This is a genomic window from Compostibacter hankyongensis, assembly GCF_039541075.1.
Classification (GTDB): domain Bacteria; phylum Bacteroidota; class Bacteroidia; order Chitinophagales; family Chitinophagaceae; genus Compostibacter; species Compostibacter hankyongensis.
In genome coordinates this window covers 113,570-171,240 of the sequence record NZ_BAABFN010000005.1, presented here as the reverse complement: position 1 = coordinate 171,240, position 57,671 = coordinate 113,570, and the positions used below count along the sequence as shown (strand labels likewise).

Sequence of the window (57,671 nt, the reverse complement as noted above, 5' to 3'; positions counted from 1 at the left end):
GAGTAAGCAGCACACCAGGCGTATTGATGAGCTCCTTTAACAGGGGATCCCCGATCTCGTCCAAAGTTTGGGACGGATGATGGGAAAGCATGTTTTCATGTTCATATACATCTGCACCGTAACCGCCAAGCCGGCCGGTCTTTAGCGCTTCCAGCACGGCCCGGGTATCTACCAGCCTGCCACGGGCTGTATTGATCAGCAAAGTGCCGGTCTTTACCGACCTCAGGGTAACTTCGTTGATCATACGATCTGTAGAGCCGTTAAGGGAGCAATGCAGGCTTATGATATCCGATTGCTCCAGCAGCTCCCGTAAGGAGACATACCTTACATCCGGTCCGCCGGAGACCGTTTTCCTTTCCGCATCATGGGCCAGTACGGTACATCCGAACCCTTTCATTATTTCGGACAATACACAGCCTATTCTCCCCATGCCGATGATGCCGGCCGTTTTCCCGTACAGATTAAACCCCAGGAGCCCTTCTATGGAAAAATCACCTTTCTTCACCCGCTCAAATGCCAGATGAACCTTTCTGTTCAGTGCCAGGAGCAGGGCCGCCGCATGCTCGGCTATGGCATGCGGCGAGTATCCCGGCAGCCATTTGACTGTCAGCCCGTACTCCGCCGCCGCCTTAAAATCCACATTGTCGAAACCCGAAGACCGGACCATGACAAGCTTTACCTGCATGGCGGACAATTTTTTCAGCACCGCATCATTGAGAATGTCATCCGGCGACACACACACCGCTTCACTGCCGGCGGTCTTCCCGGCGCTTACTTCGTCCAACCTTTCCCTGACAAAGATAAACTCATGTCCCGATCCGCAGTCAAAACAAGACCGGTCATAGGAGAACGCATTGAAAAATACGACTTTCATTATTTTATTGTTTTACTGAACGGTCACTGCATCTTCAAAGATCCGGTTGTTGATACAAATATTACCTGACCGGCAACAGGGGCTGACCTGACATTCGTCAGGGCGGAACCCTTAAATTTGTATTATTATTGCTGCGTACTATTCCCGGGAACAAATGTCAGGGATGGTTTAGGCATAGCGCATTCATCACAGATAAAACAACAATCATGAAAGAGCGGATATTATACGGCTGGAATATACGGAGATCGCTGTATTTCCTGGTAGGTGTCGGAATAGCGGTCTACGCCGTTTTGGAGCGGCAGTGGCTGGGCGCAATACTGGGCGCCTATTTTGCTGCAATGGCGCTGTTTAATTTCGGCTGCGCCGCCGGAAACTGCAGCTATACACCCGGAAGGAGGGAATGACGGCAGGCACGGCGCCGCGCCTGCCGGGGGAATAAAAACGGAGAAAGGTAACTAAGCCGGAGGGCACAAGCACCGCGGTCTCCATGGTCTCTGGCACATCCATTATCGGCACGGGTATTTTTCCATCTATCGCAAAATATGGATTTTTCATCATTATCCGCCCGCCGCCATTGTTTCTTCAGACCGGAAGCGGTCCCGGATTCTGTCGAACGCATTCATAAAGGCATCATCCCATCTGGAGGAAGTATCCAGGTCAATGTAGGTATGCCCCTCCCCGTCCAGCTTGATATAGGCCTGCTTGTCTTTTTGCCGGCCGGCAATCCGGTGGAGCCGCAGCTCAAAATATTCCACCTGCATATCTCCCTTCTTCAGCTGTGAGAGTCTGTCCAGCGCCAGCTTTACCAGGGAGAGAGAAGCCCTGGGATCTTCGATCTCCAGCTGGAAATACAATCCGATTTTTTCCTGCATGTTTTTGGCTTTGGCAAGTTAAAGAAGCTTTTTCCGGAGGGCGCCGGCGGTCTGTGATCATCTTCGGATACCCGGGACCCGCGTCTCCCCAAAGGTAAGCGCGTATGCCCAGGGCATTCATGACCTGCATCTCCTTCAGACATGATCCTTATCATATAAGGACGATCCCATACTCCCGAATTTTATTGTTGTGATTAATTTTGTTTATATTAGCTCAGGCATCTTTTGTACTGTCGCAGCCGCCCCGACCGTATGACCGACGCCCTGCTCATGATAAAAAAGCCGCGATGCCTCCTCAAATGACAGATTCTGCAGTGAATGACGCAAACAGCCTCCAGCAGTTTGGCGCTGTGTTCAACTATGCCACCATAGGCATCCTCATCACAGATCATAAAGGCACCATCGTCAATTTCAACAAATATGCGGAAACCCAGTTCGGCTACACATCGGATGAAGTGTACGGGGAAAAAGTGGAAATGCTTATTCCCAGGGAGTACCGTTCCTCGCATATAAACGAACGGCGCCATTTCCACCAGCAGCCTGAGCCCAGGCGTATGGGAGAAGGGAGAGACCTGTTCGGGCTGAAGAAAGACGGCAGGACATTTCCCGTAGAGGTAAGCCTCAGCCCTTATACGGTCAACGGCGAGATCCGCGTCATCGCATTCGTCATAGACATCACCGTACGCAAGGAGAGCGAAGCCGTTGTGCTGCAGCAAAAGAAAGCGCTGGAAAGGATAACTGCAGAAATAAAGCAGCTGAACGTACAGCTGGAACAGAAAGTAGAGGCCCGCACCCAGATGCTCCGGGAAACCATGGCGGAGCTGGAAAGATCACGGGAGGAGCTGAGCGAGGCGCTGGAAAACGAGAAGCATATCGGCGAGCTGAAGTCCCGGTTTGTGACCCTGGCCTCGCATGAGTTCCGCACTCCCCTGAGCACTATACTTTCGTCGGCATTTCTGCTGGAGAAATACAACGACATGGATGCGGCCGGACAGCGCACGAAGCATATCCAGCGGATAAAAAGCTCTGTGCTGGGCCTCAAAGGCATCCTGGATGATTTTCTGTCCATGGGAAAGCTGGAAGAAGGCAGGATACAAAGTACCCGGCAGGAACTGAGCGCTGCAGAAATAGGGGAGCTGATCCGGAATATCCTGACCGACATGGAACAGCTACTGAAAGAGGGGCAGCACATTACCTTCGAATTTGATATCGGGGTAGGGATAACTACCGATGCCGAAATTATCAAGAACATCCTCATCAACCTGGTATCCAATGCCATCAAGTTCTCGGGAGAAGGTACCACCATCAGCATCCTGTGCAGGGCTACTGAAAAGGAGCTGTCGGTTGCCGTAAAAGACCAGGGCATCGGCATTTCACGGGAAGACCTGAAGCACCTGTCCGACCGGTTCTTCAGGGCCGGAAATGCGGCGCATGTGCAGGGGACGGGACTGGGGCTTCATATTATCAGCAAATACCTGGAACTGCTTAACGGACGGATGGAAATACAAAGCGTGCTGAACGAAGGCTCCTGCTTTACCATTTACCTGCCACGGATATAATACTTCAATATGAAAAAGATACTGGTCATCGAGGACAATAAGGAAGTAAGGGAAAACATTGCGGAAATCCTCCGGCTCTCCGATTATGAGGTGATTACGGCCGAGAACGGGAAAGCCGGAGCGGAGAAAGCCCTGAACGAAGCCCCGGACCTGATCATCTGCGATATCATGATGCCGGTGCTGGACGGTTATGGCGTGCTACACCTCCTGAACAGGCACAAGGAAACGGCCGGTAAGCCGTTTATCTTCCTCACGGCCAAGTCGGAACGCGGGGACTTCAGGAAGGGAATGGAAATGGGCGCCGACGATTATATCACGAAGCCCTTTGATGGCATCGAGCTGCTCTCGGCCGTGGAGTCCCGTCTGAAAAAGATCGCAAGCATCAGGCAGGAGTTCAGGGAAAATGCCGAAGGCATAAACCAGTTCATTCGTCAGGCGGGAGCGGCAGCCAGTATCCCGCTCACCTCCGAAGAAAGGGAAGTATGTGAATATAAGAAAAAGCATGCCCTTTATGCGGAGGGGCAGCGTCCTAAAGCAGTCTATTATGTGATCGGCGGAAAGATAAAGACCTACAGAGTAAATGAAGACGGCAAGGAACTTATTACAAAGATATACGGGCCGGGGGATTTCCTGGGTTATTCTCCCATACTGGAGGGCGTAAATTACAAGGACAACGCAGCGATCCTCGAGGATGCCGAGCTCATGCTTATACCCGCCGAGGACTTCATCAACCTGATCTCGAATGATATACAGGTATCCCGGGCATTTATCCGGCTCATTGCCAGGAATATCCGGGAACAGGAGGAGAACCTGCTGAACCTTGCCTATAATTCCCTGCGTAAAAAAGTGGCTTTCGGTCTTGTACAGCTGTGCGAAAAATTCAAGCAGGGCGAACACGCGCCCGTGCTGCTGGATATCTCCCGGGAAAATATGGCTTATGCCGTCGGCGTGGCTACCGAATCTTTCATCAGGACCCTGAGCGATTTCAAGGCAGAAGGGCTCATCGAGATCAGAAACGGTAAAGTATTCGTCATCAATGAGAAAAAACTGAATGCGCTTCCCTATTGAGATTCAGTCGCCGTTGCTTTCTCCGGCCCCCGGCTCTCTCCGGCGCTCATGCATGCTGCTCATGCTTTCTCCTTCGCTGTTCTGCTGCTCGAGGGTCCAGTGATCGGTCAGGGACGTCTCTATCCATATTCTGCCAGACTTGCGAAGGACCTGTACGAACAGGCCCAGCCGCTCCTGAAATTCCTTCTCCGTCTGACTGACCGTCATTTTTTCATTGACCTCGATCACTGCCGGCACAGACTTGCTGAGCTGGCTCAGCGGCGTGGAAGAGTCTATTTCTTCACCCCTGGACGATAATTTTTTATCTGCATGGGGATATCTGAAAAATTCGAGCCTCAAATAAGGAAACCTGGCATTGAAATCCTCCTGGAGATCCCTGACCTGGCTGTATACTCTGATATGCAGTTCCATACACTGTCTTCTAATTATGAATAAAAACAATATTTAGGTACAAAATGAATATATTTGGCAGGAAGAACCCTTGACAGAAGTCAGGTCCGTTACTGATAATGGTCAACCCGGCAGGAACATAAAATGCCGGATTTTTTAAGACGTTTTTATAGTTTTATACAGAAAAGCCATCTATGCTAAATGGGAAGCAATTCTGTAATTGCCTTTATCGGCAGGTCTTATTATGCCTGCTGATGGCAGGTGGGCTCTTGATGCTTGGCGGTAAGAATTCGCCGACCCATCATGTGTTGACCCGCCCCGTGATCGACGGCCCGTGGTGGCAGATCGCGGGTAATCCGGATATGGGGAAATATACGTCGGAAAAACAGCAGCCTGTTGATTTTGGTATCTGGCAGGCTGCAGACGGCACCTGGCAGCTCTGGTCCTGCATCAGAAATACCCGCTGCGGGGGACATACCCGTCTTTTTTACCATTGGGAAGGTAAAAACCTTACGGACAGCGATTGGGAACCCCGAGGCATAGCCATGGAAGCGGATACAACGGTGGGGGAAGCCGCAGGCGGGCTGCAGGCGCCCTTTGTGTTCCGGGCAAAGGATACTTTTTATATGATTTACGGAGACTGGAACAGCATATGCCTTGCCAGTAGCACCGATGGTAAAAGATTTACCCGTGTATTGAATGAGCAGGGCCGGTCGGCGCTGTTTACAGGACCATATAATAACACCAGGGATCCGATGGTCATATACGACAAGGGGATGTATTATTGCTATTATGCAGGGCATACCGGTCCGGACGGAACGGTAATGGAAAATGGCAAGACCGTCCGTAAAACATACAAGTCCGCTGATTTTTGCCGCACCTCTGCCGATCTAAAGCATTGGAGCCAGCCTGTCATGGTGGCTGCCGGCGGAACGGCCGACCAGAAGACCGACTGGTTTGGGGGAGGTGCGGAATGCCCGTTTGTAGTAAGAAAAGCCGGCGCTTATTATCTTTTCAGGAATCAGGTTTATGGTAAAAACAACCTGAATACCCAATATGCATCTAACGATCCACTCAACTTCGGGATAGGTGATGACAGCTCCCGAATCGGAACATTGCCTGTAGCCGCTCCAGAGATCATATCTTCCGGCGGCGCCTATTATATCGTTGCATTAAACCCTTCGCTGGACGGAATCCGCATAGCCAAACTCAAATGGGAGCCTGTTGAATAGCGCGGGACCCGATTCATGATTAGCCGTGCCTGGTTTCATCTGTTGAATCCTTCCCTGAATGAAGCTTTGCAGTAAGGTAAGCGTCGGCATGATCGGTCTTGATCTCTACCCACATGGGCAGATGATCGGACATCTGGTAGGTGCGCCAATAGGTTTTGTAATAACGGGTTTTCTCAGCCGCTGTTTTTTTTCTGCCCTTTGAGGTAATTGAATAAGCTGAACCCATTTGATCCGCATAGCTGTGCTCATCATTTAGGGTAAATACATACTGGTAATAGTCGAAAATGCCCGCTTTACCGGTAGGGTCAAAGCGCCGGGGTTTTACTTTAAAAGCGATCTGATCATAGAACTTGTTCTTCGGTACATTGGATCCGGGCAAAGATTTCAGCGCATCCGGTATGACGAACCCAGCAGCTTTAATAGCCTGATAGGTTTGGTCTTCAGGGCTGTATATGTTGAAGTCGCCAAGCAAGACAAGATTATTGGACCATTCGTATTTGTCCGTTGCTTTCTTTGCGATGGCCTGCGCTATTTCTTTTATTTCCCCGAGGCGATCAGGATCATTGGCGGCAGCACTGCCATAGAGGATGTGCACCGTAGTGAGTATGAAAGTGGTCCATCCGGCTTTGAAGCCACAGAGGTAGGGCGTTCTGGCAAGCTGTTTGACAGGCTCATAAACAACCTGCCCCGTACTGCGGTCTTTTGTCTGAAAAGGAGGCAGCACCATTTCTCCCGCCAACCCTCCAAAACGTACTTTTTGGGTATCGAGTAAAAAGGCCAGCCGCTCACCGTTGCCTTGCCGGCCCGCTGTGACATCGGTAAAAAGATATTTCCAATGGCTGCCCAGGATAGCCGTCAAGGTCTTCAATGCTGATAGATCTTCTTTTACTTCCTGTATCGCAATGATGTCAAAGCGGGAGATGATCTCGGCAATATAATAAAAAGCTTCTGCCGTCCTGCCGCCATACTTAGGGGTGTCAAATTCCCTGATATTCCAGGTAGCGATCAGCAGGCTGCCTTCCTGTTTTTCCGGTATCCGTGCTTTTAACGCTTTCCGGAGCAGGAGGAGGTTCCGGATGGTGCGTTTGCCTTCTGCTGACTGAGGGTTGATATTTTGATAAAAAGGCATGCTTAAATAGTCCGAATCTACGCCGCCATTATTATCGTAATATTATCTTAAAATGAAACCTGCATTAACTTCTTATTTCAGCAAAAAAGCTGAAAAGGGAATCTAAGAGGTTTTTCATTATGCAGTTGTTCTTGGCTTGCGTGCCGCTGTTTTTGAATCCCTGATGAGGCTGGTGAAACCTCCGGCAGCCTCAAGTTCAGCAAGACCATGGTAATTCGTGAATATTTTATTGGATTTTTCGGTTTGAGTCTGAAAATTTTTACCTATAAAATGATCAGCATACTCCACGCATTCAGCACAGTGGGGTTTGTCAACGGCCATATCAATATGCTCAAAATGTTTCCTGGAATTCATGTATAAATAATATTCTGCTTCTGCGTGTGACTGCCCGGTTTGTATGACGTGATACCCCAAAGATTCCGCTTTTTCCCGAAGACCAACGGCCATTATTTCAGTATTAGAGAAAGCGTATTTCTTATAGATGTCATTTTTATTGTCCTTGATTATTGCTGTAGCAATAGTAGTAGCTCCGTAACTCCTGTTTGTTTTGCCATCCTTGCCTGTTTTTGGAATTTTATCATGAATGCTCCTAACATCATCTTTTAATGTGCTTTGATGTAGAGCAAGATCTTTTTTTTCGAACTTATTGTTTGGTATCGGGGAATCGGGTCGAATTCCGCGTTTTGTCGCCCATTTGGTTACATTCCTTGTGCGCCGTTCATTCAGGTGTTGGGTAAACGTCTGAGGAACGAGATTTTTTCCGCTCTTTTTTTTGCGGGGATTGCTCGTATGTCTATCAAATTCTTCGGTGTCTGAGTCCGAAACATCACCATCGTCTGTTTTAACAAACCTCCTTTTACGAGGAGGGGCGGAGGAACCAGTGGAACTACCCTCCGAAGCTACAGCTGTCCACTTCCGCTTAGCGGCTCTTCTATTTGCGGCCCCTTTCTGAACTAATGCCTGGTTTCGGGGCTTAGCACTGGCTGTCTTCTTCGGCTCTTCTGTCGCTGAGTTTCCTCCGTAACCCCCCACATCCACTTTCGTTACCGGATTCCCGCTTACAAAAGTAAAAAGGTTCAGTCCATCGATCGTACCGCCCGGATCTGGATTGAGCCAACGGCAGAGCCAGGGCGGGTAGTACCGGGCCCCATAATAATACAGGCCCGTGGCGTCTCGTTCCTGACCGGAATAGCGGTAGGTCTTTAGCTGAACTTCCACCTGGTTTTTCTCTACCGTAAAGGCGGTGTTGCCGTAAGGAAAATATTCTTCGTAGGTGATGAGCTGTGCTTTCTCGTTAAGCTCGAGGCTTACGGAGCCCTGCGTATCGTCCAGCTGATAGCGGAACTGGCGCTGGCCTTCCCGGCTGGTTTCGCGGTTGCGGACATCGACCGGCCAGTGATGAATCAGACAGACTGTGCTTCCAGGACCGTCTACTTTAAGGGTATTGCGTTGCAGCAGGGCAGGGGGCGTGTTTTCCGACTGCCTGACGCTTATTGTCTTCCTTTCATAATTACCCAGGTAAAGGGTGTCTGTTATTTCTACCGATCCGTTCGCGGCCAGCCGCTCGTTTACTTTGCGCAGGCGAACGCCGCCGGATGAGTACAGGTAATATTCGGCGTCTGACAGCCCCTCTTTCCGGGTGACGATGTTTGCAGCAGCAAGGTTATTGCGATAATCCCAACGCAGATTTTGCAAATGCTCGAGGGAGCGGGTGTTTCCGTTGCCGTCATACGCTGTGCCTGCCAGTCGGTTGCTGTCCGGACTGATGGTAAGGCGGGAGCTCCAGCTATGCGAGGCGCTGTGCTGTAGTCCGGTTAAATTACCTGCAAGATCATAAGCATAGCGTTCGATATAGTTTTCCAGCTGGTTCGGATCGTTGGGATTGGCGGTGCGGAACCCAATACCCCTATCCACAAGCCATTTTTCATCCGGCGGTACGGCCCCCGTATAGGCCAGTTGCCGCCCCGTAGCCCGGGTAAGGCGATACAGGGGATCATAAACATAATTGTTCTGCGGATCCACCTGCTGGTTAGCGCTAAATACGGTCGACCAGGAATGATCTATTTTTGTACTGACATTACCTACCGGGTCGTACCAGTAACGCAGGTCTTGCACAAGATCATCCTTATCCGGTGTCGCTGAACGGCGGTAGCTCCGCAGCCGGATCAGGCGCTGTGTGCTAACTTCGTAATCATAACGGGTGCTGATATCGTTGCCGTAGTCGATCTGTGCCGGCTTGCCCTGGGCATCGTACTCCACGTTGTTCACGATAGCTTGAGGGGCTTCCTTTCCCAGCGCCACATACATCGCTTTGAAATATCCGCTCTGGTTGTAAGTGGGCTCGCAGACATTTCCATCCGGCGTTATTTGCCGGATCGGGCGGCCCAGCGCATCGGTTTCTGTGGCTGTGATGAATTGCTCTTCTTTTGCAACAGCCACGCAGGCGTCCGGAGTCCAGTTGGCCTCGGTCGTGTAGTCGGCACGTAGCTGCTGCACGACTGCCAATGGCTGATTGTTTAGCGAATAGGCACTTACGGTAGCGAGACCGGCTTCATCGTAGGATTGGATCGCCTGCCCCATAAGATTATTTTCAATAGCGTCAGGATCGCTTTCTCCATAAATCGTTTTTTGGGTGATATTATTCAGAGAGAAAGTACCGTCCCCGCCCATGACCTGTCTGAGCAGAGGCCGCTGTAACCGGTCGTAACAGGCGTGTATGACGAAGCCGCGGTTATCCCAGCTGCAGACCGGCAGGCCGAAAAGGTTGTTAAGCACCCAGGCTTCTCCCGCGTCGCAGCTCCGGGTATGGAGCGTTTCACCGGTCATGTTGTAGGTATATCTGAAATTATACCGTGCATCACCCTTTATCAGATTATAGTAATACAGCCGTGGATCCATGCTGAGCAGGGTGCGTCCCTGGATATCATAGACCTGCAGGGTAGTCATGCGCCCGTTGTACAATAGTTCCAGCAGGCCGGGAGAGAGCGGGCCGAACTGCGAGGTAATGCGGTTCAGGAGGTCTTCATTCCAGTGGAGTGTGGCTTCGCTCAAAACCCCTTCGTCAGCGCCTTCCTCCAAGAGGTCGAGTATGCCGAGCGCCACCAGCTGGCTGAACAGCGCCGCCGCGGTAGTCTGGTGTTGCGTTGCCAGCTTTTTTAGGTGCGCCAGCCGCACGATACCGAGATTGTTCTGGATATTTCGTGTGACACGTCCTAAGTTGTCCATGATCTGTACGGAAGGGGTATGGGTACAGCGCAATGCCTTGTCCAGGGCATCCTTTTCGTGTTCCGGGAGGCGGTTATAGTTTTTTTGAAAGTAGCTGGAGCCGGCTACGGTGTCGTTGGGGTCAAAGGTCTCTGTTTTCCAGGGGGTAAACTTTACCCGGGAATAAAAACCCTTGGGGTCGTCCGTGCGGACCGCCCGGTCCAAAGCATCGTATTGGATGACCGATGGGGGAGGGACCAGCGATTCCATTTCGATTGCCTGCTGGTCTTCGTAATCCGGTGTGGCGGAGAAGTAGGGCAAATATTGCTGGGCGGGCAGGCCTTTGTTGTTGTATACCGTTCGTCCGCTTACGGTCCACCGCTCCCCGGACGAAGAGCCGGGACCAACAGGTTCATGAGTGAGGGCCACCGTCCCGATCATCTTCACCGGTCCTGCATCGGCTTTCTGCTTGACTTCGATGGCCCTCCCAAATCCATCGTTATAAGCGACCGCAACCTGGATAATGTTTTCTTCCTGCTCCGTCAGCTGGGAGCTGAATTTTTCCCCAACCAGGGCGACTGACCGCACGGGCTGCCGGCGTTCGGTCCATGCATGCAGGTCGTAATAATAGTAATTGTTGGCCTGTTGCAGGTAGACCTGTGGATTTTCCAGTACTTGCTCAAAGGTAGCTGCAATAGGCTGGTAATCTGAGACCGGACTGTTGCCCACGGGCTTTCCCTGCAGTTGCCCGTAGGTAGAGGCAACGATCACCTGCCCGAGCGGGTCGAAAAGCACTTCGTGTATGTTTTGATTAGGGTCCGTCGCCCGCCAGGGCTGCAAGGCCTGGTAGTCGATCTCAGCGGTGGTGGTCAGTTCGATCGTATCGGACAACCAGGCAGAAACAGCAGTGTTGAAGAGGTAATACGGGTCGTAAGCTATAGTGCTTTTAGTATAGAGCGTGTTTTCCCCGACGCCGGTCAGCGAGTCGGGCGGCAGTTTTTTTGCAGCCGTGTTGACGGTTTGGCTGGGCAGATAAAATTGTTCCGGTTGATCGAGGTAAAAGGTAACCGGACTATGCGACCACCACATACCGTCTTGCAGCACATACCCGCTGTCGTTGGTCATCAGGTCGTTATCCAATTTGTCCCCAAATACGGAAGTATAGAATTCCGCTGTACCTATGGCTGTTTCGTCATGATGAGACAGATTGTGATAGCTTAGTTCGCCAAGGGCGCCGGCCTTGGTTTGGTCTTCGTTCCAGAAGTAAGTACGGTCCTGGCCCAACAGACGTGCCTCCGGGGAGGCATTCTCGTCAAAGGTCTGGTGGTAGGGTATCGGGTTTTGCAGGGCGCTCGTCACCCAGTCTGCGACTTCTTCAAAGCTGAGCTGTCCCGCAGGCAAGCCGGCCGTTTTAACCTGGTAAGTGGTATGCTCATAGGCCATGCCCGTCCACCGGCAGGTACGAAGCTGCTGTGCCTCGTCCGGTTCATCGCGAATGAGGGTGGCATAAGCCGTCTCGTTCAGGACCATATGAGTGATTCCCTGCTCAGGGAATACACATTTATCCGGCTGTGGACGCCGGGGATAACTAACAGTGGCGCTGCGCAAGGTGTTTCCGTAGGCGTCGGTCTCCAACGCGAAGGAATGAGCGATCTGCGGGTCGGCCGGGTCGCGCTCGTAATTCCAGGTGATCGATTCGTTAGCAAAGGGAAAAATAACGGCATACCGGTTGCTGTACCGTGGCTGCACGAGCCGTACGTGCACATGGGTTTCCGAGATCGAGAATGGATCGTTCTCCTTGTCCGATCCGTCAAGCCCATACACTTCCTGTCGCAGCAGCTGGCCTTCCAGCGCCGCGTATCCCTGCCGGTAGGTTTCGGCATCTGCTTGTTCGAAGGCAGGGGAAAAGCTATGGGAGGGTATCGACCGGGCTTCTTGGTCGCCCTGATAATAATCTTTCCGATACTGTGCCTCGATCACATCCGACTTGGCAAAGGCGCCGGTATGGTACCAGCTTTTGGTATATGCAGGAGATACGTGCAGCTCCTCATTGAGCGTATCTGGGGTGAAGTCCAGCTTCCGGGCAGTGGCTTCAAAGGCTTGGTAATGATCCGTATCCCAGGATTCCACAAATCCGAAACCGCGGAAGACCCGTTCTTCGGGGTCAAAATACCCGTCGTGATATGCATATTTCGAGACGTGCAGGGCATGTGATATCTGGTCGATTATGACATGTCTGGTTACTACCTGTACCGGAAAAAAGAGACGGGAAGCATCAACCCGCCCGGCGCGCTTGTCGGCCAGGTATTGCTGAACGGTGCTGCCGTAGTGGATCTCATGCCGTGCCCCCGCGTTATTTTCTACCCTATTCATCAGGTAGCATTTGTGTCCACCTGAAAAATCGTAATAGAGGTGTTCCACTTCTGGCTCAATACGGGTAAGTATCATGCAGTTGGTTCCATTGCCGAGCACGTCCACGAAGTTTACCTCACTAATATTATCAAAGGTAAAGGGAAGGGGTATATACATCGGAGCGCTGAAATCATTGCCTGACCGGTTGAACCAGATCACAGCCCTGTCGTATTCCATATAGATAATGTCGTTCGTTCCGGAACCATCGATATCGGCCAGGTGTAAACGGGCAATATCGAGTCCGTTGCTGAATATCGGAGCCCCCTGCATCTGAACGACTTCGCCAAAGTGGCCATAGCCGCTGCCCGGCCAGTATTGAACTTCCCCGTTGGCAATGCGAACATAGTCGGCCAAACCATCCCCGTTAAAATCTGCAAAGGTGAGCAGCACTTCTTTTGCGTTGTTATTAGTTGCCGGAAAACCGGCCGGCAGGATGCATTCATGCGCCTTGCCATGCCCTTTAGTGCCAAGAGAGGGATACCATCGGATCGAAGGGCCGTCAAAAATCACGAGGTCGGCCAGCCCGTCGCCGGTAAGGTCGACATGGGCTGCTTCCGGCTCAGCCAGCTCCAATGCGTTCTCTTCGAAGGCGACGAAGGGCGCCCACTGTCCCTGATGACTGGCCGCATGATAACCAGCTATGCCTTGCTGGTAGGTGACCAGTGACTTATAGCCATTACTTTCCAGATCGGTGAGCATTATGTTCGGCTGCTGCAGGTCTTTGTTTAAGGGAAAAGCTTCCGGAACAATGGGGCCACGGTAAATACCTTCTCCCATGGGCTCCCAGTAGAGTGTGGTTTGTTCATTGCTAAGCAGGAAGCCGGGTAAACCTTCACTATAAAGATCAGCGGCAGCGAAAGTGCCGTTCCAAAGGTAATCGGGAAGGGCTGTGTTTCCCTCCAACTGGAGATGCCGGAAGCTGTGTCCGTTTGGCTGGAAATTATGGTAATGCAGGTCGAGTGCAGGAAGAGACCGGTACTCGTAAGCGCCCCTGCTGTTTATGCGATAGCCCCATTGGGTGGCCTGCGTGAGAAAGGACAGATCCGTGCCGTGATCCCACGTATAGGTGAGGTGTAGGGCAGAAGCCAATACAGGCGCATTATCATGCTGTCCCTGAAACTGGTGATAAACCAAAATGGCTTTGCATAGCCGGTAATTGCGGACTTCAAATCCGCTTAGGAATGTGGAAAAGGGATCGGGACGAACCTCCCATGGGCCCGGAGCGGCCGTAGGGTTTATCGGGTCAAAGCCGGAATACTGTAATTGAACGCGAAACGCGAAATATTCTTCCTCGTCCAGAAAATAGTTGCCGTATTCCACGTGATCCAGGTAGCTGTTGCAGGCGCCTTCCCGGAGCAATTCCGGCGGAACACCTTCCCCGTCCTCGGATTTATAATGATATCGTATACGGTTGCCGTTCGGGTCGACCATCTCTTCGAGCATCCAGCAGAATACCTGGCGGGCATCTGCGGGATTGGCTATCCGGGCGGCGGATCCGCGTCCATAGACCGTCGTTACATTATTTCCCGAAACGATCTTCCAGTAAGATTCCGTTCCTTGGTTTTGGCAATGGTATTCTATCCGTGCAAAACTGCCTTCAATGCGTGGTCGATATAGGGTAATGCTCCACTCATCCTGCACCGTCTGATACGTTTTGCCCCCGGCATCCGTAACGGGTACCAGTTCGCCTTCGTCCAACAGAAATACATCATGTTCAGCGTAAGTTGGAATACCTTTGCTGGTCTTTCGTGTAATGGATGACAAACCTATGCCAAATCCCATCCCGAAGCTACCGTTGCCGCTCCCGCTATGGTAACTGAGTGCCAACTGCGGCGACTGGCCTCGCGCCGCTGGCAGGGGTATAGGAATGTTCATGCTTCCGGCGCCATTAAAGCCGGAGGCTTGATAGGAATCGCCCAGGCCTTTGATGGATCCTCCTCCGGTTGGTAAATCAATAGCAGGTCTCTGAAAAGTAGGGGTGGAGGACTCCATAAGATAACTGATTGAAAAATGATCCACAAAATACGCCTTTCCCTTTTTATTGAGCAGTAATTCTTAAAAGAATGTAAACCGTTCATCTCATAGTGGATTCACGTATATATAGTTTGCCCGGGAGTATGATCTCTTCAGGCTCGAAATATTTTTTCTGTAAGTGTTTTAATAATAATTCGCAGCTGATTTTGCCTATTTCAAATGCAGGTTCTGCGACGGTGGTCAGCGTAGGGGAGATGATGCCCGATATGGGGTCGTTTGTAAAGCCGGCGACGCCGATTTGTGTCCCGATGCGGATATTTTTTTTCTTGAGCGCAACCATAGCGCCTATCGCTTTGCGGTCGTTTATTGCGAAGATGGCATCCGGCTTGCTTCCCCCTTCCAATAAATGCAGGGTATCCTGTTCGCCGCACTCCTGGGAGAAACCGGAATGAATGACCCATTTATCGTTAAGGGGTAGCTTATATCGGCGAAGCGCCTGCCTGTATCCCGCTAACCGCTTTTGGGTAATGATCATTTCCTTCGGTCCTGTGATATGGGCAATTTTAGTATAGCCGCTTGCGATGAGGTGCTCGGTAGCCTGGTATGCCCCGTTAAAGTCGTCCTGCAGCACTCTGGAGGTATGAACGCCGTCTACGGAACGATCAAAAAAGACAACGGGGGATCCCTCCTTTATTATTTTCTGATAATGACCAAATGCATTGGATCTAAATGAAGTAGAGACCAGCAGGCCATCAAGGCAGCCCAAAGGAAGGTTTTGGATGATCTGCAGCTCTTTTTCCTGGGAGTCGTTCGTTAGATACAGGATGACATTGTAGTCCCGGTTATAGGCGACCTGCTGAATACCCGTGATAACGGTGGAGAAATAATAATTGGTGACAAGAGGAAGAATGATGCTGATATTATGGGTCTTCCCCTGTACGAGACCTATCGCGCTGTAGTTGGGTTTGTAGTTTAATTCGCTTGCTTTTTCCAGCACTTTCTGGCGTGTGGTTTGGCTTACATCGTATGTGTCTCTTAATGCCCGGGAAACGGTGGAAATGGAGATATTAAGGCTTTGGGCTACGTCCCGTATGGTAATCGTATTGAAGGGTCTCCTCATTTCAGAAGGGAATTTCAATGGATTGTGATAGAAAATAGGGTTGTCCGCACTCCTTCAGTCTGATAAATGGCCGGTTGCTGATCCTTTGACCAGTCGTGTAAATATATCAAAAGATTTTGAAAAATGGAGCGCCGGGCCGGGTAGATGAGGCTTCTTCTATATTTATGCTGCGGATGGAGACGATGCCTGATTATGTTTTTAGCAACGGATTTACTTTTGAAGGCTACCGGTTTTTGGCACGCCATTGGGCAAATAAGAACAAATTTGATTAAGTTTATTGTATCATTTTCGGATGCTTTATATAAAATACATGTGGGCCACCGTTAAAGCGCATGCCTGATTCAGATAGCCGGCTTATTCAGGGCTATGATCACGATATTAAACCTATATGATATGATGTTTTCAAGAATAATTATTGGCATAGGGCTGGTCGTCACGGTATTTGTCATCCCCTGTAAAGGCCAGGATGCCTATGCCGTGCTTCAGGGCTGGAACCGGTACAGCGATGCCCGCAATGCATTGTATCACGATATGGCGGAGCAGGCTTATGATCAGCTGGAAGAGCGGGAACGCAGGATAGCGCAATTACACAGCTTATCCGACTGGCAGCAGCGGCAAAAGGCGGTAAAGAAGACATTGATGGATATGGTAGGGCCTTTTCCCGGAAAAACCCCGCTGAATGTCAAGATAACAAAAACGGTAAAAAAAGAAGACTACACTGTTGAGGATATCATCTACGAATCGGAGCCCGGATTTTATGTGACCTCATCGCTTTTTATCCCTCGGGGGCTGAAGGGCAAAGCTCCTGCTGTTATATATTGCAGCGGCCATACGGATAAGGGATACCGGGACGCGGTTTACCAGCATGTGATTTTAAACCTGGTCAAAAAGGGGTTTATTGTATTCGCGTTCGACCCCGTCGGGCAGGGGGAACGGCTTCAATATTACGATAAAGACAGTGGGAGATCTGTCGTCGGAGGGCCGACGCATCAGCATTCCTATCCCGGCGCGCAGGCTTTTATTACGGGGAGTTCTTTGGCCCGGTACATGATATGGGATGGCATAAGGGCCGTGGATTATCTTCTCACCCGCAGGGAGGTGGATCCGGACCGGATAGGGATCACCGGACGTTCGGGAGGAGGGACCCAATCTGCCTATATCGCGGCATTCGATGAGCGGATTCATGCTGCCGCGCCTGAAAATTATATCACAAGCTTCAGGAGGCTGATCCAGGCCATCGGCCCGCAGGATGCGGAACAAAATTTCTCTCATGAGATAGCAAACGGCATTGATCATGCCGACTTGCTGGAAGTGCGGGCGCCCAAACCCACCTTGATGATCACCACCACCCGGGATATGTTTCCCATTCAGGGGGCTATGGAGACGGCCAAGGAGGTGCGCCGGATATTTGAGGCCTATGGTCAGAAAGATCATTTCAACAGGGTGGAAGCCGATACCATACATGCCTCTGCAAAATCGAACCGGGTGGCCCTGTACGCTTTTTTCCAGAAGTACCTGAACAATCCGGGCGATTCCACGGACCTGGATGTGACGCCGTTGGGGGACGAGCTCAGGGTTACTGAAACCGGGCAGGTGTCCACTTCTTTTAAGGATGCGCAGACCGTCTTCAGCCTGAATAAAAAAGATGCGGAAAGAGATGTCAGACGGCTTCAGGACAAAAGGAAAGACCGGGCAACGCATCTTCCTGCCCTGTTACAGGCTGCAAAAGAAATGTCGGGTTACCGGGAGCCTTCGCTGTATCACGCCCCTGTATTTACAGGACGTTATCAAAAAGGAGAATACGTGATTGAAAAGTATTTTGTGCGGGGAGAGGGGGATTATGTCATTCCTTATTTGCTGATGATTCCGGATCATGCCAATGGCAAAGCGGTGATTTGTTTGAACCCGGAAGGCAAATCGGCCGAAGTCTCCGATGGGGATATGGAATGGTTTATCAAGCGGGGATATACGGTGTTGGCGCCGGACTTACTGGGCGTGGGGGAATCAGGTCGTGGCGATTATAAAGGGGATTCTTTTATTGACAACACATCCTATGGCATCTGGCATCTGTCCCTGCTGATCGGCAGGAGTATTGTCGGCATCCGGGCCGCTGACGTAACAAGATTGGTTCAGGTATTAGCGCACGAGCACCACATAGCGGAACTCTATGGGCTGGCGAGGGGGACGATGTGTACATCGATGCTGTATGCGGCAGCTTTCAACCCGGCGATCAAACGGATCTGTCTTATCGACGGACTTTCATCTTACCGCAGCCTGGTGATGAACCGGTTTTATGCCCCGCGTTCTATATACGGCGCCGTGGCCGGCGCGCTGACCGCTTATGATTTGCCGGATCTGGCCGCCGGTTTGGCGCCGAGGAAGTTAATGATCGTGGATACGGTAAATGAAAAGGATCCCCATAAGGCCAAAGGAATGCTTCAGGACGATGCTTCTCTTATTCAGGCAGCGTATGCCAATCGATCGGCGCAGAAAGCACTATTGATCAAACACCAAAAGGCAACAGAGCGCCGATCTGATCTTTTATCGGATTGGATCAGATAGGTTGCCGCCCCTCTGCCCGGTATTTCCTTACAGATCGTTTTTGCTGCTCATTGTGAACGCCTGCAAGGCAGGTTGTGTCGTATCACTTTTCGAGAACGTTCTCGCAGTTTTCTCTTGAGGGATGGAATGCCCTGTTCTATCTTTAAGCTACATATCTCATGCCGCATATCCTGACGAGCGTACGCCTGCCTATGATAAGATTTCAATAAAAATGATAAATGATGAGCGTAAATAATACAAAAAAAATCAAGCTGCTGTCTAATCGGAGCATGCTGTGTTTGTTGGTTATTTGCTTTTCGGTATGCTTTGACGAAGTGAAGGCGCAGGGCATAAAAAAAATTACCGGGGAGGTCCATGACAGTCTTACCCGGGAAGCGTTGCCGGGAGTCAGCGTGCATGTCAAAGGAGGCGCGGCCGGAGGTCTGACGGATGGTCAGGGGAAGTACACGATCCAGGCTACCGGCGCCGACGTCCTTGTTTTCTCGTTTGTGGGTTATCAACCCCGGGAAGTAGCTGTAGGGGATAGGACCAAAATAAATATCGTGTTAAAGAGTGGCTCCACCCGCCTGGAAGAGGTGGTGGCGGTAGGATATCAGACCAAGACGCGGGGGCAGATCACCGGCGCCATATCGGATATTTCCGGTGCGGTAATAAGGTCTACATCAGAGAGCAATATCACACAGGCCATTCAGGGGAAAATACCCGGCGTCGTGGTAAATGACCGGGGAGGAGCCCCGGGCGATAATAACGCCGAATTCCTGATAAGAGGTAAAGCTACCCTGGGAGATAATTCCCCGCTTATCGTAATTGACGGCGTACCCAGGAGCACGGATGATTTTGCCCATATTGCCCCGAATGACATTGAAAGCATCAGTGTCTTAAAAGATGCTTCCGCTGCCATATATGGGGCGCGTGCGGCGAATGGCGTAATACTGATTACGACCAAACAAGGCCGTATCGGGAAATCGGTCATTACGCTCAGTTCGGATTACGGCATTCAATCCCTGTCCAAGTTTCCTGAAGCCATGTCGTCGTACGAACGCGCACAGTATTTTAATGAATGGCATCAGTACAACGGATTGCAGCCCCTGTGGTCAGAAGAAGCCCTGGAGCATTTTAAAAAAGGCGATGAGCCATTGAAATATCCTAATACGAACTGGGCTGAAGTGGCCCTGGCGGATCATGCTCCCCAGACCCACCATAATTTATCCGTAAGGGGCGGGAATGACAAGCTCCAGTATTATGTCAGTGGCGATCTTTTGTATCAAAAAGGTCTTTTAAAATCCGGCGACCAGCGTTATAAGCAATTTCAGCTGAGGTCGAATCTCAGCGCCAACATCACCGATGATCTGAAGATCGGGATAAACCTGATGGGAAGAAAGTCCCAGGATCATTCGCCGGTATCGCCCAGCAGCACCATCTGGGGCCATGTGATTGATAATTATCCCTGGGTAGTGGCGCAGTGGCCCAACGGGTCGTTCCCGCCCGGATTAGAAGATTACGGCAATACGCCTTATACCGATACCCATGATGAATTCGGCGCTTATGACCGCAATAGCTATATTTTTAATTCTACCCTTTCCATTGAATACAACCTGCCGGCTATCCAAGGCCTGAAAGTCTCGGGATATGCCAGTTTTGACTATGAAAATGAGTACCAGAAAGCGGTTTCCAACACATGGTCTGTTTACGATTATGATCCGGAAACAGGCCAGTATACAGAAGTCTCTAAGGGCCATTCCAACAGTGCCAGGGAGGATCTGCTTACACAGCGGGGGAGCATACAGGTAGCTAAAATAAATAATTTTATCAGCCAGAGCCTTTATCATGCCCAGGTGAGCTATGACAGGAGTTTTGGACACCATCATGTAAATGCCTTCATGGCCTATGAACAGAGCACCAATTCCACAGATCTTTTGTCTGGCTACAGACAGGACTTGCCCACACGGGAGAAGCCCTATCTTTTTGCCGGGGGCGAAGATGGCAAGGATAATAACGGATATGCCATGGAAGGAGGCCGGGTCAATTATTTTGGAAGCATGAGTTATGATTATCAGCATAAGTACATGCTGGATTTCACCTTCAGAAATGACGGATCTTTCAATTTTGCCAAGGGAAAGCGGTTTGGGCAGTTTCCGGCCGTGTCCGTGGGATGGAATATCAGTGAAGAACCCTTCCTGGAGCATGCATCCGGCTGGCTTGATGTTTTAAAGCTAAGGGCCAGCTGGGGTAAAATGGGGAATGACCGGGTTCCTTCCTATCAGTTCTTGACCATCTATGGCTTTTCTGATTTTTATGCCTTTGGAAGAGATCCCGTTGCTCAAAAGCAATTGCAGATCACACAGGTTGCCAATCCTGATATCACGTGGGAAACTTCTTATCAGACTGACATAGGCGTGGATTTTAACGCCTGGAGGTCCTTGCTTAACTTTTCCATTGACGTATTCAGGGAGAAAAGGCGTGATATTCTAATTGCCCGCAATGCGTCTGTGCCGGATTATACCGCCCTCAGCTTGCCCGATGAGAATCTTGGCCAAGTGGATAATAAAGGGATTGAGCTGTCTGTTAACCATGAAAATACCGTTGGTGCTGTAAGCTATCATATTGGCGGCAATCTGACCTATAACCGGGACAAGATTGTTTTTATGGACGAAGCGAAAGATATTCCCGATTACCAAAGAAAAGAGGGGCACCCTATGGATTCCTGGCTGGTATACCAGGCGGATGGTTTATTCCGGACCCAATCAGAAATTGACCATTATCCGCATATGCCCGGCACACAGCCGGGGGATATCAAATATGTGGATGTGGATGGCGACGGGCAGATCACCGGCAACGATAAAATAAGGGAATACATGTCTGCCACGCCAAGGGCCCAGTTTGGCGTCAATATGGGAGTGGGCTTCAAGCATTTCAGCCTGGATGTATTTTTACAGGGGCAGGCCGGCGCCGAGCAGGACGTCTTTTATGGCGAGGGGATCAATGCGATCCGCCCCTTCTATACAAAACGCTGGACCCCTGATCATCCGGAGGCTGAATTTCCGAGGGCCTTTGACCGGGATGATCCGATTAACGTACAGGCCAGCACGTTTTGGCTGTACGACGCATCTTTTCTCCGCTTAAAGAATATCAGGCTAATGTATAGCCTGCCTGCCGGATTGATCCCTCAGGTGGCCGGCCTGGATGTCTATATCAATGCAAGGAACCTGATCACCTGGGACAGGATGTTGGGGAACTGGGATCCCGAAAGGGTCAGCGGCAGCGGTTATCAATATCCTCAGATACAAACGATCACGTTTGGAATCAATATCAGTTACTAAAAGGATCCACGATGAAAAAACCGGCGACCATCATCATTGCTTCTGTTTTAAGCTGTCTGGCCATTTCCTGCGAAAAATCAGTTTTGGATAAGAACCCCCAGAACGAATTCTCTGAAAAAGATGTCTGGGGAGATATCAATTTGGCCAAGACCTATTTAAACACGGTTTATGACGGGATCGGGCAGTGGGGCATGCATCATTACCGTAATCCGCAGGTGATGGCCAACTCGGCCACGGATGAAGCCATGCAGCGGGGGGATCATGGGGTTTGGGTCCTTAACAAAGGCAACATCACTTCGAGCAACTATGGGGATTTTAATATGTGGACACCCGATTATAAGGCCATAAGGAGGTGTAACATTTTTCTTCAGCATATCGGCGATGTGCCGGGTATCAGCGAGGAGGATCTCAAATTGATGAAAGCCCAGGCCAGGTTTATCCGGGCGATCAATTATGCTGATCTTCTGAATTGGTATTGCTGGTGGGAGGGCGATCATAACGGCGTACCCCTGATCACGGAGCCTTTTGAGCTGAATGACGACTTCAAGGTGGAACGGGCCGATTATTCGGCGGTTGTTGATTTTGTGATTAAAGAGCTGGATGAGATCCTGGACGATCTCCCTGCCGGCTGGGATGATCAAAACTGGGGACGGGTGACGAAAGGGGCGGACCTGGCTTTGAAGTCTGAGATCTTATTGTACGCCGCCAGCAAAACCCATAACCCCGCCATGGATCCATCCAAATGGAAGCAGGCTGCCGATGCGGCCAGGGCAGTTATCGATCTTGATCAGTACAGCCTTAAGTCCGTCAACTCCTATGAAGATTATGCAAAGATCTTTATAAGCAGCGCCAATAATCCTGAAATCATCCTGGCCCGGCCCTACGATCCTGTCGTCTTGGAAAGTAACTGGGTGGATCTGTATAACCTGCCCAATGGATACGGGGGATGGGGAGGCAATTGCCCTACGCAGCAATTTGTCGATCAATTTCAGATGGATAATGGCAGGGATATTTCCGATCCTTCATCCGGATATGACGATCAACGCCCTTACACCGGGCGGGAGCTGCGCTTTTATGCCGATATCGTATACAATGGCCGCAAGTACCGCGGAAGGGAAGTGGAATTCTGGACTCCCGGCGGACTGGACAGCAAAGACGGGCCCACAGGCTGGAATGTGACGCCCACAGGCTATACCTTATATAAATTCATGAATGAATCCATCGACTTTCAGGTCTCGCCTGCCCCCACTCCGTATGTGATCTTCAGGCTGGCCGAGATATATCTCAATTATGCGGAAGCGGAGTATCATTTAGGAAATGAGGAGGTAGCCAGGGAATTTGTCAATAAGATCCGAACTCGTGTAAAACTTCCCGGGATACGGTCTTCCGGCAACCGGCTGCTGCAGGATATCAGGCATGAACGGACGATCGAGCTGGCTTTTGAAAAGGATTCCCGGTGGAATGATCTCCGGCGTTGGGGCATTTTAGAGCAGACGGCAAGCCAGGATTATATAGCCATGCAGATCTCAAAAGACCATGAAGGAAATTTATCGTACCAAAAAGTGGTGGCGATGAAAAGAGGGTATAATGAGCGTTTATATTCGCTGCCGATCCCTTTGGAAGAACTCCAGAAGGCGTCGGAATTAAACCAAAACCCGGGTTATTGACCGCTTGACCAGATATAAATAAAAAAAAGTGGTATTTGTTATGAATTCAGCATTGGGTATTATAATTTGGTAGGGCATATATCACGAGCGGTTCAAATCTTCATTAAAAAATTCGAAAATGGAAAACAGAAGACAATTTATCAAAAAAGGCATGATGGGCGCGGCCGGCCTGGCGATCGGCGGCATGGGCCTGAGTGCAAAATCGTATGCCTCTATTATGGGGGCCAATGAAAGGATCAACATTGCCGTCGTCGGGCTGAATGGCAGGGGGCAATCACATATCCAGGCCTGGGCAGGGATGAAGGATGTCAGGTTAAAGACCCTTTGTGATGTCCATACGGAACTTTTTTCCTCCCGTGCAAAAATGGTAAGCGATAAGACAGGAGAAAGCCCGTCGACCGAATGGGACATGCGGAAGGTATTTGACGATGAGGACATCGATGCAGTTTCCTTTGCCACGCCCAATTTCTGGCATGCCCTGGGCACCATTTGGGCCTGCCAGGCAGGCAAGCATGTGTATGTGGAGAAACCCGCCATGCACAATATCTGGGAAGGACGTAAAATGATAGAAGCGGCGCGTAAGTATAACAGGCGTGTTCAGGTGGGTTTTCAAAACCGTTCGATCTCCAATGTCATGCAGGCCATCCAGTTTTTGCATGACGGAGGAATAGGAGATGTCTTTATGGCGAGGGGACTTTGTATAAAGCCCAGAAAATCCTTTGGCATTGCCAAGAACAGCGAACCCCCGAAGACGTTGCATTATGATATGTGGCTGGGGCCTGTCAGCTGGCGCCCTTACAATGAGAAAAGAGACCTTTATAACTGGCATTGGTTCTGGGATACCGGCAGCGGCGATACCGGCAACCAGGGACCGCATCAATTTGATATTGCCCGCTGGGGATTAAATAAGCAGGAGCATCCGGTTACTGTATTTTCCACGGGGGGCATTTATGGATGGAGGCCTGATCAGTGTGCGCAGGAAACGCCTGACACACAGATATCCCTCTTTAAATATAATGACGGTAAAGTACTGGAATTCGAGACCAGGGGCAGGGCCTCCAACGGAGAAGGTGACCTGGGGGTAAAGATCGGCAATCTCTTTTATGGCACTGAAGGGCATCTGGAGATAGACGGCTCTACCTGGAAAGCCTTCCGCGAAGGAGAGAAAAAACCTTTTGCCGGTTCAAAAACAGCCGGTACAAGCAATGAAAGCATCTCGCTTACCGGTCCGACAGCTGAAGGTCATTTTGCGAATTTCATTGCGGCCCTGCGTTCAGGCAATAATGATGACCTGCATTGTGATATCAACACCGGATTTACATCGACGGTATTGCCTTTGATGGCAAACATTTCATACCGTCTCAAACGGGAATTACACTTTATGGGAGGAGATGTGAAACTGGAGAAATTTGCCAACGATCCGGAGGCCAATGCCATGCTTACCCGCGCATATCGGCCCCCCTATGTCGTTCCCGACCAGGTATAAGGTCGCTGACGAATACTCATGATGGATGATCAAAACCTCAATAAATTATGAGATGGCTATTGATAAGTATGCTCTTTTTGCCTGCAGTGTCTTTTGTTTCCTGCAATAATCCGCCCTCGCAACAGGCGGATGAAGAAAAGAACCCTGGTCCGCAGGGCGGGCCAAAAGTGGAATTGGTTGACAATAAGGAGGCACAGCAGGTCGACGTGCTGGTAGACGGCAAGCCCTTTACTTCGTACTGCTATTCGGATACCCTGCTCAAGCAGATCCTTTATCCGATATATACGGCAGGCGGACATTTTCTGACCAGGGGCTGGCCGCTCAAATCCCGGCCGGGCGAGCATACGGACCATCCGCATCAGAGAGGGATGTGGCTCAATTACGGGGATGTGAATGGTTATGATTTTTGGGGGAATTCCTATGCCATTCCGCAGGATGTCCGAAAGGTCCAGAAAGGCACGATAAAGCATGTAAAGATTGATAGAATAGCCTCCGGGAACGGGGAAGGTACGCTGGTTGCAGACGAACGCTGGGTCAGCCCCTATGGCCATCCGCTTTTGGCAGAGCAGACTACCTATCACTTTTTAGCAGACGGCACCACGAGGATCATTGACCGGATCACGACACTGACGGCCACCGACAGCGCTGTGGCCTTTAAGGATACCAAGGAAGGCATGTTCGCCATCCGCTATAACAGGCATCTGCATATCCCATCCAACAAGCCGGAAACTTTTGTGGACGCCGAAGGCAACAAAACGACCGTCACTCCCGATTCCAGGGAAGCCACGGGAAATTACCTGAGCAGTGAAGCGGTTACAGGAGACAGCGTGTGGAGCACACGAGCCAAATGGATGGATCTGTATGGGAACATAGAAGGTGAAGATATTTCCGTGGTCATTTGTGATCATCCCAGGAATTTTGATTATCCAACTTATTGGCATGCGAGGGGCTATGGCCTGTTCTCTGCGAACCCCTTCGGCGCGCATGATTTCACCAACGGGAAGCTGACCATTGGTTATACCCTTCCCAAAGGGCAATCCATCACATTCCGTTACCGGGTGATCATCAGTTCGGAGACTCATTTGTCGCCTGATCAGATCAACCGCTATGCCGCCGATTTCGCTGAGCAATACGAATAGTGGGTAAAAAAGATTTCATGGGAATAAGGAATTAAAATGACAAACCGAAGAAGCTTTATCAAACATGCTGCCCTGGCTCCTTTGGCATGGTCTGTCCGGGATTTTCCCAGTGGCGATGCTATCGTCCGGGATCCCGCGAATATTCGCATAGGCCTGGTCACTTACCAGTGGGCAAAAGACTGGGACCTCCCTGACATTATCAGAAATTGCACAAAAAGCCAGGTCCTGGGTGTAGAGCTCCGGGTGGAGCATAAGCACGGCGTCGATACCCATTTCACCTCCCGCCAACGGGAGGAGGTGAAACGGCAATTTAAGGACAGTGCGGTAACCTTGGTCGGTTTCGGCAGCAATGTGCATTTTGACAGCCCCGACCCCGAGCTTTTAAGGCTCAACATCATGAGGGCCAAGACGCTGCTCGCATTGGACCATGATATCGGGGGGAGCGGGGTAAAAGTGAAGCCAAACGGATTTCACAAGGGGATCGCCCACGAAAAAACGATTGAACAAATAGGAAAGGCCCTGAATGAAATAGGGAAACTGGCCGGCGACCTGGGACAGCAGCTCAGGCTGGAGGTCCATGGCAACGAGACACAAGAGCTGCCGAATATCCGGGCGATCCTGGATGTGGCAGATAATCCGAATGTAGCCATATGCTGGAACTGCAACCCTACGGATCTGGATGGAAAAGGTTTCGAATATAATTTTAACCTGGTAAAGGACCGCCTGGGTGATACCATGCATATCCATGAGCTCGATGCCGGAAATTATCCCTATAAGAAGTTGATGACCGGCCTTATTAAGATGGATTATAAAGGATGGTTATTGCTGGAATGCAGCGCAACTGATCCGGCGGATAAGGTGACGGCTATGGCAACGCAACGCCGCACGGCCCTGGAGATGTTATCTGCATTAAGGAAAGAGGGATAGTGTGTGCTAAATCACGTTTTGTTCCGGAATGATTTCTGCTTTTTTCCCGCATAAGTTTACGCGCTGACCGGTATGATATTGCTTTCTTCATTAACCCGGTTTTTTCGAGAACGTTATCGTTGATTTTTATCAGAAGTGCAGGGCTAAAGTTTAAATTAGCGCTCAAGCAGTATAAGACGAAGACGACTGCTCAGGCAATAATTAATCGATCCAAACAACAATACGAAAATGCAAATCGACATTCAGGAGACCCCTGCATTGTTAGGCTGTGAAGCAGGGAGGAAGGCGGCATCTCTTATCCGTAAAGCCATCGGGGAAAAGGGAAGCGCTCATGTTGTTCTGGCCACAGGAGCGAGCCAGTTTGAAACATTAAAGCAGCTCGTCCGTGAAAAAGATATTGCCTGGGATAAGGTTGTCATGTTTCACCTGGATGAATATATTGATCTACCCGCATCCCATGGGGCAAGTTTTAGGAAATATTTAAAAGAAAGATTCCTGGATCAGGTTCCGCCGTTGAAGGCGGCTTATCTGATCAACGGGGAGCATGATCCCCTGGCAGAATGTGAAAGGATAGGAGCATTGATCCGGCAATATCCGGTCGACGTGGCGTTGGTCGGTATCGGGGAAAACGGCCATATTGCGTTTAACGATCCCCCGGCAGACTTTGAAATCGAGGACCCTTATATCGTCGTGGATCTGGATGAGCAGTGCCGGAGGCAGCAAGTCGATGAAGGCTGGTTCAGCGCTTTGGCAGCGGTGCCGCAAAAAGCCATCAGCATGTCTGTCCGTCAAATACTAAAATCAAGGTCCATCATATGTTCCGTGCCGGACAAAAGAAAGGCCCGGGCGGTTAAAAATTGCCTGGAGGGCGGGGTAAGCAATTTATTCCCGGCCAGTATATTGCAGCGTCATTCCGATTGCATTTGGTTTTTGGACAAGGCATCCGTTTCCCTGCTCGCCAAACAACCCGGTCAGTAAGCGGTGTGCAGACGGTCTGATAGGATTAAAAACATGAAAAAGCGCTTGTCCCTTCGAAGAGGCTTAATACTTTTGCTTTGTAATAAAGCATACCGGGTCTTGGTTGTACAATAATGCTTCCAGGGAAATAAATACCAAAGATCAGGATAAGCCAGCACATGGGCGTATGGACCGGGAATATATAAAAATATATAACGGGCGTGTTTTAACCCCCTACCGCTTAATGGCGGCGGGCTCGGTGATCATTCGCTGGGGGAAGATTGTGCAGGTCGCTGAAGGTGACATACCGGTGCCGGGCGCTGTGGAGATCGATGCGCAGGGAGCCTACATTTCACCCGGATTTATTGATATTCATGTGCATGGCGGCGGCGGATATGATTTTATGGATGGCACGGAGGAAGCCTTTTTAAAAATTGCCCAAACACATGCCCGGTATGGGACCACGGCCATGGTGCCCACTACGCTAACCTGCGAAAAGGAGGATCTGTTCCATACCCTTGATGCCTACCGGCATGCCGCCGGCAAAAACACCACCGGCGCGCAGCTGCTGGGCATGCACCTGGAAGGTCCCTATTTTGCCATGAACCAGCGGGGCGCGCAGGATCCGCGTTATATCCGGCCCCCCGATCCGGAGGAATACGAGCGTATCATCGCCTATTCTAAAAATATCATACGCTGGAGCGCTGCACCGGAACTGAAAGGGGCGATTGATTTCGGACGGTATCTCAGGTCCCATGGAATACTGGCGGCTGTAGCCCATTCGGATGCCGTGTATGAAGAGGTATTGGAAGCCTTTGAAAACGGCTATACGCTGGCTACCCATCTGTATTCGGGCATGTCGGGAGTCACCCGTCGAAAATCTTTCAGGTATGCCGGCGTCGTCGAAAGCGCTTTTATCCTCGATGAGATGTATGTGGAGGTTATTGCAGACGGAGTGCATCTCCCTGCCCCGCTGTTAAAGCTGATATACAAGATCAAAGGCGCCGGCCGGATCGCCTTGATTACGGATGCCATGCGTGCTGCCGGTATGCCGCCGGGAGAAAGTATCCTGGGAAGCCAAAAAAACGGGGTGAAAGTGATCGTAGAAGACGGGGTGGCAAAATTGCCGGACCGAAGCTCCTTTGCCGGCAGTGTGGCTACCGCAGACCGTCTGGTCAGGACCATGACCCGGATCGCGGATATAGCCCTGCCGGAAGCGGTGCAGATGGTCTCCACCACGCCTGCGGTGATCATGGGTGTGGCCGACAGGAAAGGTTCGCTGGTCAAAGGCAAGGATGCTGATGTCGTGATCTTTGATGACGATATCCGGGTCCGGATGACCATGGTACAAGGCAGGGTGATCTATGATCATACCGGTCGCCAGCCCCGGCGTGATCTGCCGGAAGGCTGAAGCCCGGCTATGCAAAAAGGGAGTGGCCCCGAACCGGTTTATTTTATGCAGCAAAACGGTAAAGTTTTGTATTTTAGGTTTTAAGCTGCTCTGATAAGCGGAACCATCATGCATAAAGGGATTCTTGTCACACTCGTTATTACCCTATCGGTCACCGGCTGCACCACATCCAACCGGTCGCCCGGTCCGGATAGCACGGCATGGAGCCTGCCGGATCGCGACCCAAGTCAATTACCGCCGGCAAGCTACTCCGCTTTAACTGCGCTGTATGATACCTTCCAACTAAAAAACAGGGACGTTACTTTTCGGGACGAAAGGCTGCTGACCATGCGAGGCATCGATAACATCTATCAAATGCCCGCGTATAGCCTGGAGGACTGGAAAGCAAGAAAGCAATATCTCAGGGAACACATCCTGGTCTGCGCCGGTTTATGGCCCATGCCTGAAAAGACGCCGCTTCATCCAAAGTACTACTACACCAAGGACCATGGCGATTATATTGTCCGGACTGTCACCCTGGAAACCCATCCCGGCTTCTTTCTGGGTGCTAATATATACGAGCCCAAAGGCAAAGGTCCTTTTCCGGCCATATTATGTCCGCATGGCCACTTTGAATACGGGCGCCTGACCAATGATTCCATCACCTCCATCCCCGGGCGCTGTATCAATTTTGCCCGGCAGGGTTATGTGGTAATGGCTTATGATATGGCGGGTTATAATGATACCCGGCAGGTCACGCATCGTTTTGCCGATGACAGCATTTCCGGATTATACGGCATTAATTTGCTGGGATTGCAACTCTGGAACAGCATCAGGGCCATGGATTTTCTTTTTAGTCTCCCCGAGGTGGATACCTCCCGTACCGCGATTACCGGCGCATCCGGCGGCGGTACGCAGGCCTTTTTATTTACTGCTGTAGATGACCGTTTCCAGGTGGCGGCGCCGGTGAATATGGTAAGCGACCATATGCAGGGAGGGGATCTGTGCGAGAATGCGCCCGGCTTAAGGGTGAATACTTTCAACGTGGAAATTGCTTCGATGACAGCGCCCAAGCCGCTTCTTTTGGTTTCCGACACCCATGACTGGACGCAGAATACGCGCCAGACGATCTTGCCTATGGTCAGATCCGTTTATCAGCTTTACGGCGCGACGGATAAATTGAAAAACGCCCACTTCGATTATCCGCATAATTATAACAAAGCCAGCAGGGAAGCGGTGTATCAATGGTTTGGCCGGTGGCTGCTCCACGAAAACGATTCCACTAAATTCAGGGAAAAGCCTTTTACCCCGGATCCGGATAAAGATCTGCTGGCATTCATGAACGGGCGCAACTCCGACCGGCAAACGCCTTTCGCGCGGATTGATCCCGGTCAGTATCATGACCTGCCCGGTACACTGGATGAGGAAGGACTAAAGCGCTTATTGAAAAATATATTTAGCAGGCAATTAAAACATTCCTGGCCCGAAGACGGCAAGCGCCTGAAGGAATTTAAGGCCATTTATGGTACCGCCTGCCGCCACTTGCTGGAAGCTGCCATGCCTGAAGCAGTTACCTGCAGGGTAGCGGGCAGCAGTAAAGGAGAGAATTTTATTGCTACCCGGTTGCTGATATCGGCAAAAGATCAAAACAAATGGATACCCTGCGTGTTGTACCAACCCCTGCTCAAGACGGGGTCGACCGTGATTTTGACGGCGGACGAAGGTAAAAGTCATTGGGTTGGGAAAGGCCGGTCCGTTCCGGATAAAACCATCAGCAAACTCCTCAGCCAAAGATTCAATGTGCTTGTGGCCGACCTGTTCAATCAGGGGGAGCATGTCCTGCAGGATTCCACCATGTCCGGGCGCGATGAAAGCCTTAAATATTTTACCACATACAATCTTACAGACCGGCAGGAGCAGATCCTGGATATATTGACCATCATTCGTGCGCTGGATGAAAATAAGGCCCTATCCGGTCATATTGGTTTATATGCTACCGGAAGCACAGGGATGACCGGGCTGCTTGCCGCGGCCCTGACTGACCGGCTGGATAAAACCGTGGTCGACGCAGATCATTTTGATCCCGCTGTGGAAAAAAATATGCTGGATCTTCAAATACCCGGTATCATGCGTATCGGGGGGCTTGAGTCCATATTGGCGCTCCTAATGGACCGGCACCTGCTGATTTATCGGGCGTCGCCCAGTTTGTCATACCCCGGATTAGCCCAGATCCGTAAGATAGAAGGTAACCAAGCCCATCTTACGATGACCCCACAAACGATCGATGATGATCAGGTCATTGATTTTCTAAAGCCTTGAGTCCAAGCATCGCTATCCCTATTTTGACACGTTTGCTCCGGGACGCAGAAAATTCATTTTCATCTACAGAAAGCGGCGGTTGATGTAAATAATTTTTAAATGCCTGCCACAGCAATTATTTTTCCCCCTCATTTTAAGTGGCATGAAATCTGTTTTCGACTATACGTTCTATCCCCGGCTGATGCTCAGGATGCCGGCATTTGATCATCACCGTTATGACCGTCCTTTGGGAACGGTACTATCAGATCCTTATTTCAACGCCGCTATCTTCTGGGCCAGCAGAAGCCTGTTTGACGCCCTGGAGAAATGCAATTTTGAATATGCTTTATTAAGCGAAAAGCAGAAGGTATCCTTGAAAATGTATCTCAATAGGATGTGTTTCCGGCCTACTCCGTTTGGTCTTTTTTCAGGATTTTCACTCATCAGCTGGGGCGGAAAGAGGGCGCAGCCGTTTTTATTTGATCCGCCGAGACTGCATTTTCGTATTGATTATGAGTACGGCCGGATAATAGCCGGCCGGATTATTGAAGAACATGAAGGATTTTCACAATGGTATGTCCTGAACAGCAGTCTTTATAAGGTAGGAGGCGAGTATCGTTATCTTAAGTCCGACACTCATGAAGGGGCATCTCAAAAGGAATTTACCATTGAATTTCTTCAGTCTGACGAGGTGATCAATGAGATATTGTCGTATTGTATAACCAAAAGAAGCGGAAAGGATATCCTGTCTTTTCTCGGCAATCAGTTCGGGGCTAATCTGAAAGAGTCGGAAGAATTCCTGAATGAGCTGATAGAGCGGCAGGTAATTGTGCCGTCATTGTTGCCCAATATTACCGGGGCAGATTATCTGGAGCGTATTGCAGATAGTATTATCAAAGAAAACCCGGATAAGAACCGGGCCGGTTTTCCGGATGAAGTTTACAGGAAAATTATTCCGGTGGACGACCATATTCTGGATACATCGGTGGAGTTGGATAAGAAGATCAGGGCCTGTGCTGGTGATGCAGCGGCTGACCATTCCACCGCTTATCTGAATCTGGAGCGGCCGGCTATATCCGGCGCGTTGGCTCCCCGCTTTCAACATAAGATGCTGGAAGGATTGTATGCCATAGATATGTTGCTGCCACGGCAGGAAAATGATTATTTGAAAAGATTTTCTTCGGCGTTCACCAGGAAGTTTGATCACAGGTGGATCCCGCTGCTGACCGCATTGGACCCGGAGATCGGCGTGGGAGAAGAAGTTACTCAAACCGGCGCAGGGGCTTCATCCCTGATATCCGATATGCGGTTGGATTTCCATCAGCTCAGCTCCGGGCAAATCGAATGGACGGCTGCACATGCTTTGCTGCTGGATAAATGGAATACGTTAAAACGTGCTGAAAACAAGAATTTTACCCTTGTCCTGGAAGATCAGGACCTTCAACGGCTTGCTGAGCCGGATAAATTCAGATATCCGCCCAGCATTTCCGTCGTTTTCAGGACTACAGGGGACTGTGTGTTCATTGAGCAGGCCGGAGGATCGACAGCTTCCGCCTTGCCGGGAAGGTTTTCCCCGTTCAGTGCTGATTTACATCGCTGTCTGACAGACATTGTCAGGGTCGAGGAAGAAAGCAATCCGGAGGTGGTCTTTGCCGAAATAGCGCATTGCGGCGACTCGCATATTGCCAATGTGGAAAGAAGAAATATCTTTAGAAAATATGAAATTCCCGTACTTACCGGCTCTGCCTTGCCGGAGGAAGGGCAGATAGCGCCGAACGACCTGTGGGTCACCGTTCAAAACGGTGAAATCATGCTCTGGTCAAAACGGTTGAAAAAACGGGTCATACCCCGGCTTACATCCGCATTCAACTATTTCAGGAGCGATCTTCCGGTGTTCAGGTTTCTTTGCGACCTTCAGCATCAGGGCTTAAGATCGAATTTCAACTTTGAGCTGCCGCTTTTTTTTCCTGATTTATCTTTTTACCCCAGGGTCAGGTACAGAAACTGCATTTTGAGCCTGGCCTCCTGGCATCTTGACCGGGAAGACATCGGCAATCTTTTAAAATCGGATGAGACCGTCCCCGGGGCGTTAAAGAAAGCCGCTTCGACCCTGTGGTGGCCCCGCTATATCTCTTTAAATAAATACGATAATTACCTGGTGTTTGATACGGAAAAAGAAGACGACCTGGCTTTTCTGGGCAAGATGCTAAAGAAGGATGATAAGATCATCATCAAAGAGTTTCCGTTTATGGATGCAGCGTCGGGTAAAGGTTCTCCCGCTTATGATACCCATATCAGGCAGTATTTCACTTGTCTTTATCATCATGAGAAGATATACGACGCAGTTAGCCCGGGACTGGATCAGCCGGCTACGGTAAAGCCGGTCATCAGGAAGTTTCTCCCGGGCAGCATGTGGTATTATTTTAAAATATATTGCCATCCCCAGCGGGCCAGCGAGATGCTGGTAAATTATATCCTTCCGCTGTGTAAAAGATGGATAAGCGCAGGCTTTTTAAACCAATGGTTTTTTGTCCGGTACGGAGATCCGGAGTTTCATTTACGGATCAGGTTTAATTTAATTCCTGTGCATGCCGGGTTAATCATCAGGGTATTGAACCAATGTTTGTCTCCCCTTACCGATTCCGGGCTGATCCGGGATTTTCAGGTGGCTACTTATGAACGGGAGCTGGAAAGATATAACCCGGAGGTTATGGACGAGCTTGAGTCCTGTTTTTGCGCGAGCGCTGCGCTGGTCATGAAATTTCTGGAAAATGACAGCCGTATTGCGCATGTGCCGTTGGCCCTTTATGAAATGGCTTATGGCAGTATAGAGGCGCTTCTGAATATATTCTCCTATGATATAAAGGCGAAGATCCGGCTGTTTGCCGGGCTTCATAAGGCCATGGAAGCAGAGTTCGGCGCTTCAGCTGAAATCAAGGCCCAGCTGAGACGGAAGTTCAGGGAAATCAGGAGCATGGCTCCTTCTGATATTGTTGAGCCTATCATGATCAAATACGGTGTTACCGTACCGTTTAATATCTTCAAGTACGTTCATAAACAGATTGCCGGTATTTCCGCGAGCTGGCCTCCGTCAAAAAAGGACTCACTCATGGGCGATTTGATCCATATGCATTTGAACCGGCTGTTTTCCGGATCGCCCCGGAAGAATGAGTTTATCCTGTACTATTGCCTTTGGCGTCATTATGAATCCTGCCTCGGCAGAATGCAGAAAACGTTAGGGGCTTCTTTTGCTGATAATTAATTTCGGGTTGATGGCCGAAAGCAGCTTGCTTCTGTAGCTTCCGCCTACATCCACCGAAACACCGTTCTCGAGGATGACCTTATTCCCTTCCAGTACAACTATTTTTTGCAGGTTTATGATGAAGGATTTATGTATCCGGATAAACTGAACGGGCGGCAGCTTTTCTTCCAGCTCCTTTAGGGTCAGATAAGTGAGATAGGATTCGTTGTCCAGGCACAATCTTAAGTAATTGGCTTTTGCCTCGATATAATTGAGCGCATGATGCTTGATCTTTATCATTTTCCCTTTGGCTTCGCTTTTTATATAAAAATAGTCTTCGCCCTGGCCGGCCGATATGTTTTTAGCCTTTAGGGACAGCCGGTCCTTTGTCTTGCTGATGGCTTTCAGAAAACGTTCGTATGTCACCGGCTTGAGCAGGTAATCCAGCGCGTCGCGCTCAAAGGCCTGGATGGCATAATCAGGATAAGCGGTAGTGAAGATGATTTCTGTTTTGGTACGGATCAGCTCAGCCAAGTTGATGCCGGATATCTGCGGCATGTCCACATCCAGGAAAGTGATATCGGGAGCAACCGATTGGTTTTCCATTTTATTCCAGGCTTCCAGCGGATCGGTTTCGGATCCCAGAAAATGCAGCTCCGGCGTTCTTTCTATAAATCTGGACAGCACCTTAACAGCATGCTCTTCATCATCAATAACGTAGCACTTTATCATAGGATGATCTTTAGGTTTAATGTGAATTCGGTTTCCGTCTGGTCAATGCAAATATGCGCACCGCTCTCGCCGTAAAAATTATAGAGTCTTGTCCGGGCATTGCTGATTCCCACATGATCCCTGTGTTTGACGGGAAATCTTCTCTTTTTATTTTTTGTAAAGAGCAGCAGCTGCCCGTTGTTCATATCCACCTGTATGATACCGGGATGGCCGGGATCGGTCAGATCGCCATGTTTAAATAAGTTCTCCACAAAGGTCAGCAGCAGCAGCGGCGGTATCCTTTTATCCGGATGAGGATATCCGATGATCTCCGTGCTCAGATGCAGCCGGTTGTCAAATCGGGACTGGTTTAATCCGATATATTTTCTGATATGATCGATTTCCTGCGTCAGGGGTACCTTCCCGTCTTTTCCCATGCCGGAAAGCGAGTACTGCATGATCTCGGACAGCAGCACGATGTTATCGGCAGCAATGGGGTTTATTTCTTCTACCTGGTTATAGATAAAGTTTAAGGTGTTCAGCAGAAAATGCGGATTGATACGGGCCTGCAGATAGGCATTCTGTAGCTGGATATTTTCCTTTTCGAGCGTCTCTCTTTCCTGAAGCGTCTTCAGCCTGCTTATCTCGGCCTGCTGCGCTGCTTTTATTGCCCTTATCCTGCTGGACACTCCCCAATAGGCTATACTCAGGCCCAAAAAATACACCCCCCGCCAGATAGACATCACCACCACATCAGGGTTCATGTGTGTGAGTATTGCTACGCCTTTCAGGTGTTTAAAAACATTGTTGAGGCATGTGCTGATATAGGTGTAGACGGCCAGCTCGATAACGGTGAGCAATACCAGTGTTACCCACCTGAAAAAGGAGTTGTCTGATAGGAACCTGAAAAAGATCACATGCGCATTGAAGTAAAAAAGGAAGATGTTCAGGATATAGAAGGCGCCAAAGGCCAGTAAAGAAGAATTATCTCCAAAATACCAAGATATGCTTATTTCATAGATAATAAAGGTCAGCCATCCGAAAACATGGAGAAACGGCTTCCGGAATAGCGCTGCATGTGACATGATTAAGGAACCTGATACGCAGGCCTAATATAGGGAATATTTCCATATATCTATATAAATGCCGGATTGATGTAATGGTTTGAGTAGTAAATTCCTAAATGCATAATTTTAAATTATTACTTAACCACACTAAATGCAAAAGGCTATGTCTACACAACCCAAGCTTTCGGTCAAAGGAAATTCACTGTTTAAGTTTACGGGACGCCGGCGGAACCCCTCGGCGATGCCGACCATCCCGACCACAAGTACCATCACCGGGACGACGACGGGACTCATGGCAGGTACCCGGACCGCCAGGGACCGGCATGCAGCCGGGCATGAGCGGGCACAGGACAGGAATCTTCCGGAGTGACGCCAGCCAGCGGATGCCGGTCAGGAATCCTCCGGTGCAATTCCCCGCCCGGCTTGTCACGTCCTGACAGATATCCCTTTTATCGAAGCAGCCTTTACCTCAGGGTAAAGGCTTTTTTCACCCGTTCAGATTTTTGTTCATAATGGGAATAATCTCTTTCATCTATACAATTTCCCCTTTGATGTAATAAACGCTTCAGAGAATCATATAGTTCCTAAATTGGAGTCGAATGGAAGGTGAATAAACAACGCCTTTGGCATTCTATAGCTATTTAGGTTAAAGAAGAGTTTAAAACCTAAAAGATTAAGGATCCGGCCTGGGTGTCTACCCGGGCCTTTTTATGCCGTGCCGCCGGCAGTCCAGGCATTTTTCCCGTTACCCGAATTCGTTGGTTTCTTTTATATCCCTGCCGTTTAAAAGTATTTCATCGGGTCTTTTTTAAAGCCTCTCCGCAATATGCCTATCTGGCCGATATGATAGGCCTGATGAAGGTTCAGAAAGGCCCAGAGATCCCCGACAGTACTGTCCAGTATACCATGTCCGGCTACCGGGGAAGCGGGCAGCTCTTTTTGCAATGCTTCTTCCGGCATCTTTTCGAGGGCGCTTTTTACAACCGGATATAATTGATCCCAGGTTGCCTTTATTTCGTCTATCGACGGATAAGGAAAATTATCCCGCGCCTTCGACTTCCCCTGGCCCGCAAACAGCTCATCCCATTTTCTCGTTACCGTTATTCCGGCTATCTGCGCAAAAGCGTATTGTGCGTTTAACAGATGTCCCGCGAGGTATTTTACATGGTTCATGTCGGCATTGATCCGCTCGTTGGTTTCCTCATCTGTAAAACCTTCCAGCACATTGACAAACCATCTGCAATGGAGCACGTACTGGGCTAATAGTTGCTTTTTACTATGCATGATCTGTGTTTTTGAGTGATAACAGGCTACAAACATAGCTACGATTATCTTTTTCAAGCGGGTGCAAAAACGGCAATATAGGGGGGCGATTGCGACAATGCCGTCGGCTCCCCGCCCAGGCATTAAAAGGTCATCTTTTTTCCCGGGGAACCCCCGAAAGGGCTATCTTAGCCCCCTTATTTCCTGACCCCCTAAACTGATGCCGATGATACTCTCAAAAGAGCAGCTGAAACAAATATCACCGCAGGCTCCCGTCCGGTTGCCCCGGGAGGATGTATCCGGTTTCCCCGAGAAGGTCCTGCAGTTCGGAACCGGAGTGCTGCTGCGGGGGCTGCCGGATTATTTCATCGACAAGGCAAATAACGAGGGTCTCTTCCGCGGACGTATTGTAGTGGTTAAGTCCACATCCGGCGGGGATGCGACAGATTTTGAAAAACAGGACAATCTTTATACGCTTGTGGCCAGAGGCATCGCAAACGGTGAGGAAATAGAGGATATCCGGATCAACGCATCCATCAGCCGTGTGCTGACGGCCGCACATCAGTGGGAGGAGGTGATGCAATGTGCCGAAAACCCGGATATGCAGCTGGTGATATCCAACACCACCGAAGTAGGCATTGCGTTTGTCGACGAGGATATCCGGGCGAATCCCCCCTCGTCTTTTCCGGCCAAGCTGCTGGCCTTTCTTTACCGGAGATACCTGTGGTCACAGGGCGATCCTGCCGCCGGGCTGGTGGTAGTGCCCACCGAGCTGATCCCTGACAATGCCGACAGATTGCTGGAGATATTGCTGCAGCTGGCTGACGGCAACCGGCTGGAAGAAGGCTTTGTATCGTGGCTGCGCCGGGATAATTTTTTCTGTAATTCGCTGGTGGACCGGATCGTGCCGGGGAAGTTGCCGGACGACCGGTATCAGGAGCTCAGGAAGCAGCTGGGATACGACGATGCCCTTATGATCATGGCCGAGCCTTACCGTCTGTGGGCCATTGCGGCATCGTCTCCCCGGGTAAATGAGGTGCTTTCCTTCAGGAAGGCGGATGAAGGCATGATCGTCGCGGAAAACATATACAGCTTCAGGGAGCTGAAGCTGCGGTTGCTGAACGGCACGCATACCTTTAGCTGCGGGCCCGCTTTTCTTGCCGGTTTCCCTACGGTATCGGCCGCCATGCAGGATGTGGTGATGGGCGGCTTCATCGCGCGCATCATGCAGCAGGAAATCATCTCCGCCATCAACGGCCCCGCCCTGCCCCGGGGAGACGCAGCAGCATTCGCGGATAAGGTGCTGGACCGTTTTCGTAATCCCCATATTGCGCATAAATGGCTGGACATTACCTTGCAGTATTCTTCCAAGATGCGTATGCGCAACGTTCCCATATTGCTCAGCCATTATGAAAAAAGCAGCGAGCCGCCGGTCTGCATGTCGCTGGCCTTTGCGGCGTACCTGCTTTTTATGCGGACAAGGCCTGCCGGTAACGGATATGAGGGCTGTTACGGGGACAGGGTCTATCCGGTGCGGGATGAGCAGGCTTCCCGCCTGCATACTTACTGGACCACGGTTGATCCGGAAGACCTTGCCGGCGCGGTGCTGAAAGACAAGGAGCTTTGGGGAACGGACCTGAGCCGCTTACCCGGATGGACGGCAGCGGTTTCCTCTTTCCTTAAAAAGCTGATGGAGCAGGGATGTCTTCCCGTCATCGGAGAGATGCTTCCGCCGGCTACCGGAGCAGGTGATCGGGATTGGGAATAAAGTGAAGAAAGGACCGGAAGTTGGCCGCATATTTCTTTTTGTCCAGCTTGTAATAATAGGCTCCCTTTTTGGAACTGCTTTTGTCTTTGTCTTTCTGCTTTACGAGCAGGGCGGTGGACAATATCTTTCTGTTGAAATTGCGTTTGTCGAATTGGGTGTCGTAAATGGCTTCATAGAGATTCTGCAGCTTGGGCAGGGTGAACTTGTCGGGCAGCAATTCAAATAAGATGGGGTGCATAGTGGCATTATAACGCAGCTTCCGTATGGCATCTTCCACCATTTTATCATGGTCGAAGATGAGGCCGGGTTTTTTGCTCAGGAGAAACCATTCGGCATGATACTCGCTGCTGATCTGCTCTTTGTATTTGTTAAGATCGATCAGCGCGGAGTAAGCTACGGAAACCGTTCTTTCTACCGGATCCCTTTGGGGAGCGCTGGCGTTTTTCAGCTGCTCCAGGAACACGCCTTCAAGGCCGGTCAGCTTTTTCAGGATACGGTTAGCGGCGTTGTCCAGGCTTTCGTCCGGTTGTAAAAAGCCGCCCATCAGGCTCCATTTGCCTTTTTCAGGCTCAAACCCGCGTTTGATCAGGAGTAATTTCAGGGCATCACCGTCGAATCCGAAGATGATGCAGTCCACTGCTACCAGCAGACGTGTCTGGCCCGGGTATTTGTGCATAGCATGCGTTGTAATGAAAAAGCCTGTTATCAGGTCTTTATCCGGATAAAGTTAGCCGTTTATCCTGAAATTTTCTTCCCCTGCCGGTATCCGGCAGCGCTTCAGGGGGCTGCGCTTACTTCCGGGTTTCTTTTGCCTGCTTCCCGGTCCGGCTTTTATCCTGTTAAATCCGGCGAGACGCTGATCCGCTAACGGCAACCGTCAAAAAAAACGCCTATATTTGTCGTAATGAAATTGCTGTCTTTCATACTGGCCATAACGATCTGCGTCCTGACGGCAAGGCCCATGCCGGCGGAAGGACATCTTCGCGCTGCGGCGGTCCATACAACTGAAAAATGTAAAGACAAGTGCTGCGGGCAGGAGGAAAAAGATACGCACAGCGGGCAGCCCGCACAGCATGATTGCTGCCAGGGCAATGTCTGTAATCCCTTTATGAGCTGCAGCTGCTGTCCTGCCGGTTTCTTCGCCGGCGCAGCGTACAGGTTTCCGGTTCTTTCGTTTTCACCCGGTCTGTTCTCCCCGGGCGACGACGCGGTATTTCCGGCATATGTCTCCGGTTGTTTTCATCCTCCGGAATTTTTTGCTTCATGATCCGATACAGGCCAGGGCCTGAAATACATTAAACTCATAAAACGACTAAAATGAAAAAGATAATTCTGGGAGTTATAGGAATGCTGTTTGTGGCATGCTCGGTAGTATACGCCGGTAATCCGAAAAAATCTTCGGATTGCTGTAAAAAGGAAAGCTCCTGCTGCTATCCGGGAAGCCCTTGCTGCGGCAAATAATCCCTTAATAGCTGTATGATAAATCCCGTCCCGTCTGTGGGCGGGATTTATTTTTTGACCTTCCTGCTTTTATGTCCGGGTTTTCGTTTTTTCTTATCGGCCCCCAGGAAGTCGGCGTAAGCTTCCATACCGGGCAGGTTCAGCAGGAGGATGCGCAGCATACCCATCAGGGGCAGGGCGATAACAGCGCCCACCACGCCCCAGAGCAGGGTAAATGCAATTACGGAAACGATCGTAACAAAGGGGTCGAGGTCTACCGCATTTCCCAATATCCAGGGAATAAACAGGTAGTTTTCCAGTAGCTGCTCCACCGTCATCACGACCACGACCACCAGCATGGGAGACAGGCCGCCGCTCGCCAGCGCCAGCAGGCAGGCGATGCCCCCGCCGATGATATTCCCCAGCCAGGGAATGATGGAAAAGAGGGCAGCGATAAGGGCCAGGAAAAGCGCGTACGGGACATCTCCTATCCAGAACCCCACAAAATATAATACGGCAGCGATCAGCATGATTTTCAGCCTGCCGGTTAAAAACCGGGAAGAGGTAGATACGCATTCGGTAATGGCCTGCCGGGCCGCCGGCCGTTTGGGTACCGGTACCAGTCTCAGGACGAATTTTTTAAAATGATTGCGCTGGATGAGCAGCAGGATAAGATAGATGAGGATAAGAAAGGAGTCGGAGAGCACCTGGGTCGCCGAGCCGAGCAGGGGCCTGACCAGGGTGCCGGCATCCGGCAATATCCTCCTGATCTGTGTCCGGTTCAGATGAAACGTCTCCTGCAGGTAACGCTCCCCCATGGCCGGCCAGGCCAGGAAGGTTTCCCGGATATGCGGCCAGTCCCGTGAAAGTATCTGTATCTGCATATTCAGCAGAAAAGAAAGTCCGGTGACAATGCCCAGCAGGATCAGCACAGCAACGGTAATGGCCAGCCAGCCGGGAAGCCCTTTGCCCAGCAACCATTCCAGAAGGGGGGTCAGCAGCATGGCCAGGATGGCGGCAATGGCGAGGGGCAGCAACAGCGGCTTGCCAAAGCGGAGGATAACGACCGACAGCACGATCAGCGCAAAGATCAGCGTGATCCGTAACAGGCTGCTGTGCGACAGGGAAGCATTCCCGGGTTCATCCCCGTCTCCGGATATTTTTCCGGTGTGCGGGGACGGTATTTCTTCTTTGCTGCTCCCGTACCATATTAACCGTATCCAATCCCGAAATTGCATAGTTGATGTTTATTACCCCTTAAGCTGTTGTGCAGCAGAAGGGCGGCTCACCCTTTCAGGGGGCGAGCCTTTTTTTTATGATGGACCAGAGCTGCTGCTGCCAGCCCAGCAGGTGGCCGATCAGAAAATATTCTTTCAGATTACCACGCACACTTTTACGCAAGATGCGTCTTACGTCATCGGCTTCCATCTCGCCGGCCTCTTTCACCTGCATGAGCAGCTCAAGCGCAATAAAGGCCAGCAGGGCCGCGATAAGAAACAGGAAGTTCCACTCGTGCAGCTCCAGCAAACGGAATACGCGGCTAAAGCGGGGACCGCCCCATTCCACCCTTACATTTAAATGCCGGTTGAGAAAAAAATCGGCAAGATATCCTCCCACCAGGGGGGCCGTGGAGGAAAAGAAGGCCGTGATGATATTTTTGGTCGAGAGGTAAACGATAGACTCCGCCCGGGGGGCAAGCTTCAACCCGATATTGATCAGGGAAAGGTTGATGCCCGAGGTGGAGATGCCGGTGAAGATATAGATAAGTACCAGCAGGGCCAGGTTTATATACATATGGGTATAAATGCCGACAAAGCACCAGGCGATAAAGCAGCCGATATACAGGGGGCCGCAGATGGCGATAATCGTTTTATTGCTGTACCGGTCTGCAAAAGTTCCCCAGAGCCGGACGGTGAGGATGCTGCCCACCTGAGTGATAATGCCCAGCAGGATAACGTAAGACAGCGGTATACCCAGACTTTTCAGGAGAAATACCGTAAAGAAGGGCGTGGCGATATTCAGGGCAAACACCCAGGCCGAGTTGAACACGAGCAGCCGCCGGAAATTACTGTCCTTCAGCGGATGCTTGATCAGCCTGAATATGTTTTCATTTAACAGGATACCCCTTGGCTCTGGCGCTCTGGAAAGGATGAAAGCGCCGGTGATCCCGATGATGCCGGCGGCGGCAAACATGCCCGCATAGGCGGCGAGCTGGTAGGAGGGATAATGCTTTTTTATGTAATCGAGCAGCAGGGCAACGGCGATGCTGAGCAGGGCGTTCAGCGTCTGGGAAAGGCGGCTCCGCCGTGAAAAATAGCTTCCTAACATTTTTTCGGGTACCAGGTCTTTCATCCAGGAGTTCCAGCTGGGACCCGCTATGGAGCCGAAGAGATAATAAAAGCAGAGAAAGAATATCAGCACTTCCACACTGGTGGTGGCCGGAAACAGCAGGAGCAGGCTGCCAACGGCCAGCAGGGGGGCACGCGCCAGCAGGCTGCAGATCACTGCGATAGCCCGCCGGTTATTATAACGGCGCACCAGCCATATGGAGATCAGCTGGAAGATGTTGGTAAAAGTAGGCAGGGCGGCCAGGAGCCCGATTTCGAAATTACTGGCCCCCATCAGCAGGGCCATGGCTACAAGAAAGGCTCCGCCCACGAGGACCGTCATGGCTTCGGCTGCAAGCCCATCGCCGATTACGAACCGCAGCCCGCGCTGTACTTCCTCATCGGTTAGTTGCTCTTTGGGTTGTAGGTTCAATAACTACATACGTTTGGTTATACAAAGATGCCCTGTAAAGCCGCCTGTCTGGGAGGTCCTGCGTTCAGTAAGCGGCCGCCAGACTGTCTGCTTTTTCCAGGTGCATGCGGATTACCGGCAGGTATTTGCCGGCATAATCCTTTATCCGTTTATTTTCTCCATTTTGCATTTCGGCCTCGAACAGCGCAATTGTTTTTTCATGGTCGATGATCTGCCCGTGCATATAGGCGGTATCGAATGTTGTTCCGCTCATTGCTTCCAGCTGCCGGTGCTTTTGCTGATGGATCGAATCGGGCTGCTCCGGCATGCTGATGTTCCATGTCCGGGCGATGTCCTTCAGCTCCTGCTGCGCTGTTCCATGATCATCCACCATCATTTGGCCAAAATCCTTTACCCCATCGCCCGCTGCTTTTGAAACGGCCAGTTTTCCAAGGTCCACCTCGGCTGCGTTGCCATAGCCTGCCTGCATGACGAACGCCTGGTCTGCATCATTTACCACGGTGCTTTCATCGTCGTCCATAGAGCAGGCGCAGAGAATAATCGTTCCGGCCAGCAGCACACAGATAGAAAGTTTTCCGGTTTGCATTTTTTCAAGGGTTTGATGATCATATCGGCTGCGGGCTGCCCCGGCTATTTATAGGTGCACCATTCGGCACTGCCCTTTGGCATGCCGGCACTGGCTTCCTTGCTCCGGGTTTCGCTCAGCGCTTTGTTCTGCGCTTCCATATCCTCAAGGGTTTGCTGCGTTCCCGACGGCTGCTGGTCGAGCAGCCCGTTGGTTGCAGAAACGTGTTTCACTGGGTCCCGGATATATTGCCAGGTTTCCCCCAGCTCCGGGCTTTCCCCTTCGTTCCAGGGACCGCGCTGATCCACTCCATTGCCGTCAGACATGTTAAAATAGTTATTGCTGTAACGCGGATCGGCCTGGAGTACCCCGGGTGGGAAATTGGGCTGTATGGTACCCAGCGCGGCTTCAAACATCTGGAAGTGCGCTACTTCCCGCGTCATCAGGAAGGTCAGGGTTTCCTTCACATAAGGATCGTCGGTAAACTGAAGCAGGTACTCGTAAACAATCTTAGCGCGGGACTCGGCTGCTATATCCGAGCGGAGGTCCACGCTCAGATCGCCGTTGGCATTGATATAGCTGCCGGTCCAGGGTACGCCCTGGCAATTGGTCAGGGTAGGTCCTCCTCCGCTCCGGGTGAGAAATTCCGGATGCATCATGGCTTCATGGATATAACTTTCCTTTGCGGCTTTCCCTTTTAAGGTTTCCATGATCTCGGCATTGTCCGCCGCATTTTTCAGCTCCCCGTTCACCCCTTCGAGCAGCAGTTGGACAGTTGCCCCGACGATTTCAAGGTGGCTGAATTCCTCCGTGGCGATATCCATCAGCATATCATATTTATCGGGGTAGGGGCGCCGTGCGCTGAAGGCCTGGACAAAGTACTGCATGGCGGCTTTTAATTCCCCGTTGCCGCCCCCAAACTGTTCTAACAACAATCCTGCAAAGCGCGGGTCGGGTCTTGAAACCCTTACATTAAACTGGAGTTCTTTTACATGATGAAACATAAGAAATGGTTTTTAAAGTGGTGGATATAACTATCCGCCATATTTCATACCAGCTCTCCGGAGGAGAAAAAGGTCGGCAGCAGGGAAAACGGGATATCCCTTTATAACCGACCCCATGGCTGTAAGAGAGAGGGTTGATCCCGGTTGCAGGAGAAAGGAAATACCGGGTCATTAATTTCCCTTGGAGGAAAAATTTCCCCATCGGCTCATCATCTTTTCTTCCTGGGGAAGCCGGGAAAAGCAACCTTTAACGAGCCTGGCACAATTATCCGGGGATGCTGATATCCGGAGGTTGAATGCGGTCCGGAAAAATTATAAAAAGATGCCTTCATCCATCGTTATCAGGAGCAGCCGGGCAATGGCGAGCCGTCATCTCTCCCTGGCCTTTGCGGAAAGCGCAACGGCAGGACGGCTGGCTTATGAATACTCCCGCGTACCCGATTCGGGAACGATCTTAAAAGGAGGACTGGTATGTTACGATGCCCGGGTAAAAGAAGAGGTACTGGGTGTGCCTGTTGACATGATACGGCAATACTCGCCCGAGTCGGCAGAAGTAACGGGCGCATTGGCTGAGCGTTTGCAGCTTTTTATGAAGCCGGATATTACCGTTGCCGTTACCGGCCTGATCACCCCGGGAGGCAGCGAAACGGCTTCAAAACCGGTAGGAACCATATTTATCCATATTCTGATGGGGAATGTGTCGAAGGCTGTCCGCGAGGTTTTTTCCGGTTCCCCCGAACAGCGGGTGCTGAAAACGGCCGACCGGGTAGCGGAGCTGATTTTAAATATGCTGTAAGAACAAGGCGTACCGGATGGTCCCTGTCAGCCGCTGGCATAATTCTTGGTTTTTTTATCCGGATTCGTTTTTGCAAATATTCTTCCTCAGCAACTTCATCACAAAAAATCAGACGGATATAATTCCGTTCATTGTTCAGCTTAAAATCTATGTATTATGATACAGAAGAAAAATCATCCCATTCAGCGTAACGATCGCGCCCCGAATGGCGATAAAAACATCCCTGATGATAATGGTGGTGAAAAAGCGCCGGATCAGGAAGAAGAACCTGTACTGGACGAAGAAGATCTCGAAGACAATGACCTGGATGTGGACGAGGCGGACGAAATAGAATGGGAGCCGGCCGAAGACCCCGATAAGGATAAATAACGGATTACCTTACTTTCCCCAGGTGCGGAACACGGCGGCGCGGTCCTGCAGGACCCGTGCCGTCCGTCGCTCCGCCCGTACAAGCTTAAGCCTGTCCGGCTTTGTCTGTAACGGCGGCGCGGTGATAAATCTTACGCGCAGGGAGGATAAAGAAAAAAGAAACAGCATGGATATGGAAACCGCCCCGGAGCTCAAAGAAGTGATCGACGTCTGGAAGAATAAATTTTCCCGGAGGAACATTACCCAGCAGGATATCGACTGGCTCAATGCCGTGAGCCGCGAATACAAGGATGTACTCTTAAACGCGATACCGGAATCGGAAGATGTTTTCCGGGACCTTTGTATCGATGAAGATATAAACGGTGCGCTGTTCTTTGTAAAGGAGAGCTGAGAAAATTTATACCGTTTTTGTGGTCTTCAGGATCCCCACTGTAGAGATCGGGTAACGCAGGCCTCAGGGCTATGAGAAAAATATTATATCACTCTATCATGAGAAGGAAGAAAATAGCTGTACTCAGGGCAAATGCACTTGGCGATTTTGTTTTTGTATTACCCGCGCTGCAGGCGCTGCGGGAAACCTTTCCGGAGGCGGAGATCGTATACCTGGGCCGGGAAATGCACAGGATATTGCTGGAAGACAGGCCGGGACCTGTGGACCGTGTAGAGGTAATTCCCTCTTATCCCGGAGTGGGTAAACCTGAAGATTACTTTCAGGATATTGAAGAGATCGCGGAAGCCGAATTGTTTTTTGCGCGCATGCAGGCCGAGCGGTTCGACATTGCCTTACAGCTGCACGGAGGCGGACAGTATTCCAATCCCTTTGTGCTGCGTCTCGGCGCCGAGCTTACCATCGGTCTGAAATCGTCTGCCGCTCCTCCGCTGGATGTGTCGGTGCCCTACGTCACCCGTTTTAATGAAATACTGCGTTACCTGGAAGTAGTTTCCATGCTGGGGGCACAGACGGTGCATGTGGCTCCCGAGATCGTGGTCACCGAACGGGATCTGGAAGCGGCCAGCCGTGCCGTAACCGATCCGGACGGACGGCCCTTTGCCGTGCTTCACCCCGGCGCTTCGGATCCGAAACGGAGATGGCCTCCCGAAAACTTTGCCCAGGTAGCGGATTTCCTGATTGGAGAGGGATGGCAGGTTTATATAAACGGGATAGCGGAGGAGGCCGGTATGGCTGCTGATATCGTGTCGGCCATGTATCACCGCGAATGGGTAGAGGACCTGAGCGGGCGTCTTCCCCTGCCGGCACTGATCGGCCTGTTGTCCCAGGCTTCGCTGGTGATCTCCAATGACAGCGGACCGCTGCATCTTGCCCATGCCCTGCAGGCCCCCGCGATCGGCATCTACTGGATCGGTAACCTGGTCACCAGCATGCCGGCCACCAGCAGGTTCCACCGTCCCGTGATTTCCTGGACGACCAGCTGTCCGCTTTGCGGGAAGGAGGGGGCCATGCTGGAAAGCGAAGATTCCAATTGCCGTCATAATACTTCTTTTATGCGCAGCATTTCGGTAGGAGAGGTAAAAGGAGCTATCGGCAAATTGCTAAATACCGGTTTATATATTCCCGAGCCTGTGCCCGGGTAAGGCGATTGCGTTAATTCTTCAAAAACTGTGTTTATGAAACCCACAGAACAGCCTGCATCCGATCGCCTTCTTGAGCTGAAGATCGGCATCTTCAGGGCGCTGAAGCTGGGAGACATGTTGTCTGTCATTCCCGCCGTGCGGGCGATCAGACATGCCTTTCCCATTGCGCATATCACGCTTATCGGTCTTCCCTGGGAGGAAAAGCTGGTAAGCCGGTTCTCGCATTACTTCAACGGCTTCGTATCTTTTCCGGGCTGGCCCGGTCTGCCCGAGCAGGAGATCGCTCCGGTACGGATGACGGATTTTTTGCGGCAGATGCAGCATCTTCAGCTGGACCTGCTGCTGCAGATGCAGGGCGATGGCTCCTATACCAATGCCATGTGCCTGCTTTGCGGAGCCAAGCAGGTGGCGGGTCTGCGGTTAAAAAGGCATGCCGTCCCCGGCGGCGGGCTGTTTCCGGTTTTCCGGGAAAACGAGCACGAGGTGCTGCGTTTTCTGCGGCTGGTCAAGGAGGCCCTGGGGATCGATCCGGCAGGTACTGCGCTGGAGTTTCCCGTGATGCGGGAAGAATATGAGGAGGCCGGTTGTATAATGGAGGTCCTGGGTCTTACCCCGGGGAAATATATCTGCCTGCATCCCGGAGCAAGAGATCCGCGGCGGCGCTGGGAGCCCGCTAAGTTTGCCGTCGCCGGCGACCGGCTGGCCCGCGCCGGGTTTCACATCCTGCTGACCGGGGACCGGTCGGAAAGGGATATCACACGGCAGGTGGCCTCGCTTATGCATTACCCGGCGGCCGATCTGGTAGCCGGATGCGGACAGGTAGACCTCGGTGTGCTGGCTGCGCTGATCGAGCAGGGAGCCGGTCTGCTCTGTAACGATACGGGGGTATCCCATCTTGCCGCAGCGCTGGAAGTGCCGAGCGTGGTAGTTTTCTCCCCTTACTCCAGTGCCGCAAGATGGGCTCCCCTCGATCATACCCTGCATATGGCTGTTGCCCCCGAAGCGGCGGCCGATCCGGAAAAGGTAGCCTGCAGGCTGCTCCGCTGCTTGAGCCGTCTGCCGGCAACGGCCTCCGTTTCGGGCAGGGTTTCCCCCGACCCTGTAACAGGACTAAATCCGTGAGATATGAAGGTTTCCGTTCTTATACCGACGGTGAACCGTCCCACTGCGCTGGCGGCTACCCTGATGGCGCTCGTCGTTCAGTCCTTCGGCGATTTTGAGATCACCATTGCCGACCAAAGCAGAACCTTCATAAGAACAGAGCCTACCATACAGACGATTTCCCGGATTTTTGAATTGCACGACCGTCCTCCGCTGCATATCCTGCAGAATCTCCCGCCGCGGGGCATCGCGCAGCAGCGGCAGTTTCTGCTCAATCATTCCACCGGTACTTTTTCGCTTTTCCTCGATGATGATGTTATCCTTGAGCCGCGCGCCATAAGCCGACTGGTACAGGCTATGGAGGAAGAGGAATGCGGCTTCGGCGGCATGGCACCCGTGGGTCTGAGCTATAGGGAAGATGTGCGGACCGGGGAGCAGGAGATCAGCTGGTGGAACGGCCGGGTGCAACCCGAGCGGGTGCGGCCGGAGGGACCCGGGTGGGAGCGTTATAAATTACACAGCGCCGCAAACATGCTCCACATAGGCGAGAAGCTTCGCGCGTCGGGCGCCGGCCAGAAAAAGTACAAGGTGGCCTGGATAGGCGGCTGCGTGCTGTATGATACCGCCAAGCTGCGGGATACGGGCGGCTTTGAGTTCTGGCAGAAGCTGCCCCCGGAGCATTGCGGGGAGGACGTGCTGGCCCAGCTGCGCCTGATGGAAAAATATGGAGGCTTCGGGCTGGTCCCCTCGGGCGCCTATCATCAGGAATTGCCTACCACTATCGCCAACCGGGAAGTGAATGCTCCGGAATACCTGCTTGCCGCACGGTAACCGCTCCTGCAGGGCCATACCGGGCCGCATGCTAATTAAAATTGGCAGGATTTATGCGGCAAAAGGGAGACTAACGGGAAATGCCTGAGGTCGTCCCGCTACCTTCACACACCCAAATGAAAACCTTGTATAATGAGAAACATCCTTCTCATCGATGATGATGTAGATATGTGCTTGCTACTCAGTACATTTCTGCAAAAAAAAGGGTTTTGCCACGGAGGCGGTCTATTCCGGCGCAAAAGGTCTGAAACGTTTCGAAGAAAAACATTTTGACGTAGTTATCTGTGATTTCAGGCTGGCCGATAAGGATGGCTACGAAATGTTGGAGGCGTTTAAATCCAACCGGCCGGAGGTAAAGGTCATTATCATTACCGGTTATTCAGACATCAAAACGGCGGTAGAGATTATCAAGCGCGGCGCTTTTGATTATATTTCCAAACCGCTTATCCCCGATGAAGTGATGGCGGTAATCCGGAAAGCACTGGAAAGCGCTTCTCCCATAGCCGCAACGCCGCCCGCCCCGGGAGAGATACCGTCGCTTCAGAAAAAGAAGGAAGCGGCCGATCCCGCTTCCGGGTTCCTCGTCGGGGAATCGCCCGCCATCCGGGAAGTCTATCGCCGGGTGAAGCTGGTGGCGCCCACGGATTACAGTGTCATACTTTATGGTGAAAGCGGTACCGGTAAGGAGGTGATGGCCAGAACCATTCACCAGTACAGCCGCCGGCAGGATAAGCCTTTCGTGGCGCTGGATTGCGGCACGCTGTCCCGCGAGCTGGCGGGCAGCGAATTGTTCGGGCATATCAAGGGCGCCTTTACCGGCGCCTTCGCAGACCGTACCGGTCATTTTGAGATGGCCAACGGCGGCACGCTGTTTCTCGATGAGGTAGCCAACCTTTCCTACGATATCCAGGCCTCCCTGCTCCGGGTTATCCAGGAACGTTGTTTCAGGCGTATCGGCGGTACCCGCGAGATGCAGCTGGACATACGGCTGATCATCGCCTCCAACGAAAACCTGGAAACGGCCTATCGCCAGGGGAAATTCCGGGAAGACCTTTTTCACCGGTTTAACGAATTTTCGCTTACCCTGCCCCCGTTGCGCGAAAGGCAGACGGATATCCCCCTGTTTGTCCATCACTTTCTGGAGCAAACCAATGCGGAGCTGGGCAAAAACATACAGGGTTTTGAAGAAGAGGTCATGAATATTTTTATGCAATACAGCTGGCCGGGTAATATACGTGAGATGAAGAACGTGATCAGGAGGGCTGTCCTCATGTCGGCTTCCGACCGCATCACCAGGAAATGCCTTCCCTGGGAACAGCTTACGCGGCAGGATAAGTCGGTTGCCGCTGCTCCCCGGTCTGAGGGAACACGGATTCCCGCTCCGGTAGTCCTGCAGCACGATAATAATCTGAAAGAGGCAGCCTGGCGCGCCGAATGGGAAACAATTCTTTCAGTGTTGAAGCAGGTAAAGTATAATAAATCAAAAGCCGCCCAGCTTTTAAACATCGACCGGAAGACGTTGTACAACAAGCTCCGGAACCTGGAAAGCCAGGGACTCACTCCCAACTGAGCCCGTTCCTCTTCCGCACCTTTCCCGGCGTGGAAGAATATTCCCCTGCTCAGGGAAATATTGCCTCAAGGAAAAAGATAACTGAATACAACCATACGCTTCTGTCCGCCGGGTATACCCGGCGGACATTTTTTTATATAGCTTTCCCCGCTACAGGAGCGCATCTGCAGCGATGGCCGTCCTTTTCTTCTTTTCATTCGGAAGAGTAATTTGTTTTGGCATTAAATTTTGATAAGCAGTAATATCATGATTCTAAAAATAGTATGATCAATAAAAGGAGCAGTTATGACACACGAATCAAATGTGATCACCGATCATGAGAAGATCAGGAAGTGGGTGGAAGAAAGAGAGGGAAGGCCGGCGAGGGTAAAAGGAACAGGCGGTAAGCATGACGCAGGATTGTTACGGATCAACTTCCCGGGCGATGAAGACGGGAAGCTTGAGGACATCTCCTGGGATGAATTTTTTAAAAAATTCGAAGAGGAAGATCTTGCCTTTTTATACCAGGATGAAACTGCAGGCGGTAAGACCAGCTATTTCAACAAACTGGTAAGACGGTAAGCAGCACTCGCACCGGGGCAACCGGTTTTACTCCTTTGTTCAGAAACCATTACACAACGGTTATCCCAAAGATAGCCGAACGGAGCCGGCATGCTCTTAAGTTCAAATCATTCTTATGTCTCTATTGAATGCTCATACCCTTCCCAGGATCTTTACCTGGCACATACACGGCAGCTACCTGTACTATCTGTCACAGGGCTCTTATGAGATTTTTATACCGGTCGACCGTGGAAGAAGCGAAGGCTATTGCGGCAGGGGCAATACCATTCCTTTCGGCGAAAATGTTCACGAGGTAGCTGCGGAGAAGGTAAAGGAGATGTCTTTTGATTGCATTCTTTTTCAATCGCAGCAGAATTATATCACCGACCAGTACGAGATACTCAGTCCCGTGCAACGGGCGCTTCCGCGGATATATGTGGAGCACGACCCTCCCCGGAAACATCCTACGGATACCCGTCATGTGGTAGACGATCCGGAAGTCATCCTTGTGCATGTTACCCATTTCAACAAGCTGATGTGGGAGAATCCGAGTGGTCTGGTAAAGGTCATCGAGCATGGGGTGACCCCGCCGGCTGTTGCTTACAGCGGTATCCTCGAAAAGGGGGTGGTGGTCGTGAACAACCTGCCCAAAAGAGGCCGGCGGCTGGGAGCGGATATCTTTCTGGAAGCCCGGAAACATATTCCGCTGGACCTGGTAGGTATGGGCTCGGAAGCTTTCGGAGGATTGGGAGAGGTGCCCCTGACGGAGCTGCCGGCTTTTTTAAGCCGTTATCGTTTTTTCTTTAATCCTATCCGGTATACCAGCCTGGGGCTGTCCGTTTGTGAAGCCATGATGCTGGGTATGCCGGTCATCGGACTTGCCACTACGGAGATGGTTACGGTGGTTGAAAACGGGGTAACAGGTTATGTGGATACTGATCCTCACGCGCTCCTGACTAAGATGAAAGCGCTGTTACAGCATCGTGAGCTGGCAGAACGGCTGGGCTCAGCCGGAAAAAAAGTAGCGGAAGAGCGGTTCGGCATACACCGTTTTACCCGGGAATGGGCGCACCTCTTCCACGTGGCGCTCAAAAGAAACGAGGTATTCAGTTGAGTGTTACCGCCGGGAAAACGACAGGGCCGGAAAATATTTTTGGTATTGAAAAACAGGTATATGAAGAAGAGAATAGCATTTATCAGTGAACATGCTTCACCGCTGGCGACGCTGGGCGGCACGGATTGCGGGGGGCAGAACGTTTACGTGGGAGAGCTGGCCAGGCATATTGCCCGGCTGGGATTCGATATAGACATCTTTACCCGGAAGGACGACGAGCAGCTTGCCGAGACGGTCTGCTGGATCCCGGGCGTACGGGTGATCCATATCAAAAGCGGCCCGGAAGCCTCCGTTCCCAAAGAAGAGCTGATGCCGTATATGAAAGAATTTACCGGAAATATGCTGGCCTTTATCCGACGGGAGAATCCCGGGTATGCATTGATCCACGCCAACTTCTGGATGTCTGCGATGGTAGCCGCCGATCTGAAAAAGATACTGGGTATTCCCTTCGTGGTAACCTTTCATGCGCTTGGCTATATCCGGAAGTTATACCAGAAGGAGCAGGATCGCTTTCCCCCTGAGCGCGTGCGTATAGAAACCGCTATTGTGCAGGAGGCGGATCATGTCATTGCCGAATGCCCTCAGGACCGGGAAGATCTGATCGGGTATTATGCGGCTGCTCCGGAGAAGATCAGCATTATCCCCTGCGGGTTCAACCCGCAGGAGTTTTATCCGGTAGAGCGGGCGCTGGCGCGGATGGTCCTGAACCTCGATCCCGAGGAAAAGATACTGCTGCAGCTTGGGCGTATGGTGCCGCGCAAAGGTGTGGAAAACGTTATCCTGGCGCTGAAGCATTTGAAGCACCGGCGGCAGCCGGTCCGCCTGCTGGTGGTAGGAGGCGGGTCCGAGCATCCCGGCAATATACGCGAACCGGAGATTGCCCGGCTGACCGGGATAGCCCGGGAGGCCGGGGTACTGCCGCTGGTCACCTTCGCCGGGCGCCGGAACCGCGATGTGTTGAAATATTATTATGCCGCAGCGGACATATTTGTTACGACTCCCTGGTATGAACCTTTTGGTATTACGCCGCTGGAAGCGATGGCCTGCGGCATCCCCGTTATCGGCTCTGACGTAGGTGGCATCAGGTACAGCGTGGCAGATGGTAAAACGGGTTTTCTGGTACCGCCGCATGATCCGGTGGCATTGGCCCGGCGCGCCCTCATGCTGCTGAATGATGCGCGGCTGGCCGGAACGATGAGCAGAAACGCCCTGCAGCGGGTAAATACGCTGTTTACCTGGGCAGGGGTAGCCGGCGCCGCTGCGCGGCTTTATGAAAAAATAATGCTGCCGCGGTATTCCATGATAAGTTGAAAAACGGCTTTCGGCCGTGTCTTTCTGAGCGTGCCGCAGCAATTGTAAACAAAATGAACATTGGGAATATGGAACAGACAACCGGAAAAGTGATTTTAGTAACGGGAGGGGCGCAGGGCCTCGGCAAGGCCATCAGCCATACGCTGGCAGAGCTGTCCGGCGCCACCTTGCTGATCGCCGATATCCAACAGGAAAAAGCGGAGGCGGTGGCTGCCGGGATAAGGCAGGAGGGTAAGAAAGCCGTTTCGGTTAAGCTGAATCTTTGTAATGAAAAAAGTATAGACGATGCCGTTATTCTCGTGCGGGAGCAATTCGGTCGCCTGGACGTGCTGGTGAATAACGCGGGAGTGGATGTTACCAAGCCCATAACGGAGATGTCGGTAGCCGAATGGGATAGCGTCATCAACGTCAACCTGCGGGGTCCTTTTCTGATGGCAAAGGCTTTTCTGCCGATGATGGCAGAGCAGGGCAGCGGACATATCATCAACATCATCTCCACCGCAGCTTTGAGGGGATGGACGGAAGCTTCGGCCTATCACGCCAGCAAATGGGGGCTGCGCGGTTTTACCCAGGCCCTCTTTACCGAAGCAAGGCGATCCGGGATAAAAGTTTCGGCGGTCATTGCAGGGGGCATGAAAACGCCTTTCCTGCTGGACCGGTTTCCGGACCTGGATCAGTCCAAGCTGCAGGATCCGGCAAACGTGGCGCGCACCATCCGGTTTCTTTTGTCGCAGCCGCCGGAAACAGTTATCCCGGAGGTGATGGTGCTGCCTTTGCAGGAAACTTCCTGGCCCTGAAGGAAATGGTTGAAAACAGCAGCAGGATGAACAAAGCCATATTTATCGATAAAGACGGCACGCTCATCGAAGATGTGCCGTATAACGTTAATCCGGGGCGGATAAGACTGGAGGATCATGCCGCCGAAGGGCTCCGCATGCTGCAGGAGGAAGGCTTCCTGCTGATTGTAGCGTCCAACCAGCCGGGTGTGGCGCTGGGTTATTTCGGGGAACATCATCTTTTGCAGGTAAACGAAAAAATCCGTAGCCTCCTGCTTCCCTGTGGTGTATACATCAGCGGCTTTTACTATTGCCCCCATACGCCGGAGGGCCGGATAAAGAAATACGCCTGCCGCTGCGGATGTCGCAAGCCGGCGCCGGGGCTGCTGCTGGCAGCGGCCGACGCGCTTGATATCGATACATCGCGCTCCTGGATGATAGGTGATATCCTGCATGATGTGGAAGCCGGGAAGCGGGCGGGATGTCATGCGGTACTGATCGACAACGGCCACGAAACGGTATGGGACACTACGGGTCCTTACCGGCGACCGGATGCCAGGGCCGGTGATATCCGGGCTGCTGCAGAGCTTATCCTCCGCAGGCAGGCCCATCATAAACAAACAGCTGTAGCGCAATAAACCCTTTCCGATGAACAAGGACTTTCAAGCTATTATCAACAGGTTCAGCCAGCCGACGGTGCTGGTGATCGGCGATCTTATCCTCGATGTTTACCTGAAAGGAGCCGCCCACCGGCTGTCGCCCGAGGCCCCGGTGCCCGTGGTGAACGTTTCCGAAAAGCAAACCCGGATCGGCGGCGCCGCCAATGTAGCCGCCAATGTGAGATCGCTGGGCGCCCAGGTGATTTTTTGTTCGGTATGCGGCCGGGATCAGGATGGGGAAGCCGCCATCGCTTCGCTGGAACGGATGGGTGTTTTTACACGGTATATCCTGCAGGATCCCGGTCGCCGTACCATTGTGAAAACGCGGGTAATGACACAGTCTCGTGTGCTGGCCCGCTTTGACGAAGGCACGGAGCGCCCTGTGGGGAAGACGGCGGAAGAGAAGCTGATAACGTATATCCGTAAGGTTTATTCCCTCTGCGATGCGGTAATTATTTCCGACTATGACAAAGGCGTGCTTACCCCGGCAGTGATCGCCGCGCTTGAAAGCCTGCAGGAGGAGCGGCCGGTTTGCCTGTCGGTGGATTCAAAACGGCTGTCCGCCTTAAGCCGGCTGCGTCCGTCATTTATAAAACCCAACTACGAAGAAGCCGTGAAGCTGCTGTCGCTGTCCCGCCGGCAGCGTGGCCGGGCCACTCAGCTGCAGGGCTGCGGCCGGGCTATCTTCGGCAAGACCGGTGCGGCGGTGTCGGCCGTTACCCTTGATGAGGAGGGCGCGGTGATTTTTGACCGCGAAAGACCGGTATATGTAACCCGGGCACATCCGGTGGCCAACCCCAGTGTGATCGGTGCGGGAGATACTTTTCTGGGCGCCTTCACCCTGGCCCTGGTCTCCGGCGCCACCCTACCGGCCGCCGCGGAACTGGCCTCTGCCGCCGCCGCCGTGGTGGCCGGTAGGGAGGGTACGGTCTGCTGTACCCATAAGGCCCTGTCTTCGTTTTTCGCCCAGCGCAAAAGATATCTCAGCAGCCCGGAAGAGCTCGAAAGGGTTTGCCAGGTATACCGGGCACAGGGGCGGCGGATCGTATTCACCAACGGGTGTTTCGACATCCTCCACAGCGGTCATGTCAGCTTTCTGAAACGTGCCGGAAAGCTGGGCGATGTGCTGATCGTAGGGATCAACAATGATGACAGCATTACCCGGCTGAAAGGCCGGGAACGTCCGGTTAATCCGCTGAAAGACCGGGTGGAGGTACTGTCGGCCCTGGATACGGTACACCATGTGATCGCTTTTGGTAAAACGGGCGACGATACTCCCGTTGAACTGATCAGGGTGGTAAAGCCGGATGTATTTGTAAAGGGAGGCGATTATACAAAAGACCGTTTGCCGGAAGCCGCTGTCGTGGAAAAATTCGGCGGGGAAGTGGTGCTGCTGGAACAGGTACCGGATCATTCCACATCCCGGGTTATCCGTCGCATCCGAGAAGTCTTTCCGCTGCCCCAGGTGAAACCTGCTTCCTGACAGGGACCGTTCCGCTTCCCTTAACGCCGAATGCCCATGGATAACTGGTCTGATTGCAAGGAGATTTTATGCATCCGCACGGATAATATGGGAGACCTGCTGATGAGCACCCCCGCCATCCGGGCGTTG

General features: G+C 51.5%; 44 protein-coding genes (2 of these 44 running past the window's edge). 30 read left to right on the top strand and 14 right to left on the bottom strand.

From position 1 onward, the window contains the following. A protein-coding gene (locus tag ABD851_RS11195; RefSeq protein ID WP_344979232.1) for an NAD(P)-dependent oxidoreductase crosses the window boundary here: on the bottom strand, positions 1-874 show its 5' portion. It extends 113 nt beyond the left edge of the window; 874 of the gene's 987 nt are visible here — the first part of the coding sequence; it begins with the start codon at positions 872-874; its stop codon lies beyond the left edge, outside the window. Positions 875-1,080: 206 nt separating this feature from the next. On the opposite strand from ABD851_RS11195, the gene ABD851_RS11190 reads away from it, so the two are divergent. Further along, positions 1,081-1,278 (top strand): hypothetical protein, encoded by a 198-nt coding sequence (locus tag ABD851_RS11190; protein ID WP_344979230.1) that lies wholly within the window; start codon positions 1,081-1,083, stop codon positions 1,276-1,278. Positions 1,279-1,431: 153 nt separating this feature from the next. On the opposite strand, the gene ABD851_RS11185 is transcribed toward ABD851_RS11190, so the two are convergent. Further along, positions 1,432-1,746 carry a hypothetical protein gene (locus ABD851_RS11185; protein WP_344979229.1) on the bottom strand — a complete coding sequence of 105 codons (315 nt, stop codon included), beginning with the start codon at positions 1,744-1,746 and terminating at the stop codon, positions 1,432-1,434. A gap of 299 nt (positions 1,747-2,045) precedes the next feature. Here ABD851_RS11185 and ABD851_RS11180 point away from each other — a divergent pair, with 299 nt between their 5' ends. Both ABD851_RS11180 and ABD851_RS11175 read left to right on the top strand, forming a co-directional pair. After that, positions 2,046-3,305, top strand: coding sequence for a PAS domain-containing sensor histidine kinase (locus ABD851_RS11180; protein WP_344979227.1), 1,260 nt, complete (start codon positions 2,046-2,048; stop codon positions 3,303-3,305). A 9-nt stretch (positions 3,306-3,314) separates the two neighbouring features. Then, on the top strand, positions 3,315-4,373 hold the full coding sequence (locus tag ABD851_RS11175; RefSeq protein WP_344979225.1) for a response regulator: 1,059 nt from the start codon (positions 3,315-3,317) through the stop codon (positions 4,371-4,373). 3 nt (positions 4,374-4,376) lie between these two features. On the opposite strand, the gene ABD851_RS11170 is transcribed toward ABD851_RS11175, so the two are convergent. Continuing rightward, positions 4,377-4,784 (bottom strand): hypothetical protein, encoded by a 408-nt coding sequence (locus ABD851_RS11170; protein ID WP_344979223.1) that lies wholly within the window; start codon positions 4,782-4,784, stop codon positions 4,377-4,379. 233 nt (positions 4,785-5,017) lie between these two features. On the opposite strand from ABD851_RS11170, the gene ABD851_RS11165 reads away from it, so the two are divergent. Beyond that, complete coding sequence (locus tag ABD851_RS11165; RefSeq protein WP_344979221.1) at positions 5,018-5,995, top strand: glycoside hydrolase family 32 protein; 978 nt, start codon at positions 5,018-5,020, stop codon at positions 5,993-5,995. 19 nt (positions 5,996-6,014) lie between these two features. Here ABD851_RS11165 and ABD851_RS11160 read toward each other — a convergent pair whose 3' ends face one another. The 3 genes from ABD851_RS11160 to ABD851_RS11150 form a co-directional block, all read right to left on the bottom strand. Then, positions 6,015-7,124: an endonuclease/exonuclease/phosphatase family protein gene (locus ABD851_RS11160; RefSeq protein WP_344979219.1), complete on the bottom strand. Its 1,110-nt coding sequence runs from the start codon at positions 7,122-7,124 to the stop codon at positions 6,015-6,017. Between the two features lie 117 nt (positions 7,125-7,241). Then, positions 7,242-14,732, bottom strand: a complete 7,491-nt coding sequence (locus tag ABD851_RS11155) for a SpvB/TcaC N-terminal domain-containing protein (protein ID WP_344979217.1) — start codon at positions 14,730-14,732, stop codon at positions 7,242-7,244. A gap of 82 nt (positions 14,733-14,814) precedes the next feature. Beyond that, a complete protein-coding gene (locus ABD851_RS11150; protein ID WP_344979215.1) occupies positions 14,815-15,834 on the bottom strand; it encodes a LacI family DNA-binding transcriptional regulator in 1,020 nt (339 codons plus the stop codon). Positions 15,835-16,227: 393 nt separating this feature from the next. On the opposite strand from ABD851_RS11150, the gene ABD851_RS11145 reads away from it, so the two are divergent. From ABD851_RS11145 to ABD851_RS11100, 10 genes are all read left to right on the top strand, one after another. Continuing rightward, complete coding sequence (locus ABD851_RS11145; RefSeq protein WP_344979213.1) at positions 16,228-18,396, top strand: alpha/beta hydrolase; 2,169 nt, start codon at positions 16,228-16,230, stop codon at positions 18,394-18,396. Positions 18,397-18,674: 278 nt separating this feature from the next. Continuing rightward, the gene (locus ABD851_RS11140) at positions 18,675-21,716 is read left to right on the top strand and encodes a SusC/RagA family TonB-linked outer membrane protein (RefSeq protein WP_344979211.1); all 3,042 of its coding nucleotides are present in this window, start codon (positions 18,675-18,677) and stop codon (positions 21,714-21,716) included. 11 nt (positions 21,717-21,727) lie between these two features. Then, positions 21,728-23,383, top strand: coding sequence for a RagB/SusD family nutrient uptake outer membrane protein (locus ABD851_RS11135; RefSeq protein WP_344979209.1), 1,656 nt, complete (start codon positions 21,728-21,730; stop codon positions 23,381-23,383). A gap of 118 nt (positions 23,384-23,501) precedes the next feature. After that, positions 23,502-24,869: a Gfo/Idh/MocA family protein gene (locus tag ABD851_RS11130; protein WP_344979207.1), complete on the top strand. Its 1,368-nt coding sequence runs from the start codon at positions 23,502-23,504 to the stop codon at positions 24,867-24,869. A gap of 47 nt (positions 24,870-24,916) precedes the next feature. Further along, positions 24,917-26,008: a DUF6807 domain-containing protein gene (locus ABD851_RS11125; RefSeq protein WP_344979205.1), complete on the top strand. Its 1,092-nt coding sequence runs from the start codon at positions 24,917-24,919 to the stop codon at positions 26,006-26,008. 36 nt (positions 26,009-26,044) lie between these two features. Next, the gene (locus tag ABD851_RS11120; protein WP_344979203.1) at positions 26,045-26,935 is read left to right on the top strand and encodes a sugar phosphate isomerase/epimerase family protein; all 891 of its coding nucleotides are present in this window, start codon (positions 26,045-26,047) and stop codon (positions 26,933-26,935) included. 228 nt (positions 26,936-27,163) lie between these two features. Next, positions 27,164-27,913: a glucosamine-6-phosphate deaminase gene (locus ABD851_RS11115; protein WP_344979200.1), complete on the top strand. Its 750-nt coding sequence runs from the start codon at positions 27,164-27,166 to the stop codon at positions 27,911-27,913. Positions 27,914-28,079: 166 nt separating this feature from the next. Beyond that, the gene (gene nagA / locus ABD851_RS11110; protein WP_344979198.1) at positions 28,080-29,303 is read left to right on the top strand and encodes an N-acetylglucosamine-6-phosphate deacetylase; all 1,224 of its coding nucleotides are present in this window, start codon (positions 28,080-28,082) and stop codon (positions 29,301-29,303) included. 108 nt (positions 29,304-29,411) lie between these two features. Then, positions 29,412-31,601, top strand: a complete 2,190-nt coding sequence (locus ABD851_RS11105) for an alpha/beta hydrolase family protein (protein WP_344979196.1) — start codon at positions 29,412-29,414, stop codon at positions 31,599-31,601. Between the two features lie 142 nt (positions 31,602-31,743). After that, positions 31,744-34,842, top strand: a complete 3,099-nt coding sequence (locus tag ABD851_RS11100) for a lantibiotic dehydratase (RefSeq protein WP_344979194.1) — start codon at positions 31,744-31,746, stop codon at positions 34,840-34,842. Here the strand turns inward: ABD851_RS11100 and ABD851_RS11095 are convergent. Together ABD851_RS11095 and ABD851_RS11090 are read right to left on the bottom strand one after the other, a co-directional pair. Beyond that, positions 34,816-35,553 carry a LytR/AlgR family response regulator transcription factor gene (locus ABD851_RS11095; protein WP_344979192.1) on the bottom strand — a complete coding sequence of 246 codons (738 nt, stop codon included), beginning with the start codon at positions 35,551-35,553 and terminating at the stop codon, positions 34,816-34,818. The two genes, ABD851_RS11100 and ABD851_RS11095, sit on opposite strands and share 27 nt — an antisense overlap. Then, a complete protein-coding gene (locus tag ABD851_RS11090) occupies positions 35,550-36,617 on the bottom strand; it encodes a sensor histidine kinase (protein WP_344979190.1) in 1,068 nt (355 codons plus the stop codon). The genes ABD851_RS11095 and ABD851_RS11090 overlap by 4 nt, the downstream gene beginning before the upstream one ends. A 145-nt stretch (positions 36,618-36,762) precedes the next feature. On the opposite strand from ABD851_RS11090, the gene ABD851_RS11085 reads away from it, so the two are divergent. Next, positions 36,763-36,969: a hypothetical protein gene (locus ABD851_RS11085; RefSeq protein ID WP_344979188.1), complete on the top strand. Its 207-nt coding sequence runs from the start codon at positions 36,763-36,765 to the stop codon at positions 36,967-36,969. 413 nt (positions 36,970-37,382) lie between these two features. Here ABD851_RS11085 and ABD851_RS11080 read toward each other — a convergent pair whose 3' ends face one another. Beyond that, a complete protein-coding gene (locus ABD851_RS11080; RefSeq protein WP_344979186.1) occupies positions 37,383-37,883 on the bottom strand; it encodes a DinB family protein in 501 nt (166 codons plus the stop codon). Between the two features lie 205 nt (positions 37,884-38,088). Between ABD851_RS11080 and ABD851_RS11075 the strand changes: the two genes are divergently transcribed. After that, positions 38,089-39,630, top strand: a complete 1,542-nt coding sequence (locus ABD851_RS11075) for a tagaturonate reductase (RefSeq protein ID WP_344979183.1) — start codon at positions 38,089-38,091, stop codon at positions 39,628-39,630. Here ABD851_RS11075 and ABD851_RS11070 read toward each other — a convergent pair. The 5 genes from ABD851_RS11070 to ABD851_RS11050 all read right to left on the bottom strand — a co-directional run bounded on the left by ABD851_RS11070 (position 39,599) and on the right by ABD851_RS11050 (position 45,399). Then, on the bottom strand, positions 39,599-40,306 hold the full coding sequence (locus ABD851_RS11070; protein WP_344979181.1) for an NUDIX hydrolase: 708 nt from the start codon (positions 40,304-40,306) through the stop codon (positions 39,599-39,601). The two genes, ABD851_RS11075 and ABD851_RS11070, sit on opposite strands and share 32 nt — an antisense overlap. Positions 40,307-41,138: 832 nt before the next feature. Continuing rightward, positions 41,139-42,308 carry an AI-2E family transporter gene (locus ABD851_RS11065; RefSeq protein WP_344979179.1) on the bottom strand — a complete coding sequence of 390 codons (1,170 nt, stop codon included), beginning with the start codon at positions 42,306-42,308 and terminating at the stop codon, positions 41,139-41,141. A gap of 55 nt (positions 42,309-42,363) precedes the next feature. Next, entirely contained in the window at positions 42,364-43,830 is a 1,467-nt protein-coding gene (locus ABD851_RS11060) for an MFS transporter (protein ID WP_344979177.1), read from the bottom strand. 64 nt (positions 43,831-43,894) lie between these two features. Continuing rightward, positions 43,895-44,416 carry a DUF4142 domain-containing protein gene (locus ABD851_RS11055; protein ID WP_344979175.1) on the bottom strand — a complete coding sequence of 174 codons (522 nt, stop codon included), beginning with the start codon at positions 44,414-44,416 and terminating at the stop codon, positions 43,895-43,897. A gap of 44 nt (positions 44,417-44,460) precedes the next feature. After that, positions 44,461-45,399 (bottom strand): manganese catalase family protein, encoded by a 939-nt coding sequence (locus ABD851_RS11050; protein WP_344979173.1) that lies wholly within the window; start codon positions 45,397-45,399, stop codon positions 44,461-44,463. 322 nt (positions 45,400-45,721) lie between these two features. Here ABD851_RS11050 and ABD851_RS11045 point away from each other — a divergent pair, with 322 nt between their 5' ends. The 14 genes from ABD851_RS11045 to ABD851_RS10980 all read left to right on the top strand — a co-directional run. Beyond that, positions 45,722-46,195 (top strand): CinA family protein, encoded by a 474-nt coding sequence (locus ABD851_RS11045; RefSeq protein WP_344979170.1) that lies wholly within the window; start codon positions 45,722-45,724, stop codon positions 46,193-46,195. Between the two features lie 156 nt (positions 46,196-46,351). Next, the gene (locus ABD851_RS11040; RefSeq protein ID WP_344979168.1) at positions 46,352-46,564 is read left to right on the top strand and encodes a hypothetical protein; all 213 of its coding nucleotides are present in this window, start codon (positions 46,352-46,354) and stop codon (positions 46,562-46,564) included. 166 nt (positions 46,565-46,730) lie between these two features. Then, the gene (locus ABD851_RS11035; RefSeq protein WP_344979166.1) at positions 46,731-46,955 is read left to right on the top strand and encodes a hypothetical protein; all 225 of its coding nucleotides are present in this window, start codon (positions 46,731-46,733) and stop codon (positions 46,953-46,955) included. A gap of 98 nt (positions 46,956-47,053) precedes the next feature. Further along, positions 47,054-48,157, top strand: coding sequence for a glycosyltransferase family 9 protein (locus tag ABD851_RS11030; RefSeq protein ID WP_344979164.1), 1,104 nt, complete (start codon positions 47,054-47,056; stop codon positions 48,155-48,157). 33 nt (positions 48,158-48,190) lie between these two features. After that, positions 48,191-49,279, top strand: coding sequence for a glycosyltransferase family 9 protein (locus tag ABD851_RS11025; RefSeq protein ID WP_344979162.1), 1,089 nt, complete (start codon positions 48,191-48,193; stop codon positions 49,277-49,279). A 3-nt stretch (positions 49,280-49,282) separates the two neighbouring features. Beyond that, positions 49,283-50,089: a glycosyltransferase family 2 protein gene (locus tag ABD851_RS11020; protein ID WP_344979160.1), complete on the top strand. Its 807-nt coding sequence runs from the start codon at positions 49,283-49,285 to the stop codon at positions 50,087-50,089. A gap of 166 nt (positions 50,090-50,255) precedes the next feature. Then, a complete protein-coding gene (locus ABD851_RS11015; protein WP_344979742.1) occupies positions 50,256-51,659 on the top strand; it encodes a sigma-54-dependent transcriptional regulator in 1,404 nt (467 codons plus the stop codon). A gap of 285 nt (positions 51,660-51,944) precedes the next feature. Then, the gene (locus tag ABD851_RS11010; RefSeq protein WP_344979158.1) at positions 51,945-52,220 is read left to right on the top strand and encodes a hypothetical protein; all 276 of its coding nucleotides are present in this window, start codon (positions 51,945-51,947) and stop codon (positions 52,218-52,220) included. A gap of 115 nt (positions 52,221-52,335) precedes the next feature. Further along, on the top strand, positions 52,336-53,313 hold the full coding sequence (locus tag ABD851_RS11005; protein WP_344979156.1) for a glycosyltransferase: 978 nt from the start codon (positions 52,336-52,338) through the stop codon (positions 53,311-53,313). Positions 53,314-53,373: 60 nt separating this feature from the next. Continuing rightward, entirely contained in the window at positions 53,374-54,624 is a 1,251-nt protein-coding gene (locus ABD851_RS11000) for a glycosyltransferase family 4 protein (protein ID WP_344979154.1), read from the top strand. A gap of 68 nt (positions 54,625-54,692) precedes the next feature. Then, positions 54,693-55,421: an SDR family oxidoreductase gene (locus tag ABD851_RS10995; RefSeq protein WP_344979152.1), complete on the top strand. Its 729-nt coding sequence runs from the start codon at positions 54,693-54,695 to the stop codon at positions 55,419-55,421. A 26-nt stretch (positions 55,422-55,447) separates the two neighbouring features. Beyond that, a complete protein-coding gene (locus ABD851_RS10990; protein WP_344979150.1) occupies positions 55,448-56,038 on the top strand; it encodes a D-glycero-alpha-D-manno-heptose-1,7-bisphosphate 7-phosphatase in 591 nt (196 codons plus the stop codon). Positions 56,039-56,048: 10 nt separating this feature from the next. Next, positions 56,049-57,542 (top strand): D-glycero-beta-D-manno-heptose 1-phosphate adenylyltransferase, encoded by a 1,494-nt coding sequence (rfaE2, locus tag ABD851_RS10985; protein ID WP_344979148.1) that lies wholly within the window; start codon positions 56,049-56,051, stop codon positions 57,540-57,542. A gap of 36 nt (positions 57,543-57,578) precedes the next feature. After that, a protein-coding gene (locus ABD851_RS10980) for a glycosyltransferase family 9 protein (protein ID WP_344979146.1) crosses the window boundary here: on the top strand, positions 57,579-57,671 show its beginning. Its footprint extends 975 nt past the window's final position; 93 of the gene's 1,068 nt are visible here — the first part of the coding sequence; the start codon lies at positions 57,579-57,581; the stop codon falls past the right edge of the window.

Coding starts and splice junctions, on each gene's coding strand:
- ABD851_RS11120 (WP_344979203.1), top strand. CDS start 26,045: ATGACAAACCGAAGAAGCTTTATCAAACATGCTGCCCTGGCTCCTTTG.
- ABD851_RS11050 (WP_344979173.1), bottom strand. CDS start 45,399: ATGTTTCATCATGTAAAAGAACTCCAGTTTAATGTAAGGGTTTCAAGA.
- ABD851_RS11115 (WP_344979200.1), top strand. CDS start 27,164: ATGCAAATCGACATTCAGGAGACCCCTGCATTGTTAGGCTGTGAAGCA.
- ABD851_RS10990 (WP_344979150.1), top strand. CDS start 55,448: ATGAACAAAGCCATATTTATCGATAAAGACGGCACGCTCATCGAAGAT.
- rfaE2 (WP_344979148.1), top strand. CDS start 56,049: ATGAACAAGGACTTTCAAGCTATTATCAACAGGTTCAGCCAGCCGACG.
- ABD851_RS11170 (WP_344979223.1), bottom strand. CDS start 4,784: ATGGAACTGCATATCAGAGTATACAGCCAGGTCAGGGATCTCCAGGAG.
- ABD851_RS11095 (WP_344979192.1), bottom strand. CDS start 35,553: ATGATAAAGTGCTACGTTATTGATGATGAAGAGCATGCTGTTAAGGTG.
- ABD851_RS11075 (WP_344979183.1), top strand. CDS start 38,089: ATGATACTCTCAAAAGAGCAGCTGAAACAAATATCACCGCAGGCTCCC.
- ABD851_RS11040 (WP_344979168.1), top strand. CDS start 46,352: ATGATACAGAAGAAAAATCATCCCATTCAGCGTAACGATCGCGCCCCG.
- ABD851_RS11020 (WP_344979160.1), top strand. CDS start 49,283: ATGAAGGTTTCCGTTCTTATACCGACGGTGAACCGTCCCACTGCGCTG.
- ABD851_RS11135 (WP_344979209.1), top strand. CDS start 21,728: ATGAAAAAACCGGCGACCATCATCATTGCTTCTGTTTTAAGCTGTCTG.
- ABD851_RS10995 (WP_344979152.1), top strand. CDS start 54,693: ATGGAACAGACAACCGGAAAAGTGATTTTAGTAACGGGAGGGGCGCAG.
- ABD851_RS11160 (WP_344979219.1), bottom strand. CDS start 7,124: ATGCCTTTTTATCAAAATATCAACCCTCAGTCAGCAGAAGGCAAACGC.
- ABD851_RS11130 (WP_344979207.1), top strand. CDS start 23,502: ATGGAAAACAGAAGACAATTTATCAAAAAAGGCATGATGGGCGCGGCC.
- nagA (WP_344979198.1), top strand. CDS start 28,080: ATGGACCGGGAATATATAAAAATATATAACGGGCGTGTTTTAACCCCC.
- ABD851_RS11085 (WP_344979188.1), top strand. CDS start 36,763: ATGTCTACACAACCCAAGCTTTCGGTCAAAGGAAATTCACTGTTTAAG.
- ABD851_RS11010 (WP_344979158.1), top strand. CDS start 51,945: ATGACACACGAATCAAATGTGATCACCGATCATGAGAAGATCAGGAAG.
- ABD851_RS11035 (WP_344979166.1), top strand. CDS start 46,731: ATGGATATGGAAACCGCCCCGGAGCTCAAAGAAGTGATCGACGTCTGG.
- ABD851_RS11080 (WP_344979186.1), bottom strand. CDS start 37,883: ATGCATAGTAAAAAGCAACTATTAGCCCAGTACGTGCTCCATTGCAGA.
- ABD851_RS11025 (WP_344979162.1), top strand. CDS start 48,191: ATGAAACCCACAGAACAGCCTGCATCCGATCGCCTTCTTGAGCTGAAG.
- ABD851_RS11100 (WP_344979194.1), top strand. CDS start 31,744: ATGAAATCTGTTTTCGACTATACGTTCTATCCCCGGCTGATGCTCAGG.
- ABD851_RS11030 (WP_344979164.1), top strand. CDS start 47,054: ATGAGAAGGAAGAAAATAGCTGTACTCAGGGCAAATGCACTTGGCGAT.
- ABD851_RS11105 (WP_344979196.1), top strand. CDS start 29,412: ATGCATAAAGGGATTCTTGTCACACTCGTTATTACCCTATCGGTCACC.
- ABD851_RS11070 (WP_344979181.1), bottom strand. CDS start 40,306: ATGCACAAATACCCGGGCCAGACACGTCTGCTGGTAGCAGTGGACTGC.
- ABD851_RS11165 (WP_344979221.1), top strand. CDS start 5,018: ATGGCAGGTGGGCTCTTGATGCTTGGCGGTAAGAATTCGCCGACCCAT.
- ABD851_RS11150 (WP_344979215.1), bottom strand. CDS start 15,834: ATGAGGAGACCCTTCAATACGATTACCATACGGGACGTAGCCCAAAGC.
- ABD851_RS11090 (WP_344979190.1), bottom strand. CDS start 36,617: ATGTCACATGCAGCGCTATTCCGGAAGCCGTTTCTCCATGTTTTCGGA.
- ABD851_RS11145 (WP_344979213.1), top strand. CDS start 16,228: ATGATGTTTTCAAGAATAATTATTGGCATAGGGCTGGTCGTCACGGTA.
- ABD851_RS11175 (WP_344979225.1), top strand. CDS start 3,315: ATGAAAAAGATACTGGTCATCGAGGACAATAAGGAAGTAAGGGAAAAC.
- ABD851_RS11005 (WP_344979156.1), top strand. CDS start 52,336: ATGTCTCTATTGAATGCTCATACCCTTCCCAGGATCTTTACCTGGCAC.
- ABD851_RS11065 (WP_344979179.1), bottom strand. CDS start 42,308: ATGCAATTTCGGGATTGGATACGGTTAATATGGTACGGGAGCAGCAAA.
- ABD851_RS11125 (WP_344979205.1), top strand. CDS start 24,917: ATGAGATGGCTATTGATAAGTATGCTCTTTTTGCCTGCAGTGTCTTTT.
- ABD851_RS11155 (WP_344979217.1), bottom strand. CDS start 14,732: ATGGAGTCCTCCACCCCTACTTTTCAGAGACCTGCTATTGATTTACCA.
- ABD851_RS11180 (WP_344979227.1), top strand. CDS start 2,046: ATGACAGATTCTGCAGTGAATGACGCAAACAGCCTCCAGCAGTTTGGC.
- ABD851_RS11055 (WP_344979175.1), bottom strand. CDS start 44,416: ATGCAAACCGGAAAACTTTCTATCTGTGTGCTGCTGGCCGGAACGATT.
- ABD851_RS11000 (WP_344979154.1), top strand. CDS start 53,374: ATGAAGAAGAGAATAGCATTTATCAGTGAACATGCTTCACCGCTGGCG.
- ABD851_RS11190 (WP_344979230.1), top strand. CDS start 1,081: ATGAAAGAGCGGATATTATACGGCTGGAATATACGGAGATCGCTGTAT.
- ABD851_RS11045 (WP_344979170.1), top strand. CDS start 45,722: ATGCCTTCATCCATCGTTATCAGGAGCAGCCGGGCAATGGCGAGCCGT.
- ABD851_RS11185 (WP_344979229.1), bottom strand. CDS start 1,746: ATGCAGGAAAAAATCGGATTGTATTTCCAGCTGGAGATCGAAGATCCC.